41 protein-coding genes (1 of these 41 only partly in view) are annotated in these 43916 nt (G+C 57.3%); 16 read left to right on the top strand and 25 right to left on the bottom strand.

Annotated features, from left to right (window positions below):
* Both DL88_RS19110 and DL88_RS19105 read right to left on the bottom strand, forming a co-directional pair.
* Window positions 1-246 (bottom strand): transposase (locus DL88_RS19110; protein ID WP_034998700.1); only part of this gene is annotated, 246 nt, incomplete at its 3' end.
* Window positions 247-479: 233 nt separating this feature from the next.
* Window positions 480-1523, bottom strand: a complete 1044-nt coding sequence (locus DL88_RS19105; RefSeq protein WP_156971211.1) for a DUF2125 domain-containing protein — start codon at window positions 1521-1523, stop codon at window positions 480-482.
* A 56-nt stretch (window positions 1524-1579) separates the two neighbouring features.
* On the opposite strand from DL88_RS19105, the gene DL88_RS19100 reads away from it, so the two are divergent.
* Window positions 1580-1849 carry a hypothetical protein gene (locus DL88_RS19100; protein ID WP_034999727.1) on the top strand — a complete coding sequence of 90 codons (270 nt, stop codon included), beginning with the start codon at window positions 1580-1582 and terminating at the stop codon, window positions 1847-1849.
* 40 nt (window positions 1850-1889) lie between these two features.
* Window positions 1890-2450: a gamma-glutamylcyclotransferase gene (locus tag DL88_RS19095; RefSeq protein ID WP_034999725.1), complete on the top strand. Its 561-nt coding sequence runs from the start codon at window positions 1890-1892 to the stop codon at window positions 2448-2450.
* A gap of 34 nt (window positions 2451-2484) precedes the next feature.
* Here DL88_RS19095 and DL88_RS19090 read toward each other — a convergent pair whose 3' ends face one another.
* The 5 genes from DL88_RS19090 to DL88_RS19070 all read right to left on the bottom strand — a co-directional run bounded on the left by DL88_RS19090 (window position 2485) and on the right by DL88_RS19070 (window position 6604).
* The gene (locus tag DL88_RS19090) at window positions 2485-3036 is read right to left on the bottom strand and encodes a hypothetical protein (RefSeq protein ID WP_034999723.1); all 552 of its coding nucleotides are present in this window, start codon (window positions 3034-3036) and stop codon (window positions 2485-2487) included.
* A 132-nt stretch (window positions 3037-3168) separates the two neighbouring features.
* Window positions 3169-3948, bottom strand: a complete 780-nt coding sequence (locus DL88_RS19085) for a lysophospholipid acyltransferase family protein (protein WP_034999720.1) — start codon at window positions 3946-3948, stop codon at window positions 3169-3171.
* A 232-nt stretch (window positions 3949-4180) separates the two neighbouring features.
* Window positions 4181-4411: a helix-turn-helix domain-containing protein gene (locus tag DL88_RS19080; protein ID WP_034999718.1), complete on the bottom strand. Its 231-nt coding sequence runs from the start codon at window positions 4409-4411 to the stop codon at window positions 4181-4183.
* A gap of 162 nt (window positions 4412-4573) precedes the next feature.
* Window positions 4574-5887, bottom strand: a complete 1314-nt coding sequence (locus tag DL88_RS19075) for a type 2 periplasmic-binding domain-containing protein (protein WP_034999717.1) — start codon at window positions 5885-5887, stop codon at window positions 4574-4576.
* A gap of 477 nt (window positions 5888-6364) precedes the next feature.
* Window positions 6365-6604 (bottom strand): hypothetical protein, encoded by a 240-nt coding sequence (locus DL88_RS19070; protein ID WP_156971210.1) that lies wholly within the window; start codon window positions 6602-6604, stop codon window positions 6365-6367.
* Between the two features lie 531 nt (window positions 6605-7135).
* Here DL88_RS19070 and DL88_RS19065 point away from each other — a divergent pair.
* The gene (locus DL88_RS19065; RefSeq protein ID WP_034999714.1) at window positions 7136-8125 is read left to right on the top strand and encodes a catalase family peroxidase; all 990 of its coding nucleotides are present in this window, start codon (window positions 7136-7138) and stop codon (window positions 8123-8125) included.
* Window positions 8126-8364: 239 nt separating this feature from the next.
* Here the strand turns inward: DL88_RS19065 and rho are convergent, their stop codons facing one another.
* Window positions 8365-9633: a transcription termination factor Rho gene (gene rho, locus DL88_RS19060; RefSeq protein WP_034999712.1), complete on the bottom strand. Its 1269-nt coding sequence runs from the start codon at window positions 9631-9633 to the stop codon at window positions 8365-8367.
* A gap of 156 nt (window positions 9634-9789) precedes the next feature.
* Here rho and DL88_RS19055 point away from each other — a divergent pair, with 156 nt between their 5' ends.
* Entirely contained in the window at window positions 9790-10068 is a 279-nt protein-coding gene (locus tag DL88_RS19055; protein WP_034999711.1) for a hypothetical protein, read from the top strand.
* A gap of 140 nt (window positions 10069-10208) precedes the next feature.
* Here the strand turns inward: DL88_RS19055 and DL88_RS19050 are convergent, their stop codons facing one another.
* Together DL88_RS19050 and hemE are read right to left on the bottom strand one after the other, a co-directional pair.
* Entirely contained in the window at window positions 10209-10583 is a 375-nt protein-coding gene (locus DL88_RS19050) for a CopD family protein (RefSeq protein WP_051956194.1), read from the bottom strand.
* A gap of 254 nt (window positions 10584-10837) precedes the next feature.
* A complete protein-coding gene (gene hemE, locus DL88_RS19045; RefSeq protein ID WP_084705300.1) occupies window positions 10838-11890 on the bottom strand; it encodes a uroporphyrinogen decarboxylase in 1053 nt (350 codons plus the stop codon).
* A 1087-nt stretch (window positions 11891-12977) separates the two neighbouring features.
* Here hemE and DL88_RS19040 point away from each other — a divergent pair.
* The 6 genes from DL88_RS19040 to DL88_RS19020 all read left to right on the top strand — a co-directional run bounded on the left by DL88_RS19040 (window position 12978) and on the right by DL88_RS19020 (window position 17936).
* Window positions 12978-13817, top strand: coding sequence for a pyruvate, water dikinase regulatory protein (locus DL88_RS19040; protein WP_034999707.1), 840 nt, complete (start codon window positions 12978-12980; stop codon window positions 13815-13817).
* A 16-nt stretch (window positions 13818-13833) separates the two neighbouring features.
* The gene (locus DL88_RS19035) at window positions 13834-14472 is read left to right on the top strand and encodes a Maf family protein (RefSeq protein ID WP_034999705.1); all 639 of its coding nucleotides are present in this window, start codon (window positions 13834-13836) and stop codon (window positions 14470-14472) included.
* Entirely contained in the window at window positions 14469-15311 is an 843-nt protein-coding gene (locus DL88_RS19030) for a shikimate dehydrogenase (protein ID WP_034999703.1), read from the top strand. Before DL88_RS19035 ends, DL88_RS19030 begins: the two co-directional genes overlap by 4 nt.
* A gap of 471 nt (window positions 15312-15782) precedes the next feature.
* Window positions 15783-16073, top strand: coding sequence for a hypothetical protein (locus DL88_RS20520; RefSeq protein ID WP_156971209.1), 291 nt, complete (start codon window positions 15783-15785; stop codon window positions 16071-16073).
* A gap of 10 nt (window positions 16074-16083) precedes the next feature.
* On the top strand, window positions 16084-17583 hold the full coding sequence (locus DL88_RS19025) for a phosphomannomutase/phosphoglucomutase (RefSeq protein WP_034999701.1): 1500 nt from the start codon (window positions 16084-16086) through the stop codon (window positions 17581-17583).
* Window positions 17584-17693: 110 nt separating this feature from the next.
* Complete coding sequence (locus DL88_RS19020) at window positions 17694-17936, top strand: DUF167 domain-containing protein (protein WP_034999831.1); 243 nt, start codon at window positions 17694-17696, stop codon at window positions 17934-17936.
* A gap of 121 nt (window positions 17937-18057) precedes the next feature.
* Here the strand turns inward: DL88_RS19020 and DL88_RS19015 are convergent, their stop codons facing one another.
* From DL88_RS19015 to DL88_RS19000, 4 genes are all read right to left on the bottom strand, one after another.
* Complete coding sequence (locus DL88_RS19015) at window positions 18058-18588, bottom strand: L,D-transpeptidase (protein WP_034999699.1); 531 nt, start codon at window positions 18586-18588, stop codon at window positions 18058-18060.
* A 550-nt stretch (window positions 18589-19138) separates the two neighbouring features.
* A complete protein-coding gene (acs, locus tag DL88_RS19010; RefSeq protein ID WP_034999697.1) occupies window positions 19139-21076 on the bottom strand; it encodes an acetate--CoA ligase in 1938 nt (645 codons plus the stop codon).
* A gap of 563 nt (window positions 21077-21639) precedes the next feature.
* Entirely contained in the window at window positions 21640-22308 is a 669-nt protein-coding gene (locus tag DL88_RS19005) for an invasion associated locus B family protein (protein WP_245270962.1), read from the bottom strand.
* Between the two features lie 686 nt (window positions 22309-22994).
* On the bottom strand, window positions 22995-24077 hold the full coding sequence (locus tag DL88_RS19000) for a DUF1223 domain-containing protein (protein WP_245270961.1): 1083 nt from the start codon (window positions 24075-24077) through the stop codon (window positions 22995-22997).
* A 684-nt stretch (window positions 24078-24761) separates the two neighbouring features.
* Between DL88_RS19000 and DL88_RS18990 the strand changes: the two genes are divergently transcribed.
* The 4 genes from DL88_RS18990 (at window position 24762) to DL88_RS18975 (ending at window position 28376) form a co-directional block, all read left to right on the top strand.
* A complete protein-coding gene (locus DL88_RS18990; RefSeq protein ID WP_034999692.1) occupies window positions 24762-25385 on the top strand; it encodes a LemA family protein in 624 nt (207 codons plus the stop codon).
* A gap of 373 nt (window positions 25386-25758) precedes the next feature.
* Window positions 25759-26556 (top strand): TPM domain-containing protein, encoded by a 798-nt coding sequence (locus tag DL88_RS18985; protein ID WP_034999689.1) that lies wholly within the window; start codon window positions 25759-25761, stop codon window positions 26554-26556.
* 40 nt (window positions 26557-26596) lie between these two features.
* On the top strand, window positions 26597-27205 hold the full coding sequence (locus DL88_RS18980) for a TPM domain-containing protein (protein WP_034999687.1): 609 nt from the start codon (window positions 26597-26599) through the stop codon (window positions 27203-27205).
* Window positions 27206-27362: 157 nt separating this feature from the next.
* Entirely contained in the window at window positions 27363-28376 is a 1014-nt protein-coding gene (locus tag DL88_RS18975; RefSeq protein WP_245270960.1) for a hypothetical protein, read from the top strand.
* Window positions 28377-28380: 4 nt separating this feature from the next.
* On the opposite strand, the gene DL88_RS18970 is transcribed toward DL88_RS18975, so the two are convergent.
* A complete protein-coding gene (locus DL88_RS18970; protein ID WP_034999684.1) occupies window positions 28381-29907 on the bottom strand; it encodes a bifunctional metallophosphatase/5'-nucleotidase in 1527 nt (508 codons plus the stop codon).
* 263 nt (window positions 29908-30170) lie between these two features.
* Here DL88_RS18970 and hemH point away from each other — a divergent pair, with 263 nt between their 5' ends.
* A complete protein-coding gene (gene hemH / locus DL88_RS18965; protein WP_034999680.1) occupies window positions 30171-31226 on the top strand; it encodes a ferrochelatase in 1056 nt (351 codons plus the stop codon).
* Window positions 31227-31416: 190 nt separating this feature from the next.
* Here the strand turns inward: hemH and DL88_RS18960 are convergent, their stop codons facing one another.
* The 5 genes from DL88_RS18960 to DL88_RS18940 all read right to left on the bottom strand — a co-directional run bounded on the left by DL88_RS18960 (window position 31417) and on the right by DL88_RS18940 (window position 38830).
* Window positions 31417-33555, bottom strand: coding sequence for an ATP-dependent helicase (locus tag DL88_RS18960; RefSeq protein ID WP_034999827.1), 2139 nt, complete (start codon window positions 33553-33555; stop codon window positions 31417-31419).
* A gap of 218 nt (window positions 33556-33773) precedes the next feature.
* Window positions 33774-36008, bottom strand: a complete 2235-nt coding sequence (locus tag DL88_RS18955) for a membrane protein (protein WP_034999678.1) — start codon at window positions 36006-36008, stop codon at window positions 33774-33776.
* Window positions 36009-36375: 367 nt separating this feature from the next.
* The gene (gene cobM, locus DL88_RS18950; RefSeq protein WP_034999676.1) at window positions 36376-37134 is read right to left on the bottom strand and encodes a precorrin-4 C(11)-methyltransferase; all 759 of its coding nucleotides are present in this window, start codon (window positions 37132-37134) and stop codon (window positions 36376-36378) included.
* Window positions 37131-37568 carry a cobalamin biosynthesis protein gene (locus DL88_RS18945; RefSeq protein WP_245270958.1) on the bottom strand — a complete coding sequence of 146 codons (438 nt, stop codon included), beginning with the start codon at window positions 37566-37568 and terminating at the stop codon, window positions 37131-37133. Before DL88_RS18945 ends, cobM begins: the two co-directional genes overlap by 4 nt.
* Window positions 37553-38830, bottom strand: a complete 1278-nt coding sequence (locus DL88_RS18940) for a bifunctional cobalt-precorrin-7 (C(5))-methyltransferase/cobalt-precorrin-6B (C(15))-methyltransferase (protein WP_034999673.1) — start codon at window positions 38828-38830, stop codon at window positions 37553-37555. The genes DL88_RS18945 and DL88_RS18940 overlap by 16 nt, the downstream gene beginning before the upstream one ends.
* A gap of 62 nt (window positions 38831-38892) precedes the next feature.
* Here DL88_RS18940 and DL88_RS18935 point away from each other — a divergent pair, with 62 nt between their 5' ends.
* Entirely contained in the window at window positions 38893-39681 is a 789-nt protein-coding gene (locus DL88_RS18935; protein WP_051956180.1) for a cobalt-precorrin-6A reductase, read from the top strand.
* Here the strand turns inward: DL88_RS18935 and cobJ are convergent.
* The 5 genes in view from cobJ to cobN are tightly spaced (each overlapping or abutting the next) and all read right to left on the bottom strand, a layout consistent with a single transcriptional unit that may run on beyond the window.
* Complete coding sequence (cobJ, locus tag DL88_RS18930) at window positions 39651-40430, bottom strand: precorrin-3B C(17)-methyltransferase (RefSeq protein ID WP_034999671.1); 780 nt, start codon at window positions 40428-40430, stop codon at window positions 39651-39653. The genes DL88_RS18935 and cobJ overlap by 31 nt on opposite strands.
* Window positions 40427-41203 carry a precorrin-2 C(20)-methyltransferase gene (locus DL88_RS18925; RefSeq protein ID WP_051956179.1) on the bottom strand — a complete coding sequence of 259 codons (777 nt, stop codon included), beginning with the start codon at window positions 41201-41203 and terminating at the stop codon, window positions 40427-40429. The genes cobJ and DL88_RS18925 overlap by 4 nt, the downstream gene beginning before the upstream one ends.
* Window positions 41200-41829 (bottom strand): precorrin-8X methylmutase, encoded by a 630-nt coding sequence (locus DL88_RS18920; RefSeq protein ID WP_034999668.1) that lies wholly within the window; start codon window positions 41827-41829, stop codon window positions 41200-41202. Before DL88_RS18920 ends, DL88_RS18925 begins: the two co-directional genes overlap by 4 nt.
* Complete coding sequence (cobG, locus tag DL88_RS18915) at window positions 41826-43169, bottom strand: precorrin-3B synthase (protein WP_034999665.1); 1344 nt, start codon at window positions 43167-43169, stop codon at window positions 41826-41828. Before cobG ends, DL88_RS18920 begins: the two co-directional genes overlap by 4 nt.
* Window positions 43166-43916 carry the 3' end of a cobaltochelatase subunit CobN gene (cobN, locus tag DL88_RS18910; protein WP_034999663.1) on the bottom strand. The gene runs 2636 nt beyond the window's last position, so only the last 751 of its 3387 coding nucleotides appear in the window; the start codon falls outside the window, past its right edge — the gene reads right to left on this strand; the stop codon is at window positions 43166-43168. The genes cobG and cobN overlap by 4 nt, the downstream gene beginning before the upstream one ends.

The raw sequence follows: 43916 nt of genomic DNA, 5'->3' as shown, positions 1-43916 counted from the left end.
ACCTTCGGTCTCATTCAAGGCTTCGAGCAGCGTTTCCCACAATCCAGCCAGCGTCCAGCGCCGAAACTGGCGATAAACTGATGACCATTTGCCGAAATGCTCGTGCAAATCGCGCCATTGCACGCCCGTGCGGGAAATCCAGAAAATACCATCAAGAACAAGGCGATGGTCCTTCGCGCGTCGCCCGCTATGCGGCCCGCGCCGCGTCACGAACGGCTCAAGACAGGCCCATTCTTCATCCGACATCAGCCCACGAATCAAAGTCGCCTCCTTCTGAAAGCGACTTTGAATCAGAACCTTCGCAACTTGGGAATCCTATTCGTCAACAGGACCTAGAATGCAAGAAGCAGCGGTCTTCATTTCTCTTTCTTCAAAAGAAATCGCCTGCAAAGAACCGTGTCTCTTCTCAAGAGGGGCTGAGAAACAGAACATCGAGGACCATTTTTCTTCATTCCCGTAGACGGACCACAAACCCCTTCTCAATAGAGAGGAGGCCAAGAAAGCGGCGTGCGGACCGGTCCGATATAGAGCCAGCCTTCCGAAATGCGCATCGGCAGACGCAATGCCGAATCACTTTCCTGTTTTGTCGATCCTCTGTTGCCGCCAAACAGACTGTTCAGGAGCGAGCCTGCCTGTACAAGCGACGGATTGACACCATAGGACCGTAAAAGGTCATCAAGACCACTGAAACGTGCCTGCATGCGGCCTGTCGGACGATGCTGACTGTCGAGCGCGAGATTGCCTTCAAGACCAAAATGGACCTGTCCCTTGGTCAACCATGCATTCGTGAATGTGATAGAACCGCCGGCCTGTCTCCAAGCGTCAATCTGATCGAGCAGCAACCCGCCCGGAACAAAACGCAATTGTGTCAGACTGCCATCGGCGCCAAGATCAGCCGGTACGGTCGTATCAAAGAAAGCATCAAGCGCCGCCAGTCTGACGCCCTGCGCATTCAGGTGAAAATCATAAGCGAAATCGGAGCGATTCCGGAGAGATTCCAGCGATGCCTTGATGTCGTCCACTTCTGCAGCAAAAGGACCAAAATCACTGCTCCGCCCGCTCAAATCGAGCTTGCGCGCATCAAGCCGCCAATGGTCAAAAATGCCGTTATCGCCATTGAGTTCGAGCCCCAGTTCATCCCAGTTCAAGGTAATGTCGAAAGTCTCGTCGCGCGTATGCGCGGCAAAGGGCCCCTGAAGATGAGCGAAAATTCTATTTGGTGCCTGAAGGGCCGCCGAAGCCGTAAATCCTGCTAGATTCCCTTCGACGACACGCCCTTCGATTTCACCCTGAAAACGTGGCTTGGTGCAGGCAACAATGATCTCGAAAGGAAAGCCTGAAAGCTGACGGTCAGGGCAGGTCCAGCGCCGGCCAAGCGACGCCTCCTGCTGCTGCCAAAGATCGAGAGCGGCTTCCGTCTCACGAGCCATGTAATGCCAGAACAGCCAGCCTCCGAGAAAACCAAGCCCTACGAGGATCAATGGGAGGAACAGCAAAATCCGGGACAAACGCCGCCAATTCATGAGCGTGCGCTCTTGCCTTTGATCAAAGCCCGGCCGGTCATCAGACGATATTTCCAATGGTCAATCCAATCCGTTGGAGCGGGGTGTGCCTCGGTTCGATCTTTTCGCAACGCCTTTTCGCTGAACCTGCTCTATTTCCCAAATGGAGCCAGATTGCGGATTTCTGGTCTGTTCCAGAGCCAAGCGGCGGTACCGTCAAGACATTGAAGCTCAAGACCATTCAGCCTCGTTTCAACCTGTCCGACGATCGCGTGAGCGCATCTTTGAATCAAAAAATGACAAAGACAATTCGCTTTACCCTGGACACTCTTGCGTGTCCAAAGTGATTTGTCCCAAGATGCGGGATGGCGGAATGAAGCTTTGGCAATGACGGACAAGGATCTTTGGATTTTCGGCTATGGATCGCTCATGTGGCGGCCAGGCTTCACCTTCGAAGAACAAGCGGTTGCCCATATCCACGGCTATCATCGCTCCCTCTGTATCTATTCGCATGTTCACCGCGGAACAGAGGAGCAACCCGGTCTGGTCCTTGGCCTCGACCGGGGAGGCTCCTGCAAGGGAATGGCGTTTCGGGTCTCGGCCGCCTCTGTGAAAACGACACTGGTTTATCTTCGAGGCCGTGAGCAAGCGACCGGAGTCTATCGCGAAATCCACCTGCACGCGGCGCTTTCAGATGGCCGCCGCGTCGAGGCACTGGCCTATGCCGCCGATCAGAGCCATGCTCAATATGCTGGACGGCTCGATCGTAGGGATGCCTTGCGTCTCGTCCTGCAAGGCAATGGAATTTCCGGTAACAATCCCGATTATGTCTGCAATACGCTCAACCATCTGCGGGCGCTCGACATTCGCGACGATTATCTCGAATGGCTCGTCCGTCAGCTCGCCGAAGATGGAGGGAAATCAGAAGCCGAAGGAAGCTGTCTTTGAGGTAGTAAGCGATTTTTAACGATCCGAAATCGCTTCAAAGAATGCGAATGAGGCCGCCGAGATCGGCAATGACCGCGCGTCGATCCCGTTTCTCTTCCGCAAGGAGATGGATATGCCATTCTTGCGTTCCTTGCATCAGGGCAGCCTCGATCTCTCCTGGATGACCGAGAAATCGATCGCCTTCCCAGCCGAATTCAAAAATGCGAATGAGACGATAATGTCCTCTGCCCTCGCTGCGCGCGGCAAGAGCTATCCCCGTTGCAAAATCCGGCAAGCCACCGAAAAGCGCATCTGGAACGACGGGAAAAACGGAACAAACATATCGCCGGCCTGAAATGCCATTCCATCCGTGAAAACGTGAGGACAATGCTCCGCCCGCCAGAGCTTCGAGCGGACCGTTGCATAAGACGCGTGAAGACGTCTCGCAGGAATTCGACGTTATCGATTTGTTCTTTCTGGCGCCCGTTGAATCCCCATATCCGCTCTTCTCGTGCCGGAACTGATCGACACTCTCTCCCTCGATAGAGATAGCGCCACCACTCCCCGGAGCGGCCAGTGAAAGAGAAATCGGATGAACCACGCGCATCGCGGCTGCCTCTCGTTCAACGAAACGAGAACATAACTAGAACAAATGATTCGCTCTGTCAATCGCAGCGAGGTAGTGAAGTTTTTCAAGTCAAGTCGAGACTCGCAAATCTCTTATCCTAATCCCCACATCTCACAGGGCTTCTGGAGCAATTGTGGCATTTGCCGCAGCAAGTCCCTGTCCAAGCGACGGATCGGCTTTCAAAGCCTCCTGCATCAAACGATTGGTGGCGGCTTCGATTTGGGTTTCCAGCTCCTTCATGAAAGTCTTTTTATCAAGCCCCGGCGCGATCGGTTCGAGATATTCGATCACCACGGTTCCTGGCCGCCGCAGAAAACGCCGCCGCGGCCAGAACAGGCCCGTATTGACTGCGACAGGAACGCAGGGGACATGGCTTCCCGCATAAAGGAAGGCGACCCCCGCCTTATAATGCGCCGGCGCCCCTGGCGGACGGCGTGTTCCCTCGGGAAAGATGATGATTTGCCGGCCTTCACCGAGGATTTTGCCGGCTTGGCGCGTGAGATCATTCAACGCGGCGCTGCCCTTGGCGCGGTTGATGCCAATTTGTTCAGCCTTGGCGAGATACCAGCCAAAAAAGGGCAAAAGCATTAATTCCCGCTTGAGGATGTAGCTGAAATCCTCGGCATGAAGCGGGAGCAGCATGGTTTCCAGCATCGACTGATGCTTGCTCGCGATAATGCAGGCGCCCGCGGGAATATTTTCAAGATTCCTGAATTCGACCCGCATGCCGCAGATTTTTTCAAGCAGGAAAAGCGACGTCCGCCCCCAGCGCCGGCCGAGATTTTGGGCGGCGTGCCGGTCCTGAAACAGGCAGGGAAGACCGCTGAGAATCAAAAGGACCAGGACGAGGTAAAAGAGGATATTAAAAATGAGGGAGCGGATAAAAACCATGAATACACGCCTCTCGCCCAGTGCTGTCTCAAACGGAGACCAAGCGATTCTCCCGCAGGACGAGCGGCTAATGCGCGTTCGTCAGGTCCGAATCGTTTCGCTTATGAAAAACGGGCTGAGCCAATAAAATGCTCCCGCATTGAGATTCAACAGGAAAAGCAGCCGCCTTGCGATCCTGTCCCTTTCCCGATTGCCCCACGTGCTTCTCTGGGAAGCCATTTCGCCGGGATGATTAATCCTCAAACAACAGGCGCATCGGAATGCGCAGATGAAGCGTCACCGCGTAGAGCTGCATCGCGCTTAAATGAGCGCGGCCACCTTCAGCCCGTATCAGTTCCGATCGTGTCAGATGCAAAGCGTCGGCAAGTTCAGCAGGGCTGATACCTCTTTTCTCGCGCCATTGGCGCACGCGTGTCCCCACCGCCCGGTCCGCAGGATCAACCTCTGGAAAATTAATGATCATTTCCGTTCCTCCCAATCCATATCCAAAAGGAAACTCGAGGATTGGCGGAGACCAAACGCCGTAGAACGCCGATCGTTCAGGAAAACGAAGCGTCCGAAAGGCCTTCGCAAACTGAAGAAGCCGATGCGTCGGATCATCATTACGGATCGCAGTGACAACCCATCAAACCTCCTGCCTTGCCGCATGCCACAAAATCTGGCGGCGGCGGTCAATCGCATGACGCGCATGATCGATGGCAATGGAAAGAGTGGCTGATCCGCTTGCATCAGAAACCGGTTGAACCAACAGCCTTGCGACAAGTCCATCAAATTCATTTTCCAGCCGATCAATGGCTTCTGTATCGGCCTGTGTCGCCTGATCAGCTATGGAGATAAGCTGAGCGACCTCTTGAAGGCTTTGATCGGCCGCCTGGCCACTCAACCGCCCCCGGATCATGACGAGCGCCGAGCCGAGCACGCTGGCAATCATTGTTCCGATATAAAAATAATTCTGAAACTCATCAAGAAAACTGCGCTCGCCACCGCTGAGAAAAGCAGTGACGCCTGGGTGGATTGGCAGAATCGGATTTTTACTGTCAGGATCAGGCGCTTCTATCTCAGTGGCAACAGGACTGAGCTTGATGAGCTTGGCTCTGCTCGAAAAAAGGGAATCGGCGATGGCGCCAGCCACGACATTGGGCATTCGCTCCGGAACGACGAAGCGATAGGTCGCCGCAAGAACCGTCACCTGCTCATGCGGCGTGGCTGGCTTTGCTCTAAAGGCGCCAACAGGCACATCGAGTGTTTCAAAGCCTGGAAAACGTTTCGCGATCGCTTCCGCCTCATCAATATCGAGAATAGTGGGAGTCCCCTTGGTCCCGCGCGCAACCGCCGCGACTGTATCGACCACTTGGCCCGGACCCACAGGGCCGACAGAAAGAATAGCATCGACGCGCTTTTGCTGGACCGCCGGACCGATTTCATCATCCTTGAGAAATACCCGTTTCACGGCTGCCGCCGGAATATTGTAATAGCTCAGGATCGTATCGAGAACCCGTTCATTGTCCTTCTGAACAATGCTTTCAGGAATACCGACCGTTCTGCCATAAAGTTTCGTCACAGCATCGATCGCGGAATGTGGCGGCAGGACGAAGACAATAGCGACACGGCGCAGGATGGCGACTGTCATTCCATTTGTAGGGGGCGAGACATCGCTGCGGATAATAGCAAGATTGACATCATAATTCTCGATCGCTTTCGCGCTCGAGGCCAGATCCGGCTCGGAGACCATCACGAAATGTATCCGTGGATGCGCCGCCGTTGTCACATTGGCAAAAGCCTTCATGAATACATCCGCAGCACTTCCCAAGGGACCGGTCGTGACGCGAAGGTTTGCATGAGGTTTCAGAAAGTAGAGAACGCCAACGACTACGGCGACAGCCAGAAGCGCGAAGACGAGAGAAATCACCACAAGCCTGGGCGGTCTTATCCCGAACATCCTCTCGCCTCCCTCCCTGGCCTGATTTCATCTCCCACGCCTATACCCTGTCGTATTGATCATAACCCTCTGTGATCAATGCGATTTGGAAGAAGCGTTCAGACCCGTGGCGTTAGAAAACGCCTGATGGTCGATGAAGTTGCCAGGAATAGGCGACGATGCGGAATAAAACCGGTTGAGAAGCAGGAGTTCACCAAGGATAATCATATCGTGACCCGGCATGAGCCTGCGAGATCACGAAAATGCTTTCCGGCACAATCGACGGAAAGGCTGGAAAGTCAATTGTAGCCAAACAGACTTTCTAGAGCGTTCCAGATATATCCGGAACGCTCTAGAAAGAAAATTAGAGCATTTTCGGAAAATACTCTAAAGTGAGGCTGCGCACGAAATCGATACTGGTTAACACAACCATCAATGGATAGACAGAATTTCCGAGCCCACCTCGAGATCGTCTGGACACGAAAAAGATATTCCGTATCAATTCGGACCGCTGTTACCAATGTTCAGATTATCGTTCGTGGCGCTTCCTTCGCCCGCACAATAGACGTGATGCATGATAATGCCGGAATTATGCGCCGCTGTGAGATCAGCCGCCCCGTAAGAATTATGCGGGTGATGATGGTGAGTATAGGGTTCATGCAAAGTTCCAGCTAAACCAGCACCTGTCAGCCCGACCGAAACCATTGCAGCGAGCGCGAAGGATTTTCCCATAGTCATCGTTGTTACTCCTCAATCAGAACAATTCGTTCCGATTCATGATCGATAGTGAGATAGGTGCGGCAAAAGCCGCAGCAAGAGGTTCTATGTCACCCTTTTGTGACTTCCGGAACATGCCGTGTTTTTTCGCTGCGCCAGTGGCCAATTCTCTCTCAAACATCATGATGTTCGAGTAGCACGTGCACGAAAGATAATATTTTCAATTCCGGAGACATTTTTCCGAACATCAGGTCCCTCACCAACGGAGCGGGAGGCTGTCGTTGAGGCTGATGCTTTATCCTATGGCTCTGCGAATACGCTTTCTGCCGACATTGTCGGATCAGATCAAAACCATATGTCTCAACTCATGTACCTGTCGATCCGCTCAATCTGATGGCGATGTGTCATGCCCGTCGCCATCAGATAGTCAAAGAGACTTCAAAAAACTCTGAAACACTCTATTATATTGGAAACAACAATCGGTCTTGATCGTCCTTCACGCCAATCAAGCAAACCGAGCTTTCCTCTGCTGATCAAGCAAAAGGCCAATTCATGAAACATTCCCTTGTGATCGCCGCCTTTCTCGCCGGAACAGGGTGGCTCTTCAATACGGCGTCCGTTGCTGTGGCCGATGAAGCAACGCTCGAGACAAAACTCGTCGACCAATTCATAACTCTATTCGGCAATCACCCAGGTTTCCGCGTCAATCATGCCAAGGGTATTGTCGCCGAAGGCGTCTTCAAGGGATCGCCACAGGCCGCGAAATTCAGCAAGGCCGCTCTCTTTACCGGAGACACCATTCCGGTCACGATCCGGTTTTCCGATCCGACAGGAATTCCCACGATCCCCGACGGTTCGCCCAAAGCCATTCCCAATGGTCTCGCCATCAAATATCATTTCAAGGATGGGAGCGAAACCGATATGGTGTTGAACTCATTGAAGTTCTTTCCCGTAGCCACGGCGCAGGATTTCCTTCAGCTGTTGCAGGCGATCGGCGCCAGCCAGCCTGATTCCCAAAAGCCGACCGCACTGGAACGTTTCGTAGCAACACACCCTTCAGTCCCTGCCGCCAATGCCACCATCGCAACGCCCGCAAGCTATGCGACGCAGCATTATTTTGGCATCAACGCCTTCATTTTTGTCAATGCGGAAGGAAAGAAACAGGCCGTCCGCTATCAAGCCATTCCGGAACAGCTCGAACATCTGACGCCGGAGGAAGCCGCCAAGCGTCCGGATAATTTCCTCTCCGACGATCTGCGCCACCGCCTCGAGAAAAATCCCGTCGTTTTCCATTTGAAGGCGCAGCTTGCGGCCAAGGAGGATCAGACCAAGGATCCGAGCAAGCCGTGGCCGGATGATCGTGAAGTAATCGATCTCGGCACACTCACGATCCAAAAGGTCGTGCAGGACAATGAAACCGCACAAAAGTCACTTTTGTTTTTGCCGGGCCAGGTAACGGACGGCATAGAGATTAGCGATGATCCAATGATCGGCATACGCGATGGCGCCTATGCGATTTCCTTCTCCCATCGGGCGCAGTAACGGAAATTTCTAAGCGCTACACGACGACAGCACAGAACCAGGAAAGAAATATCTTTTTGGTTTCAGTACCGTTGAGAGAAACGATGAACAGTACGCGCTATGATTATTGAAAACGCATCAGACCCAAAAGTGAATTCACTTTTGGGTCTGATTTTATCCGCTGATTTCAGAAATTCATCTGACGTAGAATATACCAAGGCCTGCAGATCAACTTTAAAACAATGACCTACGGATCCTGCTTATGTATTCATCGCCTCAAAGAAAGTGGCATTGCCCTTCGGCGTCTCGCGGAGTTTACCGAGCAGGAATTCAATTCCGTCGACTGTGCCCATCGGATTGAGGATACGCCGCAGGACATACATTTTCTTGAGAACATCAGGCGACACAAGCAATTCCTCCTTGCGCGTGCCGGAACGCGTGATGTCGATCGCCGGAAAGACGCGTTTGTCGGCGACCTTGCGATCAAGGATGATTTCCGAATTGCCGGTGCCCTTGAATTCCTCGAAGATCACTTCATCCATGCGCGAGCCCGTGTCGATCAGAGCCGTCGCGATGATGGTCAGTGAACCACCTTCCTCAATATTGCGGGCGGCACCGAAAAACCGCTTCGGCCGCTGCAGCGCATTGGCATCAACACCACCGGTCAACACCTTACCGGAAGATGGCACCACAGTGTTATAGGCGCGGCCGAGGCGCGTGATGGAATCGAGCAGGATCACAACGTCGCGGCCATGTTCGACCAGCCTCTTGGCCTTTTCGATCACCATTTCCGCAACCTGGACATGGCGCACCGCCGGCTCGTCGAACGTCGAGGAAATCACCTCGCCCTTCACCGAGCGCTGCATATCCGTGACTTCCTCCGGCCGTTCGTCGATCAGGAGAACGATCAGATAGCATTCCGGATGATTGGCCGTCACCGATTGGGCGATATTCTGCAGAAGTACGGTCTTGCCGGTGCGCGGAGGCGCGACGATCAAAGCACGCTGGCCCTTGCCGATCGGTGCAACAATGTCGATTACGCGGGCAGAAAGATCCTTTTTAGTCGGATCCTCGATTTCGAGTTTCAGACGCTCGTTCGGATAGAGCGGCGTCAAATTATCGAAATGGACCTTGTGCCGGACCTTTTCCGGATCCTCGAAATTGATCGTATTGACCTTGAGAAGCGCGAAATAGCGTTCGCCTTCCTTCGGGCTGCGGATCAACCCTTCAACCGTATCGCCCGTGCGCAAGCCAAAACGCCTGATCTGCGAGGGCGAAACGTAAATATCATCGGGGCCAGCAAGATAATTGGACTCAGGCGACCGCAAGAAGCCAAATCCATCCTGCAGGACTTCGATGACACCCTCGCCGATGATTTCAACATCACGGCTGGCCAATTGTTTGAGAATCGCAAACATCAATTCCTGTTTGCGCATGATCGAGGCATTTTCGACCTCGTGCTCCTCGGCAAAGGCCAATAATTCGGTCGGCGACTTGAGTTTCAAGTCCTGCAGTTTGATTTCCCGCATCGGGATGAAGTCCTTGGGAAAAGAGATCCTGGTGTGAGGAGAATCCGGAAGGTATTACGGACGATGAAGGGTCGAACACGCTCCTTGGAGCGTTGTTTCGGCCGGGACCGGTGCATTCTTGCAAGCCCGGTCTCTGGTGCACTTGGAGTGTCCAGCATGCCTGAGCCGGAAGCTATCCGGCGCTCAAAGCTCGACCTGAAGGGAGGGAACAGAAGACTAACCTATTTGATCATCCTGGAAAAGAAAAACTACGAAAACGGCGGAAAGATCCATGATGCCGAAAGATCCTTGATGGAGGAGTCGCTCGGCCGGAGAAATTGGCAAGGCCGCGGCAAATTGGAAATATCTTCCGTCGAATCACCTGAAATCACCCATTGGAACTATCCAACGGCAATGACGGAAGCAAAACCCGTGCACTGTTGCTTGTCGGATTAGCGCGGAAGGATTGCGACTTGTATCGCTTCGCGGTCCATTCAAGCGATTTCGTGTTCAATTCCAATCAAAGCAGAAGCTTTTGCCCCTCCTGCCTGAAGGAATGTTTAGGCGGGTAAACCCGGGGGCGTTCAGCCTTTCGGCTAAAAGGGTTTAACGACGACCAAAGCGACGATGCCGATCATGAGGAGCGTCGGAACCTCGTTGATCACGCGGTAAAAACCGGAAGAATGCCGATTTTCGCCCCTGGCGAAGTCTTTTCTCAAGCGCGAGAAATAGCCATGCACCGCTGAGAGCAGGATAACAAAGGCAAGTTTGCCATGCAACCACCCGGCTTGAAAGAAATGACCTTGCCAGGCCAGAAACAGGCCGCTCACCCAGGCCGTCAGCATGGCGGGCGTCATAATGCCGCTCAGGAGCCTGCGTTCCATAATGCCGAAGGTAATATCTTGATCCGATCCGACAGGACTGTCGGAATGATAGACGAAAAGCCGAGGCAGATAGAGCATTCCGGCCATCCAGGAGATGATGGCAAGAATATGCAAGGTCTTGATCCAGAGATAGAGATTGGACAACGGCCTCTCCAGGAGAACTCAAAAGAGCAAGTTCAAGGAAGGAATTCAAAGAAAAATTTTGGCTGAAACCATCGTTTCGCCAATCCACCGGTCATTTCAAACCGCAAATCGTCTCACGCGCCGCGATTGGCTTCCGCCAAGATATTGTCGTTGCCCCGGTGCTGCGCAGCCGCAACAGCCGAAAACAGCACGTAGCATCAACCACGCACCAGCGTCAGCAGCCTTTCCACATGCGCGATCGGCGTCGCCGGTAGAATTCCATGCCCGAGATTGAAAATGAATGGCCTGCCGCGCAATTCCCCAAGAATTGAGGCAACCCCTTTTTCGAGCGCGGCACCCCCGGCAAGCAGCGCGAGTGGATCGAGATTGCCCTGGAGCACGAGATCGGGATCGAGCCGCGCAGCAAAGGCCAGTTCAGCGCTGCTGTCGAGCCCCAGCACATCAACTCCGGTTTCCACAGCAAAATCATTGAGCCGCGTGCCGATGCCACGCGGAAAACCAATGATCACGGCATTCGGACGGCGCTGCCGCACGCCGGCGACGATGGCCCGGATGGGAGCGAGACACCAGGCTTCATATTCCGATTGAGGCAGAACGCCGGCCCAGGAATCGAAAATCTGGACGAGTTCGACACCCGCCTCAAACTGACGACAGAGATAGTCGATGCTGGCTGAGACAAGGCGATCGATCAGGCGCTGGAAAAGCGCCCGCTCACGATAGGCGAAGAGCCGGGCAGGCGCCTGATCAGGAGTGCCACGCCCCGCAATCATATAGCTTGCAACAGTCCATGGAGCCCCACAAAAACCAATCAGCGCAACGGATTTTGGAAGCACACCTGCGACGCGTTCCACTGTCTCGAAAACCGGGGCGACGACCGCAAGATCGATCTCTTCCCGCAGCTTGAGAAAGTCCTCGATTGTTTCAATTGGATCAAGGCGCGGTCCTTCTCCCTGCTCGAAGCGGACTTTCTGGCCGAGCGCATCCGGAATGACCAGAATATCGCTGAAGAGGATTGCCGCATCGAAACCGAACCGGCGTATCGGCTGTAGGGTCGCTTCACTGGCGGCAGCCGGATCGTAGCAGAAATCAAGAAAAGACGGGGCCTTCGCCCGGATAGCCCGATATTCGGGCAGGTAGCGCCCGGCTTGCCGCATGAGCCAGATTGGCGGCCTTGAAAGGATTTGACCCTGGCAAACATCGAGCAAGGGTTTGCCGGTTGTCGGCGCGGGTGGCACTGCCGCAGGCTCCAAGGACCTATCCTTCAAAACAATTTAAAAGATTCTTTTTAAAGAGGTTTTTTTAACTTCTTATTGGCAAGGAATTGGACTCATTCCGGGATTCGCACAATCCCTTCCCGCTTCATGCTTTTATCCTTGAAACTCACAAGCGCAAGCGTTGACCGCTGATTTTCGAAAATCTTCAAGGATTCAAGGGAATTGCGGTGCGAACAGAGGTTCTCGTCCACAGGAAGGAAGATTATCGCCGCAAATCACAGGATGGGTCGGACAAATGTGCCCAGCGGCGGGGATGTGGAGAAAGACCTCTATGAAAGCGCCCTAGCCGTGAACAAATCTGCGGGATCGTCCGGCTTGAGGACTTTTATCCACTCTTATGCAGAATAATCCCCACTTCTTACCGGTCCGTTAACAGGCTGGAATTTGGTGCTTGGGGATATCCGATAAAGGGTCCCGAGCTTACGAACTGCTACCGCCGAAGCGGCGCTGGATCGCCAGCAAAACGGAGAGTTCTTTAGGCTCATTTCGGTACGCTTCCCGACCTTGCCGCATGTCTTTACGGAAACGACGGGATTCCACTTATGCTTTGCATAGCTAGCAAGAAATTATGAAATAGAAACGACAGCGAATCTTCGTGCGAGCATGCTCGACTGTCAAGCTTCTGGCGATTGCTTCCCATGGCTCTGCATGAGGTAAGATTCGCGCAAGCAAAGGATTTTAAGACAGGAGCCATCTTCCTGATGAGCTTGGTCTTTCGCGGGCAGTCCCTCCGGTGATCGGGTTTCTCGGGAGGCGGGCTTCAGAAGCTTGTCCGAGCAGGTGGTCTCAACGAGAATGACTCATTGAGACTTGGCGCCTTGAGACTTGGCTCCGCGTTGCGGGGTGCCTTTCCGCCGGACCTCATTGATCCCAAGCTGTTGGGATCAATGAGACTGGGCATAATGTCTGGTTTGATGGTCCGAAAAAGGTCTCCGGGGGTGCCCTTGAGACGCTCCCGGTTTTTCGCTACCCCTAAATAAAGTGAAATTTTCGAGCGGAACCGGGAATCATCCTCGCGATGCCGGTCCGTTTTGCGGCAGGATGAGATGTGGTGGAAGCTCACATGGGACGCAATTTCTTTCACCTGCATCTCATTTCCGATTCAACCGGCGAAACCCTGATCGCTGTGAGTCATGCCGTAACCGCGCAATATCAGGGCATTACCTCAATCGAACATATGTATCCGCTGGTGCGCACCAGGGCGCAGCTCGACAAGGCGATCAACGAGATCGAGACGTCGCCAGGCATCGTTCTGTTCACGCTGGTTGATCCGGAATTGACCCAGGTGCTCGAAGAGGCCTGCCAGGCGTTGGGTCTGCCCTGCCTTTCCGTCCTGCAGCCGATCATGAGCCTGTTCCAGTCCTACCTCGGCGCCACCTCGACGTCGCGGCCCGGCGCGCAGCATATTCTCAATGCCGATTATTTCCGCCGCATCGATGCACTGAATTTCACGCTTTTGCATGATGATGGCATGTTGCCGGAAAATTATGAGGAGGCGGATATCGTCCTTCTCGGCGTCAGCCGCAGTTCGAAGACGCCAACAAGTATCTATCTCGCCAATCGCGGGATCAAGACGGCTAATATTCCGCTCGTCCCCAATATGCCTCTGCCGCGTTCGGTGTTGAATCTGAAACATCCACTGGTGGTGGGTTTATTCGCCTCGCCGGAAAGAATCGTCCAGATCCGCGAAAATCGGCTTTTATCCTTGAATGCCTCGCCGGATTCCGCCTATGTCGACCGGCTGGCAGTGGCCGATGAGGTCGCCCGGTCACGCCGTCTTTTCGCAGAGCATAGCTGGCCGATGATTGATGTCACCCGTCGCTCGATCGAGGAAACGGCGGCGGCGATCATGGACCTTCATCGGATCCATCGGCTGAAACAGGGACATGAAGCCGCGTCATGAAGCATGAGGGCTGCTGATGATACGCGTGGAGGCACCGGCAAAACATCTGTGGCGCAATCCACTGCCGCTCGTCCTCGCTTCGAAAAGCCAGGCGCGCCGAGAGCTTTTGGCGGCGACAGGTCTTCCTTTCGAATGTATCGATGCGGCGCTCGATGAGCGTAATGTCGAGGCGCCGCTGCGGCGTGAAGGCGTGCCGGCGGGAAACATCGCAGCTCATCTCGCAAAGGCCAAGGCGGAACAGATCAGCGCGCGGCGGCCGGACCATCTGGTGATTGGTGCCGATCAGGTCTTGAGCCTTGAAGGAGAGTTTTTTTCGAAGCCGCGCGATCTTGCGGAAGCGAAAGTGCATCTGAAGCGTTTTTCCGGCAAGACGCATGAATTGCATTCGGCACTTTGCATCGTGAGAGGGGGCTCCGTTCTTTTTGCCTGCGCGCCCGTCGCCTTCATGCATATGCGCGCGCTCTCGACGGATTTCATCGACGCTTATGTAGAGGCGGCTGGCGATGATGTGCTGGGAAGCGTTGGATGTTATAGGCTCGAACATCTCGGCATTCATTTGTTCGAGGCGATCGAGGCCGATCAATCGACCATTATGGGTTTGCCGCTCCTGCCCCTTCTCGCCTTCCTGCGCGCGGAAGGCAGCCTGATTGGATGAATTCCTTGCCAGCTCCAAAGGTTTGCGTGATCGGTTATCCGATCAAACATTCGCGGTCGCCGCTGATTCATAATTTTTGGCTGAAAAGGTACGGAATTTCCGGAACCTATGAAAAGCGGGAGGTCGCGCCCGAAGAGCTCGCCGAATTCTTGCGCGATCTCGAGAACAATGGTTTCGTCGGCGCGAATGTGACCCTGCCGCACAAGGAAAGTGCTTTCGGCCTGTGCGATGAGGTAAGCGATGAAGCGCGCCAGCTCGGCGCGGTCAACACTTTATATCAGCGGGATGGTCGCCTTATAGGCCATAATACTGATGGCGAAGGATTCCTTGCGGCTCTCGACCAGGAGGCAGCGGGTTGGGATGCACCTCTGCGGCGTGCCGTCGTCATTGGTGCCGGTGGCGCGGCTCGGGCTCTGGTCTTTGCGCTTCTGCGGCGTGGCGCTGAGGAAGTTGCAATCGTCAACCGCACGCTTGCGCGCAGCCAGGAGATTGCGGCGCAAGGCGGTCCGAGAGTCACTTGCCATTCCTTAGAAGATTTGCCTGAACTCTTGAAAACGACCGATTTGCTTGTCAATGCGACGTCTTTGGGAATGGTCGGGCAGGCACCGCTCGTGATCGACCTTGCTCCCCTGCCGCCAAATGCCGTGGTTGATGATATCGTCTATGTGCCCCTCGAAACCGATCTTCTGCGGCAAGCCCGCGAGCGCGGTTTGCGGTGTGTTGGCGGGCTCGGCATGTTGCTGTATCAGGCTGTTCCAGGGTTCAGGCTCTGGTTCGGCCGCACGCCCGAAGTGACGCCGGAACTGCGGGCTTTGATCGAGGCGGATATTGCCGGATGACGGCACCATGGATGTTTTTTTAAACCATATTGTTTTCAAATTCTTGAATAAGTGTTGATGGGCGTGGACTGGCCGATTCTTCGCGCAATGTGTTTTTGTGGCCGATAATTGAGCGAATGCTGCCTTTCATTGGACAATTGTTCATAATTCTATTGAAATAAGCGAGCATTTATTTCTCTCGACGGGGATCACCTGGTGTCTCTAGAATCAAGAAAGTTAAATAAAATCAATATAGTATATTTCGATGACGAAAGCATCTGGCGATTTCCAATTGTAAAATGAATATATTAGGGAATCACTTGGTGGTTCCCCTTTGTCGGGGAAGAATTGAGGCGGACGTTTGCGTTTCAAGAATTGTCGAGCGCTTCGTCACGCGAAAGGACCTTCGGTTCCTATTGAAGGCCGGGCAGTTTGATAGTCCGGGTTTGAAGAGAGGGCTGAATTGGTCAGTTAAAGATGAGCCTTTTATCCATGCTGACGCGCGAGTTTTGGCGTTTCCAAGTTCTCGTGTCTCTGAATTCTCACGTTTTAAGAAGAGGCGAATACAACAGTACAAACAAGAAAGCGGATAATCCTTTTCGTAAAAGCGATGCGTTCAGAAGAATTGTGTGCATCGCTCATGACTTTGATGCAGCGCATTGCGCTCTATCGGGGAGTTTTGAGGTGACATGGGATGGCTTCGCTATTTCCCGTCCTGCTTCCCGCCGATTGTTTCCAAGGAGAGCCGATGCAAATAGCGCATCGTTTTCTCAAGCCTATTGAAGGATGATTCATGTTCCCGAAGCCCGCGCCATTCCTGCAAACAAATACTTATGCTTATGAATCCTCTCCTATGGTCAAGGCGACCGGCTTTCGCGAATATGACGCGCGCTGGCTTTTCGAAAAGGAAATTAATCTCATGGGCGTGCAGGCGCTGGGGCTTGGCCTTGGCACCTTGCTTGCGGAAATGGGCGTGGCACCGGAAATCGTGACGGGCCATGATTTCCGCTCCTATTCCGCATCGATCAAGCTAGCTCTGGTCACGGGTCTGATGGCGGCGGGTGTGCGGGTCCATGATATCGGCCTTGCGCTTTCGCCAATGGCTTATTTCGCGCAATTTGCGCTCGATGTTCCGGCTGTCGCTATGGTGACGGCGTCGCATAATGACAATGGCTGGACCGGCGTGAAGATGGGCGCGCAGCGGCCGGTGACTTTCGGGCCGGATGAAATGGGCCGGCTCAAGGAAATCGTGCTGTCCGGTTCCTATCGCTATGCCGATGGCGGCAGCTATCGTTTCGTCGAGGATTTCCCCTCGGTCTATATCAATGATCTCACCACCCGTGCGCCGATCAAGCGCAAGCTCAAGGTCGTCGTCGCCTGCGGCAATGGAACGGCGGGCGCCTTTGCGCCGAAAGTCATCGAGAAGCTCGGTTGCGAGATCGTTCCCCTCGATACGGATCTCGATTATACTTTCCCCCATTACAATCCAAATCCCGAAGACCTGCATATGTTGCATGCCATGGCGGATAAGGTGCGTGAGACCGGCGCTGACCTCGGCCTTGGATTCGATGGCGATGGAGACCGCTGCGGCGTCGTCGACAATCATGGCGAGGAGATTTTCGCCGACAAGATCGGTGTCATGCTTGCCCGTGACCTGTCGAAACTGCATCCGCAATCGACCTTCGTGGTCGATGTCAAATCGACGGGTCTGTTCGCCACCGATCCGGAATTGCTGAAACAGGAAGTCAAGGCCGATTACTGGAAGACCGGTCATTCCTATATCAAGCGCCGGGTGACCGATCTCAAGGCTCTGGCTGGCTTCGAAAAATCCGGCCATTTCTTCTTCAATGCGCCGGTCGGACGTGGTTATGACGATGGTATCGTGACGGCGATCCATGTGCTCGACATGCTCGACCGCAATCCTGACAAGAGCATGTCGGACCTATATCAAGCTTTGCCGAAGACCTGGGGCTCGCCGACCATGTCGCCGCATTGCGACGACGAGAAGAAATATGATGTCGTCGAGAAAGTCGTCGATCGCTTCAAGGAGATGCAGGCCAAGGGCGATCTGTTCACTGGTCAGAAGATCCGCGATCTCGTCACCGTTAATGGCGTGCGCGTCACGACGGAAGATGGCACCTGGGGCCTGGTGCGCGCTTCCTCCAACAAGCCGGAACTGGTTGTCGTCGTTGAGAGCCCGGTGTCGGAAACGAGAATGCGCGACATGTTTGCTGCGGTCGATGGCGTGTTACGGGAAAATCCGGGCATCGGAGCTTATAATCAGACGATTTAACGCGATCGCAGGTTGCGCTTATTATTCAAGAGCTCGCGGATCACGATATTTTCGTGGTCCGTTCTTTTTTGATCGGGACTGTGGGCAACTTCCAAAATCAGGGGGAGCGTATGACGCCGACACGCATCACTGTCCGTGTGACCCCTAAGGCTTCATTCAACCGTGTTGTGATTGAAGTGTCGGAGGATGGTACCGAACGCCTGCGCGTCTATGTGACGACAGCGCCGGAAAACGGCAAGGCGAATCGGGAGGTTCTGAAACTGCTGGCGAAACATTTCGGTGTTCCGCCTTCCAGCCTGGAGATCATTCGCGGCGAGACAGGACGCGATAAAATCGTTCAGGTCTCGCGATAGATTCCATTACGGCGAGAGGCCGAAAAGCGGATGGCACTTTTCGGAAAAATGTAAAGCACTTACGAAAATAACGAATATTGCTCTTAAACCTGCTCAGAGCACGATATTTTTCATTTTTCCGTCATGGGACGGCAACGACACGGGTCCCGACATCGATACGATCGTAGAGATCGAGAACATCTTCATTATACATGCGGATGCAGCCATAAGAGGCGGCCTTGCCAATCGACTTGCGCATGGTTTGGGTCGTGCCGTGAATGGCAACTTCCGACAGATTGAGCGTAATGGCAGCCGCTCCCATTGGATTGCTCGGTGAGCCGCCTGGAATCACATCTGGGAAATTCGGATGATCGTGCCGCACGTCTTCCGGCGGCGACCAGGCAGGCTGGACGAATTTACCGGCTACGGAAGTCTCACCCCGCCAGGCCTTGCCGGTCTTGCCGATGGCAATTGGATAGCTGATAGCGGTGCCGTCACCAGTGGTCAGATAGAGCTTGCGCTCTTTCTGTTTGATGATGATCATGCCGGCGGGATATTCGGGCGAAACATTCACGGTGTCCCGCGCCATGACGATGGCGGGAAAGCCAAGAAGGAAACAGAGAGACAAAGCAAGCGACTGAAATCGCTTATACGGTTTTTTTTCTTGATTCATGACGCCCTCGAAACCTGGACGGGTTACGGCCGCGAATTCTGCAGCTGCGCCAAAGTATCAGGGACTATTGCTTACAGGGAGTTAAACCTGAAGCCTTACTTCAAATGTTGCGAAACTGTGGCATGTGTGCCGCAGTTTTGCCCTTCAGTATCGGCTTTGTGATCGGGGTGGTCAAGATCACTTCCAAAGAAAAGCTTGTAACGATCGACAGGGCTGGCAGAGGCTTATTGCGAATCTCGCTGATTGCCTGGTTCATCCCTCAGCGTGGGCGCATGAGGCTCCGCCGATTGACGTAATGTCGCCGCTGCGATGCACAGGGACCAAAGGCTTTTTGATTCGAAGAGTGAATCGAAAGGATTGAAAATTCCCTCGCTGTTTAAGCGGAGCGATTCTGAAACTATCGAGCAATGTGCTCGAATAAAAAACCGGAAAGCAGCACCTGCTTTCCGGTTTGATAGATTTAGAAACTAGGGAGCATCGCTCATTGAGCTTATGCGATCCGCAATGGGGCGGTGCCGTGTGGATAGTCCAGACGGCACCGGCGTCTCATTCAACTTGCGCGGTTGCGGATGAGATCATCGACGATCGAGGGATCGGCGAGCGTGGAGACATCACCGAGAGCCGAAAATTCCTTTTCAGCGATCTTGCGGAGAATGCGGCGCATGATCTTGCCGGACCGTGTCTTGGGAAGACCCGGGGCAAAATGAACGATATCGGGGGTTGCGATGGGACCAATATCCTTGCGGACCCAAGTGACGAGTTCAGTACGCAGCCGGTCGCTTGGCTCGATGCCATTCATCAAGGTCACATAAGCATAGATGCCCTGGCCCTTGATTTCATGCGGATAGCCGACGACGGCGGCTTCCGAGACGAGTTCATGGGCGACGAGGGAACTTTCGACCTCGGCGGTGCCGAGCCGGTGACCGGAGACGTTGATGACGTCATCGACGCGGCCGGTGATCCAGTAATAACCGTCTGCATCCCGGCGGCAGCCGTCGCCGGTGAAATATTTGCCCGGATAAGTCGAGAAATAGGTCTGCATGAACCGGTCATGGTCGCCGTAGATGGTCCGCATCTGCGCCGGCCAGGCATCGGCTATGACGAGATTGCCCTCGCAGACGCCTTCCAGCACCGCACCGGTGGCATCGACGATCTGTGGTTTGACACCGAAGAAAGGCGTCGTCGCCGAGCCGGGTTTGAGCGCTGTCGCGCCGGGAAGAGGCGTGATCAGGATACCGCCGGTTTCGGTCTGCCACCAGGTATCGACGATCGGGCACCGTTCCTCGCCGACGACCCGGAAATACCATTCCCAGGCTTCCGGATTGATCGGTTCGCCAACCGAGCCGAGGAGGCGCAGCGAGGCACGGCTGGTCTTCTTCACCGGCTCTTCACCGGAGCCCATGAGGGCGCGGATGGCTGTTGGTGCGGTATAGAAGATCGTCACCTTGTGTTTGTCGATGACCTCCCAGAAACGCGAGACGCTCGGATAATTCGGCACACCTTCGAACATCAGGGTCGTCGCGCCATTGGCGAGCGGCCCATAGATGATATAGCTGTGACCCGTCACCCAGCCGACATCGGCGGTGCACCAATAGATGTCGCCATCATGGTAATCGAAAATATATTGATGCGTCATCGACGCATAAACGAGATAGCCACCGGTGCAATGAACCACACCCTTTGGAGCGCCGGTCGATCCTGACGTGTAGAGAATGAACAGGGGATGTTCGGCTTCGACCTCGGTCACCGGACACTCCGGAGAGGCCTTGGCGACGGCCTCCTCGTAGCGAATGTCGCGGCCTTCCGTCCAGGCGACCTGGCCGCCGGTGCGGGTCACGACGATCATCGTCTCGACGATATCACCGGTCTTCTCGATGGCGAGATCCGCATTGGCCTTCAGCGGCACCTTGCGGCCGCCGCGCAATCCTTCATCGGCTGTGATGATGATCTTGGAGCGGCAGCCTTCAATACGTCCAGCGAGAGAATCAGGAGAAAAGCCGCCGAAAATCACCGAATGGATTGCACCGATGCGCGCGCAGGCGAGCATGGCGAAAGCGGCTTCCGGGATCATGGGGAGATAGATGGAAACCGTATCGCCCTTGCCGACACCATGGTCCTTCAGGACATTGGCGAGACGGCAGACGGATTCGTGCAATTCCTTATAGGTAATAGAGCGGGAATCGTTGGGATCGTCACCCTCGAAAATAATCGCCGTCTGATCGCCGCGCGTGGCGAGATGCCGGTCGATGCAATTCAGCGCGACATTGGTCGTTCCATCCTCGAACCACCTGATATCGACGTTCGGGACGTCGAAACAAGTATTCTTGACCTTAGTGTAAGGTTTAATCCAGTCTATCCGCTTTCCCTCTTCCCCCCAGAAGAGATCAGGTTCTTCGACGGAACGTCGATACATTTCTTTGTATTTCGCCGCATTGATGAAGGCGTGGTCGTTCCAATAAGCAGATACGGGATAGGTTTTTTCGGACATCAAGGGCCCTCCCCAATATTGTCAGCCGCGGCACCCGGGAAGAATTTTCAGCGGACTCGAAATCTTGAAATCCAGGTTGAAAACATGAACATAACGCGTGTGTATTGCACATCCGACACATCGGGATGACAGTCGTGAACCGTCGCCGCCGCCCCTTATCCTGGCAACCGAAGCGTATTTTTTGAGCTTTTTTCCAGTCGGGCGAGATGATTCTTTCCTTAATGGAAAGGCTCTGGTTGCCTTAATATGCGTCATAATTTCCCAAGGGGGAAGATCAGCCCATAATATTTTTACAAAGAGCGTAGCAAGACAAAAATGGCTTAGGTAGGAAAATTTCGAACTTTTGACTTGATGGCCAAGCTGAAGGATAGATTTGATTCTGTAAATTATTCTATGTTTTGTGTATTTCTACACAAAACGCCCATGAATTACCGCTTTTGCACTGCAGCAAGTCCGATGCAAAAATCTGTTGATCTATTTGAAGCCTTCAAAAAATTCAAATAGTTGTACAGTCTACACCGGAACGTATTGCGCGATTTTGGAAGAAATATTGCGACTGTTCTTTATTTGGAACAATCTTTCTGGATTCGGTCGAGGGCCTGGCTGAGCCCCTTCAACGAATAGACATCGGTTGTGACATTACCCTTGATCGAAGGGGCACGAATGACAAGCTTCGAGCCTTTCTTCATCGTTTCTATGAACGGAGTCTCCTGGGCTGGATTCTTGACCCAGGCATTGGTGCCTTTCACCACAAGATCGAAGGAGGTATTGCCGATTTCGGCCGAGGCATTGCTGCCATCCTTCATCGCAAATCCCATGATGATCGAAACTTCGTTGTGGACATTTTCCGCAGGCCGATGGGAAATGAAAATATAGGCCGGATCTCGCTTCAGTTTGGCGGGCAGGCGCTCCTTCGGCATGGCCAAGGCGTAGCAGGTCTTGGTCTTTCCCTGCGCCAGATAGGCGCCCCAGTCGCCGAAACTCTCGACGAGTACCGGCTTTCCGCTTTTCTCTTTGGATTCGGTTTTGGCGTTGTCTTTAGCTTTGTTGGAATGGCTCGCCCGCGCTTCCTGTATATAATTATGGTTCCCGCTTGTGCCATGCAGGGTGCCGCCATCCCATCCGGAAGGCTCTATCGCCGCAACGCCAGGTGAAAGCGCTGCTGCATTGGCCGAGACGCTGATCGAGGCGCTGATTGAGACTTGGGCCACGAGATGGGCCGCGACGGTCATTGCCATTCCGAACAGAACGCTTCCGAAACGGTTGCGTTTGCTCGGGGAAAAAGCATTGACGTTGGTTGGCTGGACGAAAGCGGAAGACACAATGGCTTGGTTGCGATCCGCGGTCCGGGGCAAGAAAAGCGACGCATTCATAAGACGAAACAACTCCAAAACCATGTCTCATTCCAGATCTCGCTGATCACGACCGATTGTAATCAGTGAGGCTTGGCTCGAAAGCCGCCGCTCCGCCTCGCGCGGGCCTAACCGCCGAAGAGACCAAATCTGCTCAGTCCTATCAGCAGGATCCGACCTTAATCAGACGCAATTTTATTAAAATCATCTCAATAAACGCCAGTCAGTGACTGTTTACCTGGAAATGGATGCCGATCAAATATTCATTGCATGAGCAAAGCTGGAATATTGGCTGGGACTGTCGACAATTTCGGCCTCTAAGGCCGATTTCTCCGGTTCGCATTTGGTATCATTTGATGATTGAAATTCTTTCAATTCCTCGTGATACAGCGATTTCCCTTTCGGACAGGGATTGTCTTTTTAAACTCTGATTCATTGCCGGATGATTGCGCCCGTTTACGAAAGTCAGAGAGGATCGGGGGACTGACCAGGGCAGTTTGTTCCAGGGAAGATTGGCTCGCAACCAAAATCCGTGACATCGCAATCTTGAGTGGTCGGGCGAAACGTCAAAGTCCAGGTGTCTTGGCCGCGCCGAGAATTTCACCGGGCCGCGCCAGATCACCGCGCTGCAACAAAATCACATAGCCGTTTTTCGCATCGACGGGCTTGGGAATGTCAATATCTCTTACCGAACCGTCCCACTCGCCGATCTTCTGGATCCTTTTTACGACATTCGTATAGGTGGCGGAGCGCCCGGCATTTTCACCGCGCCGGATCTGCACCGTGCTGACCGGGTCGACGCTCAGCAGGAAGACCGAGGCTGATTCCTCTGCTCCGGCGCCAATGGAAACATGCACCCTGGATCCGGAATCGCTCAAACGGATCGGGATCCAATGTGAATTCGCAGCCGCCGCACGTTGGTGCAGCACCTCCCCGATCTTTTCGGCGTCACTGCCTACAATTGGTACAACGCCATCGATGATGGTCTGTGGCGTATAGATCTGACGGTCGCCACGGGCCGTCGCATAGGCTCTTTGCCTGGCAGTGAAGGCGGGGTCGGCGAGCGTATCCTTCCAGCCATAATAGTCCCAATAATCGATGGGTAGGGAAAGAACCAGAAGCTCGGGGCGGCGCGCCATCGAGGAGAGCAGTTTGTCCGCCGGCTCACAGGAAGCGCATCCCTGGCTCGTGAATAATTCAAGGACGTTGCGCGGACCCTGGTAGGAATAATCCCCGATCGCACCTGCCTGCGCCTCAATCCCGATTGTTGCTCCCCCGATTATTGCTCCAAACACAAGGAGAACCCCAAAAATCGGCAAAGCCTTCGAACGAAGGGAGTTTTGCGGTCTTGAATTCATCTCGGATAACGCAGTGATCTTCCTTGAAAAGAAAAGGCTCGATTGCCACGAGAAGCGGATGCAACCGAATTGAATGCGCCGTGTATCGGTGCTCTCCGTTGAAATGATTCGGAACACTTCTGGCAAATTTGACGCAAGCGGCAACCCTTTCCAACGGGAAAATATTGTGAATGATAAAATAGAAGGGCAGCCCATGATGATTGCATTTCCCCACTGTTTTTTGAGTATTGCCGAGCTATAGACTCGGATTTGGTAAAAAGACTTTCCCAGCGGAGCCGTTGGATTTTCCACTAGCCTGAATGATTACGATCGGTGGTGATCAACGAGACCTGTATTGGGCTCGTAACCCTGACGTCAAAGTCTTTCCATAAAGTATCTTTCTCTCATTCTCCTGTCTCTGCTCAAAGCAGGCGATGCGGCTGATCCCCGATGACCTTCGCGACCGGTCTTTATTTGAAAAGCCAGTAAAACGTGTATTTTCTGGTGCAGGCAAAGCTGAAAAATCGCTTTAACATTCATCGCAAAAAGAAATTCATCGTAAAAAATGCTGATCATGAGGGGAAATTGAGAACACAGACATCATCCCTGACTTGGTGGCACAGGTCATGACGTAAAGATGAAACAAACTACCTCCGGCATAAAGCATTCTCGAAATAGCCCAATGTGGAAAAGTTTTTTCCAGATGAACCGACAGGCATAGCGATGCCCTTTCTTGAAGGGTTCACCCTTTTTCAGAAAGAGAAAGCTGTGGTCAAAGCTATTCCTGGACGTGTCAATGCAATCTGCGAATCTTGCAGTCCATCTTGAACGTGGCTCTTTTTCAGTTTCCCGACGAAGATAATCCAGAATTTCCGTCATGATGAGTCAATTCATGGTGAGGGCCATTCCTTGAAACAATACTGTCCAAAGAAATCGCTGGGCCTTTCCTTCATTGGTGAGACAGCCTAAAACTTTGCGCGTCTTGGAGGATTATTCATGATTTCGACAAGTCTTCATCCGTTTTCCCTGCTCCGCCTGCGTTCCATCCTTGTCGCGATCCTGCTCGGGCTAACCGTATCAGCCTGTGGCTACAATACGATTCCGACACTCGAGGAACAGGCCAAGGCGCGCTGGTCGGACGTGCAAAATCAATATCAGCGCCGTGCCGATCTCATTCCCAATCTGGTCGCCACAGTTCAGGGCTACGCGAATCAGGAAAAAGACGTGCTGACCGCCGTGGTCGAGGCGCGTGCCAAGGCGACCGCCGTGAAAGTGGATGCCTCGCAACTGACGGATCCGGAAAAGCTGAAACAGTTTCAAGATGCCCAGAATCAATTGAGCGGCGCTCTCGGCCGGCTTCTCGCGGTCACGGAAAATTATCCCGACCTGAAATCGAACCAGAATTTTCTCGCGCTGCAATCGCAGCTTGAAGGGACGGAGAATCGCATTGCCGTCGCGCGGCGCGATTACATCGAGGCCGTGCGGACCTTCAACACGACCTTGCGGACGTTCCCGACAATTCTCTGGGCGCAGACGATCTTCCGCGGCACCAAGCCGATGGCGGAATTTTCCGCGACGGATCAGGCGCAGACGCCGCCGCAGGTCAAATTCGGCAAATAAATCAAGCTAGAGCATTTTCGGTTCGGAATGAATCGCTTCGCGAGTCAAATGAGTTGAAAATGCTCTAATTTTTCCCGTGGAGCAGTTCGGAAACATCCGAACATGCTCTAGCCGGAGAATGCACGACAGGGTGTGCCATGGCTATGCCGGCTCACCGATCGGATTGGGTCCTTCCGGACAGGCTTTTCTGGCCCGTGGGATCGGGAGTCTTGGATAAGTAGGCTTCCGATCCACCTCGATTGTGCCGCGAGGAAAGTGCATGAGCGCATAGGGCGCTGATCATTCCATATCAGAATTGGAACGATCGAATTTTCAGGTGGAACAACGCATGCGAAACGCGGCATTTTCTCGAATGCAGGGTCGCCGGAACGCGATGTCCACCCGTGCGCTCTTCTCCCGGCTCGTTGCCGGTGCGTTGCTGTTTCTCAGTCTCGCCGGTCTTGCCTTCGCCCTCGATTTTCCACCTCTGACCGGGCGCATCGTCGATAATGCCGGCATCATTCCGCCAGCGGTGAGCGCATCGATCGAGACCAAACTGCAGGCGCTCGAAGAGAAATCCGGCATTCAGCTCGTCGTTGCGACGGTCCCCTCGCTTCAGGGCCAGGAGATCGAGGACTATGCCAATCTCCTGTTCCGCCATTGGGGTCTCGGTGAAAAGGCAAAGAACAATGGTGTTCTGCTCCTGGTGGCGCCCAAGGAAAAACGGGTCAGGATCGAGGTCGGCTATGGCCTTGAAGGAACACTGACGGATGCTCTTTCGAGCCTCGTGATCGCCAATGCCATGGCGCCGCGCTTCAAGACCGGCGATTTCGGTGGGGGCATCAATCGCGGGGTTGATGACATTATCGCCGTTCTTTCGACTGATGCGCAGGAATGGCAGAAACGTCCGGATTTGCGCGCGGCGCGAGGGGAAACGCCGGCCGATGAGGCGATCCCCTGGGTCGCAATCCTCTTTTTCATCTTCATCCTCTTCCTGCTGACGCGATCGCCGCGCGGCAGCAATCTCGCTTCCTTCCTTCTCGGCGTTCTTTTGGGATCGGGCCGTAACGGAGGCGGTTTTGGTGGCGGGGGTTATGGCGGAGGTGGTTTCGGAGACGGCGGCGGCTTTGGGGGAGGCTTTTCCGGTGGTGGTGGATCATCCGGCGGTGGTGGTGCCTCGGGAAGCTGGTGAGGGCTGATCAGCCAAAGAATCGAAGAAAGGCGAGGGTCCTATGCGATTGAGCGATGCGGATCAGGACAGAATCGGCGCGGCTATCGAGGTGGCGGAGCGTCGCACGAGTGGCGAAATCGTCTGTGTCGTCGCCCATTCTTCTTCCGATTATCTGCTTTATCCCGTCGCCTGGTCGGTGGTGAGCGCACTCGCCACGCCATGGCTGCTTCTCGCCTTCACCCATCTTTCCATCCAGCGCATTCTGCTTGCCCAGCTCATCGTCTTCATCGTCGCCTATCTCATCCTTAGCGCACCGGCGATCCGCGCGCATTTGGTGCCGCATGCGGTGCGGCGCACCGAGGCGCATCGGGCGGCGATGGAACAATTTTTTATTCGTGGCCTTCATCGCACGCGCAATCGTGCTGCGGTGCTGATCTTCGTTTCACTCGAAGAGCATTATGCCCGGATCGTTGCGGACGAGGGCATTGCCGACAAGGTGGATCCGCAAATCTGGCAGGGCGCGGTGGAGGCCGTACTCGGCGGCGCCCGGGCAGATCGCCTTGCGGACGGGTTCATCGAAGCCATAGATCTTTGTGCAAGAGTGCTTGCAGACCATTTTCCCCCGCAGAATCAACAGGATCTGCTGCCGAACAGGATCTTTCTGATCTGAACAAAGGCTTTCGGAGGCGGGCGATGGGCCGCCTTTGATCGATTGACACCCGAGCTTGCTAGCGTTCTTCGCTGCCTCTCTCGCTGGCCGCGCAAAGGTTTCTGGAAGGCGGCCGGATCGGGGAGATCCCATGCCTTACGAATGATTTTCAGGACGAATGATGCGGTTTTATGGTTCGCTGCTTGTGTTGATCGCCGTGCTGATGGCGCCCGGGCAGCTTGCGGCGCAGGCCGCGGGCGACAGCGCCACCGATGACGCCATGGATGCGCGTATCGATGCCCTGCTGGCGACGCCGGGATCGCGCAATTCCCCATTGAACAATCTGATCGCGACCGCCCCCGAACTGGAAAGGCCGTTGCGAACGCCACGTTTCACCTTCAACTCGCTGGCGCCTTTCGTCTATAATTCCAATGCGGAATCGAGCCGGCGTGATGGAACCCCGACGCTCGAACTCAGCCCGACCCAAAATCTCGGCTGGGCGACGCCGCTTTTCGACCTGCCGTTGCGTCTGTCGCTTGGCGCCCGCATGGAAACCGACCGCTTTGTTCATTCGCGAGGCGCGGATGTCGACAAAGCGACCGGCACTGTCCGTCTTCAATATATCAACCCGCGCGATGATCAGGGTTTTGCTCCCTATATCGTCTATGCGCCGCGTGCCGATTTTCTGCCCCTTTTTGCAGACCGGCTCGCGATCCGGCACGATCTCAACGTCGGCTTCAACCAGAGATTCAATTTCGATGCGGACATGCGCAGGATTACTCCGACCCGCAATTCGAGCGCCTCGTCGGTCTGGTCGCTTGGTGTGACGCTCTTCGGCCAGCGGCGTTTCCGGACACCTCTGCCGGCCTCCTCCGCCGTCTTTTTCATTCCATCCCTTTCCTATGTGATTTCAGAGGAATGGAACGCCAGTCTGGCGGTGCAGATGCTGGGACGCTGGTTTGATGGCGATGCTCTTGGGAGGCACAGACGTGATTTCGAAATCGAACCGATCGCCACCCTGGAATATGTTGTTCCCGTCGCTCTCTTCGGCACCGAACGGACCGCGGCTCTCTTCGGCAGTCCGGCGCTCGATTTCCAGGGCTCCTATACGCGGAATTTCTCCAATTTCGAGAACCGCAATTTCAAGCAATGGACCGGCAGTATCGTGATCAAGACCGGCTGGCGGTTTTAGCGGCTCACGATAGGCGCAGGACAAGCCGGCCTTCGACTTTCGGAGCGACCTGTCCAAAACCCTTTAAAGCGTCCGCGACATCCTGGGAGATCAGCCTGTTGCCGGAATCGCGAGAGACTGTTCCAGCGCCCGCGAGCATGAGATAGCCATCGCCACCCTGCGCCAGATAATCATTGGTGGCGAGCCTGTAGGTCTGGTCAGGTTCAAGCGTCGTGTCGCCGATATGGATCTCGAGAATGCGGCTGCCCGGTGGGCGTGCCGGATCGGCAAGGACATGCATTCCGGAAAGATGCGGGAACCGTCCGCTCGGATGGCCCGCCTGAGACAGTCCGTTCTCGATGGCGAGCTGCAGGGTCAGGCCGCTGACGGGAAGCACCAGCGTCTTGTTCTCGAAAGGCAATTCCTCGACGATATTGCCGAGCGTCAGGAGGCTGCCCGCGTCATAAAGGCGATTGCCGCGAATGCCGCCGCCATTGAGCAAAGCGATATCGGCCCCGGTCGCCTGACGGATCGCATCGGCGAATAGATTACCGATCGCACATTCCTGGCTGCGCACGATCTGGGTGCGGCTGTCGAGCGGCGTCTCGGTTCGCACCAGTGCCGCCGCGAGACCTTTGGCGACGTCTGCCTTCAAGGCATCGACCTCGGCCTGCATCGATGGATCTGGAAGGATCTCGCGCGTATCGGCGATGCGGAAATTCGGCCACCAGAGGGTCCCGCCACCAGAAGCGGCGAGATCCACATCGACGCTCGTCACATAATTGGCGTCCTGCGCTGATTCCATGAAGGCTGTACGGCCGTCGAAATCGATATGCAGATCGTGATTATGACCGCTGAGAACGAGATCGACCGCTCCGCTTTTCATGATGTCGTTACCGGTCTTCCGATCGGCATGGATGATGGCGGCGACGAAATCCGCGCCTTGCGCTCGCGCGGTGCTGGCTTTCTCGATAATAGTGGAAGCCGTTGGTCCGAATTGCAGATCGCCCGGACGTGAGACAGCGCGGGTCGCATCATAGGTTGCACCGATGATGGCAATGGTGCGGCCAGCGATCGTCAGAACCAGCGAATCCTGATGGCCGGGCAGGGGCGAGCCATCAGCCTCGTGCAGATTGGCGGCGAGGATCGAAAAATGCGCCTCGCTCATGCGTTGGCGATAGATCGCGGGGCCGAAATCGAATTCATGATTGCCCGGCACGAACACGTCGATGCCAACTTCATTCAGCAGCGCGATCATATGCGCGCCGTGATCGAGGCTCGAAAACAGACTTGGCGAAAGTGCATCGCCCGCATGGACGCAGATCAAGGCACCGTGGCGTTCGGCGGCACGAGCCCGTTCGGCTTTCACCACGCTGGCCAGCCGGGCGATGCCGCCACGGCCCAAGGGATCCGCGTCGATCCGGTAGAGATCGCTGACAAGGAGAAAGGTCAGCGGAATTTTCGACCCTTCCGCTTCGGCGGCGCGGGTGAACAGGCTGGCGCTTGCCGCGAGGCCGGAGAGCAGGGTCTGACGGCGGGTAGGATATCGCATGGGCAAAACCGGACCTTTTGCGGAAGCTTGGCACGAGGAGCATCAAGCCGGAAAAGGAATGTCGCTGTCGAGGAAATTTTTCGCGCTTGCAAATCGAAAAGCACTGCTTGCGAAGCCTAAGCGCCAAAGCGCATCGGGAGAGCGGAACGGGCAGCCTTGAAACGGGAAATGCTTAGCGCATGGTGGTGAGACTGATATGACATCGTCTCAAAGTGCCGAATGCCTTTGGTATTGGTTCCCATTGTCCGCGAGAGTGTCCGGTGATGACAAAAACCTCTTCCGTTTCCGCAGCCGAGCCGCTGACGCAGCGCATTGGTGTACTCCTCATCAATCTGGGGACGCCCGAGGCTACGGATTATTGGTCGATGCGCCGCTATCTGCGGGAATTTCTTTCCGATCGCAGAGTGGTCGATGCGCCGCGGCTCATCTGGCTGCCGGTGCTGCATGGTATCATTCTCACCACGCGGCCCGGAGCGAGCGGCCGGCGTTATGCCGGCATCTGGGACAAGAAGCTCGACGAAAGCCCGCTGAAAACCATCACCCGCGCGCAATGCGGGGAACTTGCCGCCCATTTCACCGAGAATGCGGTGGAAGCGGAAAACATCCGCGTCGATTTTGCGATGCGTTACGGCAAGCCTTCGATCGCCGAAGGCATTGATGCGCTGTTGCGGCAGGGATGCGGGCGCATTCTTGCCGTGCCGCTCTATCCGCAATATGCGGCGGCGACGACCGCAAGCGTGGCCGACAAGATTTTCGAGGCTCTGATGGCGCGGCGGTGGCAGCCGGCGCTGCGCATAGCGCCGCCCTATTATGACGAGCCCTTTTATATCGATGCCCTGGCGCGTTCGGCGCGGCGCGCGATCGCCGATCTCTCTTTCGAGCCGGAAGTGATTCTCCAGTCCTTCCACGGCGTTCCCAAAGCCGTGGTGGAGAAAGGAGATCCCTATTACGATCATTGCCTTGAAACCGGCCGCCTGCTGCGCGACGCCTTGGGGCTTGAAGAAGCCTATTGTCCGACGACCTTCCAATCGCGTTTCGGACGCGCCGAATGGGTCGGCCCGGCAACCGATGCGACCGTGAAAAGGCTTGCCGCCGAGGGCGTGAAGAAAATCGCCGTCTTCATGCCGGGGTTCGCCGCCGATTGTTTGGAAACGCTGGAGGAAGTCGGTGGAGAAATTCGCGACATCTTCCTGAAGGCCGGGGGCGAAGCCTATGCGGCCCTGCCCTGTCTCAATGCCAGCGCCGAAGGCATGGATGTCATCACCGCTTTGGTGCGCCGCGAATTGGGCGGCTGGCTGCCTGCGCGGGAAAAGCCCTGAAAATTGGCCAAAGGGCGAAGAGCGTGATCCATCGCTCTTCGGCCTGAGACCAGACAGCCATGCGTCGCTAGAGCGTTTCGGATATATCCAGAAACGCTCCACCCAGAAAATTTAGAGCATTTTCAGGTAAATGGAATCGCAGAGCGATCCAATATAAAGACAAAATGCTCTAACGAGACGAGTGATAGTCTCATTCGATCTTCTCAAGCGCCGTCCCGAACCGGATGTTGCGTTCGGTATCGAGCGTATCGAAGGCGATGCAATAGGAAGCTTCGGCTCTATTCACGTCGAGGATGGTGCCAGTCCCGAAGACGGAATGAACGACGCGTTCTCCCTGTTCGAACATGGATGTATGCGTTTCGGCGTCGGATGTCCCTTGGCCCTCTTTTGTTTGTGTGAGGTTGGAACGATCGAGTGGGACGGCAAAGTCGATCGTCTCTTCACCGGCGTCAAAGAGGAAGCGTGAGGGAAATTTGAAGAGGCCATTATTGGCGATGCCTTCGCTATCGCTCAGGAAAAGCCTGTCCATGGCGCGTGTCATCGCGACATAGGCGAGCCGCCGTTCCTCTTCCATGGCTTCAGGCGTATCCGCCTTGCGGGAGGGAAACACACCTTCGCTGAGACCGCAGAGAAAGACGGAGGGAAATTCCATGCCCTTGACCGCATGGATCGTCATGAGTTTGACGGTTTCGGCGTTATCGTTCTGATCGAGATCGGTGAATAGGGCGACGCGTTCGAGAAAATCCTCAAGCGTCGCATCGGCATCGAGGCCCATGGTGGCTACGGCGCGTTTCAATTCGGCAAGATTGTCGAGACGGTCCTGGTCTCCCTGAAGGCGCAGGAATTCCTCGTATCCGACGCGATCGAGGAATGTTTGCAGCGCATCCCCCAAAGCCATGCCGGCACGGTGTACGCGCATGAATTCAATCGCCTCCACATAAAGCGCGGCTTTGGTTCCCTTCATCCAGTCGGCGGCGAGATTGTTTTTCAATGTCTCGTAAAGCGAGCGGCCATCCTGTTCTGCATGGACTTTGAGCCGGTCGATCTTCTTGCGCCCGAGCCGTCTCGGTGGCGTATTGATTGTCCGCAGGAAGGCAAGATCATCCGCTGCCGTCGCCATCCGCATATAGGAAATGACATCCTTGATTTCCTTGCGGCTGTAAAAGGCGATGCCACTCAGGATGCGGTAGGGGATCTGCGCGTCGACGAAATGTTCTTCCAGGGCGCGGGAAAGGTAATGAGACCGGTAAAGCACCGCATGCTCGCCGAATGTCGCGCCGGCTGCAGCAAGCGCGCGGATTTTGTCGGCGATCCAGCGCGCCTCGTCGGCATCGCTTTTGGCGTGAAAATACAAGGGCCGATCGCCCGGCGGCTTTGCCGCAATGAGCGATTTCGGATAGCGGATTGTGTTTTTCGCAATCAGATTATTGGAGGACGTGAGAATTTGCGGCGTCGAGCGATAATTGGTGGTGAGTGTGATGGTCTTCGTGGCTGGATAGGTTTTGTCGAAATCGAGGAAGAGTTTCAGATGCGCGCCGCGCCAGGAATAGATCGTCTGGTCCGGATCGCCGACGATGAACAGATTGCCGTGCTTGCCTGAAAGGAGGCGGGCGAGTTTATATTGGCGCTTGCTGACATCCTGGAATTCATCGACCATGACATAGTGCATGCGCTTCTGCCATTTTTCACGGACATCGGGGAATTTTTCCAGAATGTAGGTGGCGAAATTGATGAGATCGTTGAAGTCGCAGCCGAAGCATTTCTTCTGCTCATAGAGATAGCGCAGAAAGATTTCATCCTCACGGCTTCTGGCCGTCGCGAAACGTGCCTTCAGCTGCTCATTGTCCAGAAGATAGATGTCATCGATATAGGTTGTCGCATACAATTTTTTGGCTTCGATGACTTCATCCACCGTGCGCTGGACTGTCGTATCCTTCAGGGTCAAACCCATATCGGTGAAGATTTTCAGGACGATCTGTTTGACGTCCTCCATGTCGAGAATAATGAAGTTCTTCGGAAAATGGAGGACATGAATGTCTTCCTTGAGCAATTGTACGCAGAATGCGTGAAATGTGCAGATGGAACCGAGATCGAGGTCGCCGAGCGCGGCGCGAATCCGCCGTTTCATCTCCTGTGCCGCGCGATTGGTGAAAGTAACGCAGAGGATATTTTTCGGCATGATGCCGAGTGTCGCGATGAGATGACAAAACCTTTGCGTCAAGGCTTTGGTCTTGCCGGTCCCCGCCCCGGCGATGACGCGGACAGCCCCTTCGGTGGTCACGACGGCCGCCCGTTGTTCGGCATTCAGACCTTCCGTGAAATCATTCATACCGATCATTGATGACGCGTGAAGGGCGATTTCATTGTTTTGAAAAGGCTCGGGTTTGTGGGTACCGTTTCGGATATATCCGAAAGGCTTTGGCCTTATCAAGGAGGAGAGCTTTCGCTCCATCTTGGTGGCGCACGGCTTTTGGAAGGACCAGATCCAGATGGAGGGACATGGCCGCTCCAGACCTGCGGGGATCAGGATCGGCCATCAGCCCAGGCTTATGCCGAAGGTGTTCCTGCCGGCGTTTCGCGGCCGCCGCGCCAACGTCCTTCGGTGAACCAGGTTAGGAGGAAGGCGCTGAGCAGAACCGCAAGGCCGAGAAAGCCGATGGCGAGCGGCGCGACCCCTATCCCCTTCACCTCGCTCGAGCCGGTGCGCTTCACCGCTACATAATCGCTGCCGCCATAGACGAGACCCGGCCGGACGGAGACGATGCGCGGCATGGTGACCGCCCCGGTCATGCCGTCGGCGATACGCCGCACCGTGCCGCCGGTCGCTTGCGCCATCGGTGCGAGTTTCTCGGTAGTGGAGACGACATCCTGAAATTCGCGCGGATTTTCCGGCCCGACATTGGCAAGAATCGACAAGGTACCATCGGTGATCCGGTAAAGACCGAATTCTTCCGGACGCAGGTTCGCCTGGGAGAGGCCCGGCTCTGCGGCGGCGAGCGGTAGAATGATCGTCTTGCCCGAGGGGGTGGTGACGGTGACGCTGGGGCCTTCCGGCCCCGCATTGCCCTTTTTCTCGGGGAAATCCTTCAGGCTCTGGCGCTCGATCCGCAACTGGCCGCCCTGGACGCTGGCGCGGAGCGCCTCCTCCTCCAGTTCCGGCTCCTTCATCAGCCAATGGGCGAGGCGGCGCAGCAAATCCTGATAGGGACCGCCGCCCTTATAACCACGCGCCCATAGCCACATCTGATCGCTGAGCAGAAGACCGACCCGCCCCTTGCCCTCGCGGGAGAGGACGAGCAAAGGTTTGTCGCCGACGCCGGAGAGAATGCTGGTGCCGCGCGTTGCCTGCGCGTTGATCTGGCGAAACCAAGGGCTCCAGGGTGGAGGCAGGGACGTTTTTGCGCGGCTGTTCGGATTTTCGGATGCTTTCTTATCCGCCGCGGTGGACTGGGAGCCGTCAAATGGCAGGGCGCCCATGAGCCCGCGCGTCACCGGATGTTTTTCGCCGATCGGGCTGATCGCCGCATAGAACGGGCGCTCCGTCACGTCGCCGTCCGGCCTTGCCGGCGTGATGCGGCCAAGCGGCGAATAGAACAAACCATCCGGCCGGGCGAAATCAGGCCCGACGGCGATCAGCATCGCCCCGCCCTCGCGCACATAATGCACGATATTGTCGAAATAGACGGTGGGCAGCACGCTCTGGTTCGAATAGCGGTCGAAGACGATCAGGTCGAAATCGCTGATCTTGCGTCCGAACAGATCGCTGGTCGGAAAGGCGATGAGCGACAATTCGTTGATCGGCGTGCCGTCCTGTTTGTCCGGCGGCCGCAGGATGGTGAAATGGACGAGATCCACATTGGCGTCGGATTTCAGGAGATTGCGCCACATGCGCTCGCCGGCATGCGGCTCGCCGGAGACGAGCAGAACCTTGAGCTTGTCGCGCACACCCTCGATCGTCAGCACCGCCTTATTGTTGAGGGCGGTGAGTTCGCCAGGGAGCGTCTCGACTTCGAGCTCGACGACATTCGGACCGCCGTGCTCGATTCTGACCGGGACCCGGAGCTTTTCGCCCGGCCGTGCCCGCAAGACGGCAACCGGCTCACCATCACGCCGCACGCGCAGGACGACCGGCTCGTTTCCGTTTGCGGTATCGAGCACGCGGGCCTCGATCGTCTGATCCTTCCCGACAATGCCGAAACGCGGCGCCTCGATGAGTTCGATGCGGCGGTCACGCTCGCCCTCGTGGCCGGTGATCAGGGCGTGAATAGGCGCCGAGAAGCCGAGCGCTGCCGCATCGGCCGGTATATCGTGAACAATGCCGTCGGTGATGAGGAAGACCGCGCCGATCCGCTCGGCCGGAACATCGGAAAGGCCGGAATTCAGTGCGGTAAACAGCCGCGTGCCGTCATTGCTGTCATCGTTCGAGCCGCCGATCGTATCGCCGGCGGTAATGAAACGCGTTTCGACGGAGCCGAGCGCGCGCAGCTGTTTTTCGAGATCGGCGCGCGCGGCATCGGTCTGCAGCGCCCTTTCGCCGAGGCTCTGGCTGCCGGAGCGGTCGACTACGACGGCGACAATATCCTTCAGGCTTTCGCGGTCCTCCCGCACGAGGGAGGGATCCCAGAGCGCTAGGAGGATGAGCGCGAGCCCCAATCCGCGAAGGAAGGCTCCGCGTCGCCCCGAAAGCACCCAGAGCGCGACGATGGCAATGGCGGCGAGTGCGGCGGCGGCAAGAAGCGGCCAGGGCAGCAAAGGCGAGAAGGAAAGGGCGAGATCGCTCATCAAGACCCGAGATCGCTGACGGTTGTATCCTGCCGAACGGCCGATGGTTGGTGCTATCCCACATAACCGGCTGGATATGCGGGAAATTTGCAGCGGCCCATCCGATCAGCCGAAGCCTGCGATTATATCCAAATTCCGCAGGAATTCTGGGGCCCGTTCCTGCAAGTCATCCCATTCCAACGACTTACAGGATTGTGCCGCTCTATTCCTTCGAAACATTGTCTATCAGGCGAGGCTTGTTCGGGCCTTGCGGCGTGAACGTGCGAAAAGCTGGCCCATCAAAAGCCAAACATCGGCATGGTGCAAGCCGGGATGACGTTTCTATAGGATTTTTAATGAATGGCTGCTGCTGGTGCACCGCCCTGCCCTATAATCCGCCGCGAAACCGCCGCCGGTAGTCTGGATCATAGAGCGCGCTTTCGCGGAAATCCTCTGGCGCCAGCACGCGGCCGACGAGGATCAAAGCGGTGCGCTCCATCGGCCGGGCAGCGGCCTCGGCGAGGATCGTGCCCAATGTTCCGCGCACCACCTGTTCGTCCGGCCAGGAGGCGCGATAGACGAGGGCGATCGGGCAATCCACGCCGTAAAAGGGTATGAGGCGGGCAACGACATCCTCTATCACATGGATCGAAAGGTGAATGGCGAGCGTCGCCCGCGTTGCGGCGAAGGTTTCGAGTTTTTCCTCCGGCGGCATGGAGGAGGCGCGCCCAGTGGTGCGGGTCAGGACCAGGGATTGCGCGACTTCCGGCAAGGTGAGTTCGCGCGCGAGCAGGGCCGAGGCGGCGGCGAAGGATGGTACCCCCGGCGTCACCGTATAGGCGATGCCCGCCTGTTCCAGACGCCGGATCTGCTCACCAAGCGCGCTCCAGATGGAGAGGTCGCCTGAATGGAGCCGCGCCACATCCTGGCCCGCCTGTGTCGCGCGCAGGCATTCCTCGATGATCTGATCGAGGGTGAGGGCCGCTGTGTCGATGCAGCGCGCACCGGGCGGACAATGATCGAGCAGTGCCTGCGGCACCAGCGAGCCGGCATAGAGGCAGACCGGCGAGGCGGCGATGAGATCGCGCCCGCGCAAGGTGATGAGATCGGGCGCGCCGGGACCCGCGCCGATGAAATGGACGGTCATGACTGGCTTTCGGCTGGGAAGGAATTTGCCTGCGTCGCATTGGCAGCGGCGGCGAGCGCGCAGGTCGCACCGCCTTCCGCGATGCGCGGACCAAGGAGGTGCGCATCGAGACCCGCTCCGGCAAGGCCAATTCCGGCAAGGGCGGCGGTTTCGGCGATCGAAGGCAGGCCGTAAAGTGCCTCGACGCGGGCCGAGCGGGTAATCGCCTTGGGTGCTACCTCGGCGAGTTGCGCAGGATCGAGAAAAGTGAGCGGCAGGCCGAGCCTTTGGGCGGCCTCGATCAGGCCGGCTTCCCCGGCCTTTTCGGCGATGGTGAAGAGGCCGATGGGCTTGCGGTTTTCACCAATGAGGCAGGCGCGCACCAGGGCGGCAATGTCTTCAGCCGGGCAGCCGATGCGACAGCCGATGCCGATGGCGATCATACCGTCTGCCATGGCTTGGTCCAGCTCCATTGCACCACGGGCAAGGCCTGCCGCCAGGCGTGGAAAGTGCCGAGCGGCTCGGCGCGGGAGACGGCAAGACGGATAAGGTCGCCGCCATGCTCTTGAAAACAGCGAAACAGCACCGCTTCGGTCTCGAGCGTGACGGCATGAATGACAAGACGGCCGCCCGGTGGCAAAGCGGCGATGGCGGTATCGATCACGCCTGGACGGCTGGCCCCGCCGCCGATGAAGATCGCATCGGGCTGGGGCAGAGTGGCGAGTGCCTCCGGCGCCGCGCTCTGCACTACTTCAAGCCCTGGCACGCCGAGCGCCTGTGCATTGCGGGTGATGCGTGCCGCTCTTGCCTCATGCGGCTCGATGGCGATGGCTTTATTCGCCGGATCGAGCAGCATCCATTCGAGGCCGATCGAGCCCGAGCCCGCGCCAATATCCCATAAAAGCGCGCCGCGAGTCGGAGCCAGAGCCGCAAGCGCGGGGGCGCGAATCTCGCGTTTGGTGATCTGCCCATCATTTTCAAAGAAGGCTTCGGTGCGGCCGGTGCCGAGCGGCAGGATCATTGCGCCGGGCGCCGCCTCGATGGAAAGGGCGACCAGATTGAGCGGATGGATGCCCCCCGGCGCGAAGCTTTCTGTTGAGAAATCGGCGGCGCGCGTGGCCGTGATTCTCTCATGCGGACCGCCGAGCGCTTCCAGCACGATGATGCTGGAATGGCCAAGCCCTCGTGCGGCGAGCGTTTCGGCAAGCCGGGGCGCGGTGGTTTCGTCCCATGTCAGGCAGAGGATTTTCGCCCCTGGCTGTAGCTCCGGCAGAATGCGCTCGAAGGCGCGCCCATGCAGCGAGATGAGGCGGCAGTCCTGCAGTGACCAGCCGAGCCGCGCGGCGGCAAGGCTGAAGGCGGAGGGCGCCGGGATGCAGAGCATGTCCTCGTGTGCAAAGGCTCTGGAAAGCAGGGTGCCGACACCGTAAAAGAACGGGTCGCCCGAGGCGAGCACGCAGACGGGGCCGGGGCGGCGGGCCTCGATGACGGGAATGGCATCGGCCAGCGGTGAAGGCCAGACCATGGTTTCGGCATCGAGCGGGCCGGCAAGCGCCAGATGGCGCGCCCCGCCGATGATGAAACGGGCTTGGGCGAGCAGGGTCTCGGCATGGGGCGAAAGCCCGGCGCGGCCGTCCTCGCCGATCCCGATCAGCGAGAGCCAGGGGGCCGAAACAGTGGCGGAAGCCGTGCGGCAAGGGGCATCCGCCTGCCTCATGCCCAAAGCTCCCTGATCGTGCTCTGGCGGCTATCGGATTTGTGGGCAAGCGGAGCGGATTTATGCGGCTTCTCATTCTTGGCGGCACCAGCGAGGCGAGTGCGCTCGCGAAATGTCTCGCGGCACGGCCGGATCTCGCCCCGATTCTGTCGCTTGCCGGGCGCACCAGCGCTCCCGTGGCCCCGCCGATCCCTTTTCGTATCGGCGGTTTCGGCGGTGTTGCGGGCCTTTCCGCCTATATTGAGCAGGAGGGCATCGACCTTCTTGTCGATGCGACGCATCCTTTCGCCGCGCAAATGTCGGCGCATGCAAGCGCGGCCGCCGCCGCCTGCGCCATTCCGCTCATTGTCCTCACCCGCGCGCCCTGGCGGGAGGAGCCGAATGATCGCTGGATCCGCGTACCGGATATGCAGGCCGCCGCAAAAGCGCTCGGCGAAACGCCGCGCCGCGTTTTTCTCACCATCGGCCGGCTGCAGGTCGAGGCCTTTACTACCGCGCCACAGCATTTCTACCTGATCCGCACCATCGAGCCTCCGGGGGCTCTCGCTCTGCCCGATCATCGCCTTCTGTACGATCGCGGACCTTATGATGCGGCGCGCGAAAAGGCGCTGCTGCAAGAGGAGCGCATCGATTGCCTCGTCACCAAGAATTCCGGGGGGGCGGCAACCTATGGCAAGATCGCCGCCGCGCGTGCGCTGGGCTTGCCGGTCGTCATGGTCGAGCGGCCTTCGAGCGGAACTGAAACGGCGATCACGGTGCATGCACCGCAGGATGTCCTCGCCTGCATCGACGCGCATCGGGAAAAAATCGCGGTGCATCATCAGGCGGACCTCACGGAACGCGGCGTGTAAAGAAGCGGTCTTCCCGCCTGCACGAGGCTCCGCGTTGCGCTGGAACCGATCAGCACCAATGTGCTCATATCGGCAAGGCCCGGATCGGCTGAGGTGAGCGTGGTGAGCACCAAGGATTCGTCCTTGCGGCCGATGGCGCGAGCGAAGGCCACCGGCGTCTCTCCCGCCTTCTCCCGGCGCAGAAGGGTGAAGGCGTCATGGATCGGCTGCGGCCGCGCCTTCGAGGCCGGATTATAGAGCGCGATTACGAAATCGCCGTCGCAGGCGGCTTGCAGCCGCCGCTCGATGAGTGCCCAGGGTTTCAGATTGTCCGACAGCGAAATGGCGCAGAAATCATGGCCGAGCGGCGCGCCGATGCGGGCGGCTGCGGCCTGCATGGCGGAAAGGCCGGGGGTTACCTTGATGTCGAGCGCTGCCCAACCGGGTTCGCCCTGTTCCACCGCCTCGAAGACGGCGGCGGCCATGGCGAAAATGCCGGGATCACCGCCCGAGACGACACCCACGCGGCGGCCTTCCATGGCGAGTGCAAGGGCATGACGGGCGCGGTCGATTTCGACGCGATTGTCGCTCGCATGCAGCCTTTGACCGGGCTGGGGAGCGATGCGGTCGAGATAGGGCTTGTAGCCGACAAGATCGCTCGCGGCGGCGAGAAGTGCCGTGCTTTCCGGCGTCATCCACTCGGCGGGGCCGGGCCCGAGGCCGATGATGCGCAGCGAGCCATCCGGAAAATCAACCGGGAAATCGATCATGGCCGCCGCCCCTGGCCGGGAATGAGGATCATCGAGAAATAGGGCGCCGAATCCTCTTTCCTGTCGGCGAGCGGCTGCATCGCCTGATCCTGCATGGTCGCATGTTCGATATAAAGTGCGTCGCCGAGACGGCCGGCGGCGCGGATGGCCTCGCGGATTTTCGGCAGATTGGCTCCGATCTTGAGGATGACGGCGGCATCCGCCGCCTTGATCTTTTCCGTGAGCAGGGCGGCGCCGAGCGTGCCGGGCAAAACGGCGAGCACATCGTCGCCCCAGGTCATCGGCAGGCTGGCGGCGCTCCAGGCGCCCGCCATGCCGCTGACGCCCGGCACGATTGTAACGGGGAAACGGTCCCGCAACCGGATGTGCAGATGCATGAAGGAGCCATAAAATAGAGGATCGCCCTCGCTGACGAGCGCGACATCCTCGCCAGCGGAAAGAATTGCGGCGAGGCGTTCAGCGGAATCCTCGTAAAAGCCGCGCAGGGCAGCCGTATAGGTGGGATCGCAGAAATGCACTTCCGTTGTCAGCGGATAGATAAGCGGCAGTTCCCGCGCTTCCGCATCACGCCAGGCGGAAAGGATTTTGCGCGCCTTGCCGGGCGCGCCTTTCTTGGTGAAATAGGCGACGACGGGCACTTCCCCGAGAAGCCGCGCGGCCTTCACGGTGATGAGATCGGGATCGCCGGGGCCGAGGCCGAGCCCGTAGAGCCGTCCCGTAGCGGTGGGCGTGCTGGCGGAAGAACCCGTGCTGTTGCTCACGGCATCGCTCATTCGCGCGTGCTCGCCAGTGCATTGATCGCGGCGGCGGTCATGGCGCTGCCGCCCTTGCGGCCGGTGACGGCGATGAAAGGCGCGGGAGTGGTGGCGATCAGAGCCTCCTTCGATTCCGCCGCGCCGACGAAGCCGACCGGCATGCCGAGAATGAGGGCGGGTTTGGGGGCGCCATCCGCCAGCATGTCGAGGAGATGAAAGAGTGCGGTCGGCGCATTGCCGATGGCGACGAGCGCTCCGGCCAGATGCGGGCGCCAGAGTTCGAGCGCGGCGGCACTGCGTGTCGTTCCGAGACCTTCCGCGAGCGCTGGCACTTTCTCGTCGCCGAGAAAGCACAAAACCTCGTTGCGGGCGGGAAGACGGGCGCGCGTGACGCCATAGGCGACCATATTGGCATCACAGAGGATCGGCGCCCCGGCGGCGAGCGCGGCGCGTCCGGCCTCCGCCGCTCCTGGGGAAAAGACGAGGTTTTCGGTAATGTCCACCATGCCGCAGGCATGGATGATGCGCACCGCGACCTGTTCCTCGGCAGCGGAGAAACGCGCGAGATCGGCCTCGGCGCGGATGGTGGCGAAGGAGCGGCGGTAGATTTCCGCGCCATCTCGAAGATAATCGAGGCCGCTCAAGAGGAAGCTCCGGTTTCGGGGGAAAAGGATCGCGCGAGGAGGCTCTCTACTTGCGTCAAGGTCAAGCCGCGCGCGGCGGGATGGTCTGTGGCTTTGCCTTCGAGAACCAGATCATAGAGGCCCGCGCGGGCGACCAGCGTCAAGGGTGCTGGAGCGGCATGGGCGCACCCTTTGGCGCAGCCCGAGACATGAAGGAAAATGCCGGGAGCCCCTGCCGATGCGCGCCGGTGCAAAAGCAGGGCTGAAAGCGCCTGTGCATCGTCCTGCACCGGGGTGCTGGCCTCGGCGCAGGCGGGCGCACCGGAACAGGCGGCAATGCGCAGGCGCGGATCGGCAGGATCAAGAATAAAGCCGAGATCGGTGAGTTCTTCGGCGAGGTGATCGCGCCGCGCCGGTTCAAGGCCAGTTAGGAACACGAGACGCCAGGGTGTCAGGCGTATGTCGCTGGCCCCTGCCCGCTCCGCTGCTTCGGCGAGTCCCGCGAGCATGGCGGCGTCGCAGCGCCCGAAAGGGAGGCCAGCGGCCAAACAAGCGCTGGCGCGGGACGGAGCCGATGGGGTCAGGTCGAAGCGACCGACGGGCGGTGTAACCGATGCGCGAAGATCTGTTGCAACATATGGCACCGGTGCGCCTTCGCCCAGTCGCAGCAAGTGCAGAATCCGTGCGGGGCCATAATGGTCGATCAGGCCGCGCATTCGCCCCGCCTGTCCGGCATCGGGCAAAGCGGCAAGCCGCAGAAAGGCGCGGGCGAGGCCGAGCGCCAGAGGCACCAGCGCATCGGTGGTGCAGGTGCCGAGCCGGATCGCTTCGGTCGCGTCGCCGCCGATGCCGATGGAGAAAAGGCCCGTGTCAGTATCATAATCGAAACGGATATCGGCCGGGCAGGCGGCGAGCGACGGCGCGCTGCAATCATCGATGAGAAAGCCGAATTTGCCGGGCAGGGCGGCAAGGTCCCGCGCCTCGGCAAGCGCGGAGCCAAGCTTCTCCTCCAGCGGGCGAATGTCGGGCGCGGTGGTGAGCCCCGCGAGCGGGGAAATCAGGATGTTGCGCCGCGCCTCGGCTTCGGCCGTCGCATCGAGAAGGCCATGTCTTGCCAGTTGTGCCAGCGCCTCGGGAAGGGTTTCGGGCGCAAAACCGCGCAATTGTAGATTGCCGCGCATCGACAATTCGATGCCGCCATTCCCGCAATGCGCCGCGACCGCCGCGATGGCCCGCGCCGCGTCGATCGAAACGGCCGATCCTTTCGGACGCAGGCGCAGCAACAGGCCGTCACCCGCTGGCATCGGCCGTAGGGCGCCGGGGCACCAGCCCTTCACCGGCGTTTTGAAGGGCGCGCTCATGCGGAGCCCTCCGCGCTGGCGCGCAAGGTTTCGAGCAAAGCGGAATCGCTGTTGCGCCGGCTCTGCCACAGATTCCGCGCCCGCGCCGCCTCGAAACAATCGGCGAGCGCCCGCGCGGCATCGGGGTTTTCGCGCTTGAGGAAGGCGTGGATCTCGTCATCAAGGCAAAGCGCCGCAAACAGGCGCTCGAAAGCCTCCGGCGGCACGGCATCGGAGAGTACCGCCATGGCGAAGAGATGATCGGCGCTGCGGGCGATTTCTGCTGCGCCGCGATAGCCATGGCGCATCTGACCGTGAAGCCAGCGCGGATTGGTGAGCCGCCCCTGCACCAGCCGGGCAATGTCGCCGGCGAGCGGACGCACGCGCGGTGTCTCGGGTTTGGTGGTGTCGATTTGATAGAGCGCCGGAGCGTTGCCGAGCGCGGCGGCGGCGGCGGCGAAACCGCCTATATGGTCGATCACGGCGTCGGAATCGAGTGCGTCCTGCTCGGCCTGGTCCTGCATATGGAGAAAGGCGTCGGCCTCTGCCACGCGATCGGCGAAGCCTTTGCTTGCCTCACCCTCGTTTGCCTTTTCCTGGCCACCGGCGCAGCCATAGGCGTGGGATGTGGCTGCAAGGTAAAGCGCGCCGAGATCTTTGCGCAGGAGATGCGGATCCTCGGCAAGCGCGCGGGAGAGGCCGAGGCCATAGGCGCCGGGCGCAGCGCCGAAAATGCGCGCCAGGGGACTACCGGAAGCCGCTCCGGCG

The organism is Beijerinckia mobilis (assembly GCF_000745425.1).
Classification (GTDB): Bacteria; Pseudomonadota; Alphaproteobacteria; order Rhizobiales; family Beijerinckiaceae; genus Beijerinckia; species Beijerinckia mobilis.
The sequence above is the reverse complement of the archived record's forward strand: the minus strand, read 5'-3'. Positions and strand labels throughout refer to the sequence as shown.

What these genes read in the sequence shown, in the direction of transcription:
- DL88_RS19105 (WP_156971211.1), bottom strand. Translation starts at nt 1,523, where the DNA reads ATGAATTGGCGGCGTTTGTCCCGGATTTTGCTGTTCCTCCCATTGATC.
- DL88_RS19100 (WP_034999727.1), top strand. Translation starts at nt 1,580, where the DNA reads ATGGTCAATCCAATCCGTTGGAGCGGGGTGTGCCTCGGTTCGATCTTT.
- DL88_RS19095 (WP_034999725.1), top strand. Translation starts at nt 1,890, where the DNA reads ATGACGGACAAGGATCTTTGGATTTTCGGCTATGGATCGCTCATGTGG.
- DL88_RS19090 (WP_034999723.1), bottom strand. Translation starts at nt 3,036, where the DNA reads ATGCGCGTGGTTCATCCGATTTCTCTTTCACTGGCCGCTCCGGGGAGT.
- DL88_RS19085 (WP_034999720.1), bottom strand. Translation starts at nt 3,948, where the DNA reads ATGGTTTTTATCCGCTCCCTCATTTTTAATATCCTCTTTTACCTCGTC.
- DL88_RS19080 (WP_034999718.1), bottom strand. Translation starts at nt 4,411, where the DNA reads ATGATCATTAATTTTCCAGAGGTTGATCCTGCGGACCGGGCGGTGGGG.
- DL88_RS19075 (WP_034999717.1), bottom strand. Translation starts at nt 5,887, where the DNA reads ATGTTCGGGATAAGACCGCCCAGGCTTGTGGTGATTTCTCTCGTCTTC.
- DL88_RS19070 (WP_156971210.1), bottom strand. Translation starts at nt 6,604, where the DNA reads ATGACTATGGGAAAATCCTTCGCGCTCGCTGCAATGGTTTCGGTCGGG.
- DL88_RS19065 (WP_034999714.1), top strand. Translation starts at nt 7,136, where the DNA reads ATGAAACATTCCCTTGTGATCGCCGCCTTTCTCGCCGGAACAGGGTGG.
- rho (WP_034999712.1), bottom strand. Translation starts at nt 9,633, where the DNA reads ATGCGGGAAATCAAACTGCAGGACTTGAAACTCAAGTCGCCGACCGAA.
- DL88_RS19055 (WP_034999711.1), top strand. Translation starts at nt 9,790, where the DNA reads ATGCCTGAGCCGGAAGCTATCCGGCGCTCAAAGCTCGACCTGAAGGGA.
- DL88_RS19050 (WP_051956194.1), bottom strand. Translation starts at nt 10,583, where the DNA reads ATGGCCGGAATGCTCTATCTGCCTCGGCTTTTCGTCTATCATTCCGAC.
- DL88_RS19040 (WP_034999707.1), top strand. Translation starts at nt 12,978, where the DNA reads ATGGGACGCAATTTCTTTCACCTGCATCTCATTTCCGATTCAACCGGC.
- DL88_RS19035 (WP_034999705.1), top strand. Translation starts at nt 13,834, where the DNA reads ATGATACGCGTGGAGGCACCGGCAAAACATCTGTGGCGCAATCCACTG.
- DL88_RS19030 (WP_034999703.1), top strand. Translation starts at nt 14,469, where the DNA reads ATGAATTCCTTGCCAGCTCCAAAGGTTTGCGTGATCGGTTATCCGATC.
- DL88_RS20520 (WP_156971209.1), top strand. Translation starts at nt 15,783, where the DNA reads ATGCTGACGCGCGAGTTTTGGCGTTTCCAAGTTCTCGTGTCTCTGAAT.
- DL88_RS19025 (WP_034999701.1), top strand. Translation starts at nt 16,084, where the DNA reads ATGTTCCCGAAGCCCGCGCCATTCCTGCAAACAAATACTTATGCTTAT.
- DL88_RS19020 (WP_034999831.1), top strand. Translation starts at nt 17,694, where the DNA reads ATGACGCCGACACGCATCACTGTCCGTGTGACCCCTAAGGCTTCATTC.
- DL88_RS19015 (WP_034999699.1), bottom strand. Translation starts at nt 18,588, where the DNA reads ATGAATCAAGAAAAAAAACCGTATAAGCGATTTCAGTCGCTTGCTTTG.
- acs (WP_034999697.1), bottom strand. Translation starts at nt 21,076, where the DNA reads ATGTCCGAAAAAACCTATCCCGTATCTGCTTATTGGAACGACCACGCC.
- DL88_RS19005 (WP_245270962.1), bottom strand. Translation starts at nt 22,308, where the DNA reads ATGACCGTCGCGGCCCATCTCGTGGCCCAAGTCTCAATCAGCGCCTCG.
- DL88_RS18990 (WP_034999692.1), top strand. Translation starts at nt 24,762, where the DNA reads ATGATTTCGACAAGTCTTCATCCGTTTTCCCTGCTCCGCCTGCGTTCC.
- DL88_RS18985 (WP_034999689.1), top strand. Translation starts at nt 25,759, where the DNA reads ATGTCCACCCGTGCGCTCTTCTCCCGGCTCGTTGCCGGTGCGTTGCTG.
- DL88_RS18980 (WP_034999687.1), top strand. Translation starts at nt 26,597, where the DNA reads ATGCGATTGAGCGATGCGGATCAGGACAGAATCGGCGCGGCTATCGAG.
- DL88_RS18975 (WP_245270960.1), top strand. Translation starts at nt 27,363, where the DNA reads ATGATGCGGTTTTATGGTTCGCTGCTTGTGTTGATCGCCGTGCTGATG.
- DL88_RS18970 (WP_034999684.1), bottom strand. Translation starts at nt 29,907, where the DNA reads ATGCGATATCCTACCCGCCGTCAGACCCTGCTCTCCGGCCTCGCGGCA.
- hemH (WP_034999680.1), top strand. Translation starts at nt 30,171, where the DNA reads ATGACAAAAACCTCTTCCGTTTCCGCAGCCGAGCCGCTGACGCAGCGC.
- DL88_RS18960 (WP_034999827.1), bottom strand. Translation starts at nt 33,555, where the DNA reads ATGAATGATTTCACGGAAGGTCTGAATGCCGAACAACGGGCGGCCGTC.
- DL88_RS18955 (WP_034999678.1), bottom strand. Translation starts at nt 36,008, where the DNA reads ATGAGCGATCTCGCCCTTTCCTTCTCGCCTTTGCTGCCCTGGCCGCTT.
- cobM (WP_034999676.1), bottom strand. Translation starts at nt 37,134, where the DNA reads ATGACCGTCCATTTCATCGGCGCGGGTCCCGGCGCGCCCGATCTCATC.
- DL88_RS18945 (WP_245270958.1), bottom strand. Translation starts at nt 37,568, where the DNA reads ATGGCAGACGGTATGATCGCCATCGGCATCGGCTGTCGCATCGGCTGC.
- DL88_RS18940 (WP_034999673.1), bottom strand. Translation starts at nt 38,830, where the DNA reads ATGAGGCAGGCGGATGCCCCTTGCCGCACGGCTTCCGCCACTGTTTCG.
- DL88_RS18935 (WP_051956180.1), top strand. Translation starts at nt 38,893, where the DNA reads ATGCGGCTTCTCATTCTTGGCGGCACCAGCGAGGCGAGTGCGCTCGCG.
- cobJ (WP_034999671.1), bottom strand. Translation starts at nt 40,430, where the DNA reads ATGATCGATTTCCCGGTTGATTTTCCGGATGGCTCGCTGCGCATCATC.
- DL88_RS18925 (WP_051956179.1), bottom strand. Translation starts at nt 41,203, where the DNA reads ATGAGCGATGCCGTGAGCAACAGCACGGGTTCTTCCGCCAGCACGCCC.
- cobG (WP_034999665.1), bottom strand. Translation starts at nt 43,169, where the DNA reads ATGAGCGCGCCCTTCAAAACGCCGGTGAAGGGCTGGTGCCCCGGCGCC.